Source organism: Rhizobium sp. N122, from assembly GCF_002211295.1.
Taxonomy (GTDB): Bacteria; Pseudomonadota; Alphaproteobacteria; order Rhizobiales; family Rhizobiaceae; genus Rhizobium.
The window spans coordinates 57672-98060 of record NZ_LOKU01000016.1 but is presented as its reverse complement, the minus strand read 5'-3'; the positions used below and the strand labels follow the sequence as shown (position 1 = coordinate 98060).

At 60.1% G+C, this 40389-nt stretch carries 29 protein-coding genes and 5 pseudogenes (1 of these 34 cut by a window edge); 12 read left to right on the top strand and 22 right to left on the bottom strand.

The genetic code is table 11. The features are described from left to right. Positions 1–132, top strand: a pseudogene (locus ATY75_RS33910) (IS481 family transposase); the annotation flags it as partial. Here the strand turns inward: ATY75_RS33910 and ATY75_RS35540 are convergent. Continuing rightward, positions 129–322 (bottom strand): annotated as a pseudogene (locus tag ATY75_RS35540) (carbohydrate kinase); the annotation flags it as partial. The pseudogenes ATY75_RS33910 and ATY75_RS35540 sit on opposite strands and share 4 nt — an antisense overlap. Before the next feature lie 25 nt (positions 323–347). Beyond that, on the bottom strand, positions 348–596 hold the full coding sequence (locus ATY75_RS14275; RefSeq protein ID WP_088938052.1) for a hypothetical protein: 249 nt from the start codon (positions 594–596) through the stop codon (positions 348–350). A gap of 292 nt (positions 597–888) precedes the next feature. Here ATY75_RS14275 and ATY75_RS14270 point away from each other — a divergent pair, with 292 nt between their 5' ends. The 10 genes and pseudogenes from ATY75_RS14270 to aspA form a co-directional block, all read left to right on the top strand. Next, on the top strand, positions 889–1863 hold the full coding sequence (locus ATY75_RS14270) for a GTP-binding protein (protein WP_088938051.1): 975 nt from the start codon (positions 889–891) through the stop codon (positions 1861–1863). Positions 1864–1901: 38 nt separating this feature from the next. Continuing rightward, entirely contained in the window at positions 1902–2402 is a 501-nt protein-coding gene (locus ATY75_RS14265) for a DUF1097 domain-containing protein (protein ID WP_018245354.1), read from the top strand. A gap of 37 nt (positions 2403–2439) precedes the next feature. Continuing rightward, on the top strand, positions 2440–3183 hold the full coding sequence (nthB, locus tag ATY75_RS14260; RefSeq protein ID WP_088938050.1) for a nitrile hydratase subunit beta: 744 nt from the start codon (positions 2440–2442) through the stop codon (positions 3181–3183). A gap of 43 nt (positions 3184–3226) precedes the next feature. Continuing rightward, entirely contained in the window at positions 3227–3844 is a 618-nt protein-coding gene (gene nthA, locus ATY75_RS14255) for a nitrile hydratase subunit alpha (protein WP_088938049.1), read from the top strand. A 9-nt stretch (positions 3845–3853) separates the two neighbouring features. Then, complete coding sequence (locus ATY75_RS14250) at positions 3854–4180, top strand: nitrile hydratase accessory protein (protein WP_088938048.1); 327 nt, start codon at positions 3854–3856, stop codon at positions 4178–4180. Between the two features lie 156 nt (positions 4181–4336). Beyond that, positions 4337–4525, top strand: a complete 189-nt coding sequence (locus ATY75_RS14245) for a CbtB domain-containing protein (protein WP_026242423.1) — start codon at positions 4337–4339, stop codon at positions 4523–4525. 13 nt (positions 4526–4538) lie between these two features. Next, positions 4539–5264 carry a CbtA family protein gene (locus ATY75_RS14240; RefSeq protein WP_088938047.1) on the top strand — a complete coding sequence of 242 codons (726 nt, stop codon included), beginning with the start codon at positions 4539–4541 and terminating at the stop codon, positions 5262–5264. A gap of 1 nt (position 5265) precedes the next feature. Further along, positions 5266–5529: a hypothetical protein gene (locus ATY75_RS14235; RefSeq protein WP_245317573.1), complete on the top strand. Its 264-nt coding sequence runs from the start codon at positions 5266–5268 to the stop codon at positions 5527–5529. A 72-nt stretch (positions 5530–5601) separates the two neighbouring features. Beyond that, positions 5602–6627 (top strand): GlxA family transcriptional regulator, encoded by a 1026-nt coding sequence (locus ATY75_RS14230; protein ID WP_088938046.1) that lies wholly within the window; start codon positions 5602–5604, stop codon positions 6625–6627. A gap of 458 nt (positions 6628–7085) precedes the next feature. Beyond that, positions 7086–7379, top strand: a pseudogene (aspA, locus tag ATY75_RS14225) (aspartate ammonia-lyase); the annotation flags it as partial. 289 nt (positions 7380–7668) lie between these two features. Here the strand turns inward: aspA and nagA are convergent. The 16 genes and pseudogenes from nagA to ATY75_RS14145 all read right to left on the bottom strand — a co-directional run bounded on the left by nagA (position 7669) and on the right by ATY75_RS14145 (position 23014). After that, positions 7669–8850 (bottom strand): annotated as a pseudogene (gene nagA / locus ATY75_RS14220) (N-acetylglucosamine-6-phosphate deacetylase). Then, positions 8847–9875 (bottom strand): SIS domain-containing protein, encoded by a 1029-nt coding sequence (locus tag ATY75_RS14215; RefSeq protein WP_088938044.1) that lies wholly within the window; start codon positions 9873–9875, stop codon positions 8847–8849. Before ATY75_RS14215 ends, nagA begins: the two are co-directional and overlap by 4 nt. Before the next feature lie 52 nt (positions 9876–9927). Further along, positions 9928–11067 (bottom strand): GNAT family N-acetyltransferase, encoded by a 1140-nt coding sequence (locus ATY75_RS14210; protein WP_088938043.1) that lies wholly within the window; start codon positions 11065–11067, stop codon positions 9928–9930. Between the two features lie 30 nt (positions 11068–11097). Next, positions 11098–11961 (bottom strand): ROK family protein, encoded by an 864-nt coding sequence (locus ATY75_RS14205; RefSeq protein ID WP_088938042.1) that lies wholly within the window; start codon positions 11959–11961, stop codon positions 11098–11100. 9 nt (positions 11962–11970) lie between these two features. After that, positions 11971–13047, bottom strand: coding sequence for a sn-glycerol-3-phosphate ABC transporter ATP-binding protein UgpC (gene ugpC, locus ATY75_RS14200; RefSeq protein WP_088938041.1), 1077 nt, complete (start codon positions 13045–13047; stop codon positions 11971–11973). 23 nt (positions 13048–13070) lie between these two features. Beyond that, positions 13071–13880, bottom strand: a complete 810-nt coding sequence (locus ATY75_RS14195) for a carbohydrate ABC transporter permease (RefSeq protein ID WP_088938040.1) — start codon at positions 13878–13880, stop codon at positions 13071–13073. After that, positions 13880–14749, bottom strand: a complete 870-nt coding sequence (locus ATY75_RS14190; RefSeq protein ID WP_088938039.1) for a sugar ABC transporter permease — start codon at positions 14747–14749, stop codon at positions 13880–13882. Before ATY75_RS14190 ends, ATY75_RS14195 begins: the two co-directional genes overlap by 1 nt. Before the next feature lie 55 nt (positions 14750–14804). Then, positions 14805–16097, bottom strand: coding sequence for a sugar ABC transporter substrate-binding protein (locus ATY75_RS14185; protein ID WP_088938038.1), 1293 nt, complete (start codon positions 16095–16097; stop codon positions 14805–14807). An 85-nt stretch (positions 16098–16182) separates the two neighbouring features. Beyond that, positions 16183–17196 carry a Gfo/Idh/MocA family oxidoreductase gene (locus tag ATY75_RS14180; RefSeq protein WP_088938037.1) on the bottom strand — a complete coding sequence of 338 codons (1014 nt, stop codon included), beginning with the start codon at positions 17194–17196 and terminating at the stop codon, positions 16183–16185. Further along, entirely contained in the window at positions 17193–17888 is a 696-nt protein-coding gene (locus ATY75_RS14175; RefSeq protein WP_088938036.1) for an N-acetylmannosamine-6-phosphate 2-epimerase, read from the bottom strand. The genes ATY75_RS14180 and ATY75_RS14175 overlap by 4 nt, the downstream gene beginning before the upstream one ends. 94 nt (positions 17889–17982) lie before the next feature. Then, a complete protein-coding gene (locus ATY75_RS14170) occupies positions 17983–18819 on the bottom strand; it encodes a MurR/RpiR family transcriptional regulator (protein WP_088938059.1) in 837 nt (278 codons plus the stop codon). Positions 18820–19426: 607 nt separating this feature from the next. After that, on the bottom strand, positions 19427–20485 hold the full coding sequence (locus ATY75_RS14165; RefSeq protein WP_245317574.1) for a GSU2403 family nucleotidyltransferase fold protein: 1059 nt from the start codon (positions 20483–20485) through the stop codon (positions 19427–19429). Between the two features lie 334 nt (positions 20486–20819). Then, positions 20820–21071, bottom strand: a pseudogene (locus tag ATY75_RS14160) (biotin/lipoyl-containing protein); the annotation flags it as partial. A 29-nt stretch (positions 21072–21100) separates the two neighbouring features. Next, a complete protein-coding gene (locus ATY75_RS14155) occupies positions 21101–21655 on the bottom strand; it encodes a hypothetical protein (RefSeq protein ID WP_088938034.1) in 555 nt (184 codons plus the stop codon). Positions 21656–21784: 129 nt separating this feature from the next. Continuing rightward, a complete protein-coding gene (locus tag ATY75_RS14150) occupies positions 21785–22438 on the bottom strand; it encodes a transcriptional regulator (protein ID WP_088938033.1) in 654 nt (217 codons plus the stop codon). Positions 22439–22696: 258 nt separating this feature from the next. Next, positions 22697–23014, bottom strand: coding sequence for a succinoglycan biosynthesis protein exoi (locus ATY75_RS14145; protein ID WP_088938032.1), 318 nt, complete (start codon positions 23012–23014; stop codon positions 22697–22699). A gap of 257 nt (positions 23015–23271) precedes the next feature. Here ATY75_RS14145 and ATY75_RS14140 point away from each other — a divergent pair, with 257 nt between their 5' ends. Continuing rightward, complete coding sequence (locus tag ATY75_RS14140; protein ID WP_088938031.1) at positions 23272–23727, top strand: hypothetical protein; 456 nt, start codon at positions 23272–23274, stop codon at positions 23725–23727. 880 nt (positions 23728–24607) lie between these two features. On the opposite strand, the gene ATY75_RS14135 is transcribed toward ATY75_RS14140, so the two are convergent. From ATY75_RS14135 to ATY75_RS14120, 4 genes are all read right to left on the bottom strand, one after another. Next, the gene (locus tag ATY75_RS14135; protein WP_088938030.1) at positions 24608–25216 is read right to left on the bottom strand and encodes a hypothetical protein; all 609 of its coding nucleotides are present in this window, start codon (positions 25214–25216) and stop codon (positions 24608–24610) included. A 195-nt stretch (positions 25217–25411) separates the two neighbouring features. Next, positions 25412–26005, bottom strand: a complete 594-nt coding sequence (locus ATY75_RS14130; RefSeq protein ID WP_088938029.1) for a M35 family metallo-endopeptidase — start codon at positions 26003–26005, stop codon at positions 25412–25414. 190 nt (positions 26006–26195) lie between these two features. Continuing rightward, entirely contained in the window at positions 26196–31682 is a 5487-nt protein-coding gene (locus tag ATY75_RS14125) for a hypothetical protein (protein WP_088938028.1), read from the bottom strand. 1 nt (position 31683) lies between these two features. Then, on the bottom strand, positions 31684–40389 hold the 3' portion of the coding sequence (locus ATY75_RS14120) for a hypothetical protein (RefSeq protein ID WP_143535302.1). The gene runs 858 nt beyond the window's last position; 8706 of the gene's 9564 nt are visible here — the last part of the coding sequence; the start codon falls outside the window, past its right edge; its stop codon occupies positions 31684–31686.

Genomic DNA, 40389 nt, shown 5'->3' with positions numbered 1-40389 from the left:
CAGCGCGCCGCCGACCTGCCGCTCTGGCTCCACCGTTACAATTGGCATCGCCCGCACGGCAGCCTACAATCCAAACCGCCCGTCAGTAGACTCGGCCTGATCAAGGACAACCTGTTGAGGCTCCACAACTAGGCGACAATTTCGTATAGCCAGGGCGGGTTGGCGCCGGCGCGGAAGACGTGACTGCCGCGGCGGCAGCGCCGAGTTTCATTGCCTTGGCAATCTGCTCCTCGCGGAGGCTCGCCACCTCGGCCTTGGTGAGCAGATTCTTCATCTTCAATTAGGCCAGCACTCCGGGGTCGAACGTATCGCCTGCACCGACGGGTCGACGACGGCGGTGCAGGCCGCTATCCCCTCCCCATAGTATCTTTACTCCGGGCAACGCCGAGATCGATCCTCAAGTCGATGTTGATGTGAAGGATGCGGCTATGCTCGTTGAGGCCGAGGCGGCTAAGCACCTCTGGATCACCGGCGATGGACAGAAGCCCCGCCAGCCTAGCGGCACCACTTTCGCCGGCGACAATAGAATGCTCTCGAAAAGCCAACTTGCGCATGGCGTCCCTCGCCAAAGCTGCGCAAACCAGATAGTTTTTCATGCCCATCCTGTCAATGATCGGGAAAAGGGCAATAAGATCAATAATTAGACAGTATGATCAGTTTTTAATCAAAAATCAAAAAGCTCATCATTTTGGCAGAATTTGCGGTTTCTTTGGCCGAATATGAAACATCGGGTCTCTTGCCTCGTGACGGTATCGCAAGTGTAATTCTCCTCGTCTGATCGGCGCTTCCGGCGTAATCGGACCAGCAAACAGCAGCGGAGCCGCCTTTTCAGCCCGGTCATTTGGCCGAGACGGCGGAGGCGTGCCCGGACGGCAAGGGGATGAGGCCATGGCAAAGCTTGCGACGACAATTCTGACCGGGTTTCTCGGGACCGGGAAGACCACGCTTCTCAATCACCTGCTCAACTCAATCGAAAACGAGAGCGTAGCGGTGATCGTCAACGAATATGGGGAGGTCGGCATCGATGGAAAGCTCGTGGTGCCGACGGCGGACGAGGTCATCGAGCTGAACAATGGCTGCATCTGCTGCACCGTCAGGGGCGATCTCATCGCCGCGATCGGCGAACTGCTGCGCTCCGGACGGCCAATCGACCGCATCATCATCGAGACTTCGGGTCTTGCCGATCCGGCGCCGGTCATCCAGTCCTTCCTACTCGACGAAACGCTCGCCAGGCGGCTGCAGCTTGATGCGATCGTGACAGTCGTCGATGCCCGCCATATGAAGCAACAGCTCTCTCAGGACGAGGCGAGGGAGCAGATCAGCTTTGCCGACGTGCTGCTGCTCAACAAGATCGACCTGGAGAGCGCCGAGGACCTTGCCGCCACCGAGCAGCAATTGCGCGGGATCAATCCGCTTGCCCGGATCATCCGGACGAGGGATTGCAAGGTCGAGCTCTCCGCGGTGCTCGACGTCGGCGCCTTCGACCTCAAGAACATCCTGTCTATCGACCCCGATATTCTCAAGGACCATGAACACGAGCACGACCAGAGCATCGGTTGCGTGGCGATCCAGGACTTCGGCCCGCTCGATCCGGCGGCGCTGAACGTCTGGCTCAATCGCCTGGCTCAGGAGATCGGCACGGACCTCTTCCGCATGAAGGGCGTGCTGAATCTCCACGGCGAGCAGCGCCGCTATGTCTTTCACGGCGTGCACATGACGCTTGAAGGACGCCCCGGAAAGGCCTGGGGGCCTTCGGAAAAGCGGCTCAACGAAATCGTCTTCATCGGCAGGAACCTCGACGAGGTGATGCTTCGAGACGGCTTCATGAGCTGCCTCAGCCAGCAGCGCGCGCTGGCATCCTGATGCGCATCCGCCCAACCCCTCAACAAGGAGACAGACCCATGCCCCCGCTCGTTGCCGCAATGATCAGCCTCGGTGTGCTCGGCGCCATCGACACCTATATCACCGCGACGATATTTCCCGTTCCCGTGTGGGTAACCTTCATCGCCTGGGCGTCGTTCTTCGCCTGCGGCGGCGGAAACCAGGGTCTGGTCAAATCGATCGTTTCCAACTGGACCGGCATCGGCATCGCCTCGATCACGCTGCTGATCATCCAATATGGCCCAGCCCACCCGATCTTTGCGGCGATCCTGGTCGGCGCCGGCACCTCAGCAATGATCCTGGCCTCGGCCATCCCGATCCTGAACTTTCCGCCGGCGATCGTCTTCGGCTTCGCCTCGCTCGTCGGCACCAGCGCGGCGACGGACACGACGATCGTCACCTCAGGTCTCAATCATCCGACCCTCGTCGCCATGGCCGCGATGCTGCTCGGCGGCGTCTTCGGCCTGCTCTCGGAAATCGGAACCCAGCTTCTGGCCGGCAAGAAATCCGCGACCGCCTGAGCGTCATCGTCATCATTCACCATAAAGGAACGATCCCATGAAACTTCAGCATTATCTTGGCGGCCTTGAGGGGCTGGGGCCCGTGAGCACCGAAACGCGCGTTTTCGTCGAAGTCTGGGAAACCAGGATCTTCGGCATCCATACGGCGATGATGGCGCTGTCGCCGCAACTTCCGCTTCCCGAGACGCCATCGACGTTCAAGACCATCTGGACCTGGGCGGACCTCAGGAAAGGGGCGGAGTCCCTCAATCCGTTCGATTATTTCAGGTTTCGCTATTACGAGAAGTGGCTCGGCGGAATATCGGGATACTTCATCGACAACGGCTATATCACGGCAGAAGAGCTCGATGCGCTGACGGAGGAATATTACAACGAGCCGTCGAAGCCGCTGCACGAGGCCGGCGATGAGGCGATCGACCGGCGCGTCGTGCAATATCTCATCGAAGGCGACAGCCCCAAGCGCGACATCGGCGTGACCTTCGAATTCAAGGTCGGCGATACGGTGGCGATCCGCGATGTGCCCACCGTCGAGCATACGAGGCTGCCCGGTTTCCTCCGCAACAAGTTCGGAACGATCGAGACCGTCTATGACGGGGCTTACACCTATCTCTGCGACACCGGCCCCGACGGCGTCGGCGCGGCGATGCCGGTCTACTGCGTTCGCTTCGAACCGAGTGACCTCTGGCCCGATAATGCCGAGAAGAATTTCAGCCTCTATGCCGATCTCTACGCCCACTATGTCGAGGCACCGGAAGCCGGCGAAGCCTCCAAGGCCGCCTGAGACGCACACCAGTCGCCGCCATTCCAGTCAAGGAGCCACAACAATGATGGACCGTTTTCACTATCGCCAGGACCGGGAAGCCTACAGCGCCGCCCGCGTCAAAGCCCTGGAAGCCCTGCTGATCAAAAAGGGCGTGATCACCGACAAAACCGTCGATACAGTCCTCGATTTCTTCGAGACAAAGATGGGGCCGTTCAACGGCGCCAAGATCGTCGCGCGCGCCTGGGTCGACCCGGCGTTCAAGGACAGGCTCGTCGCCGACACGCCGAAGGCCATCGCCGAACTTCAGTTGCCCGAGGGCATGGCGGGCGCCGAGGGCGAACACATGCGCGCGGTGGCCAACGCCCCCCATGTCCATAACCTCATCATCTGCACGCTTTGCTCCTGCTATCCGTGGCCGGTGCTCGGCCTGCCGCCCTACTGGTACAAGGACCCGACCTTCCGCAGCCGTGCCGCCCGCGAGCCGCGCGCCGTACTGACGGAGTTCGGGCTGGCGGTTCCCGATGCGGTCGAGATCAAGGTCTGGGATTCCAGCGCCCAGATCCGCTGGTTCGTCGTGCCGGAACGCCCGGCCGGCACGGACGGGCTTTCCGAAGCGGAACTCGAGACCCTGGTCACGCCCGAAGCGATGATGGGTGTCGCCGTCGCCAGGGCAGCGTGAGGAGGGGACATGCAGACGCAATTCGAGCATTTCGCCGTCACCGAGATGATGGGCAGCACCGACAACCCGCCGCGGGCGAACGGCTCGCTCTGCTTCGGCAGCGAGTGGGAGCGAAAGGCCTTCGGCATGGCGCTTGCGCTCGCCAAGGACGGCTTCTTCGAATGGGACGACTTCCGCGACGAGCTGATCAGCACGATCAGCGCCTGGGAAGCGGCCCATCCAGTCGATCGATCCTCCTGGAATTATTATGACCAGTTCCTGGCCGCCCTCGAAAAGGCCGTGGCGAAATCCGGCGTCATCGACGCAGACGAGATCAAGGCCGCCTTCGCGGCCTGATCACCATAGAGCGCCGCGCGTCCCGCAGGACGCCAATGACGCTCCATCAGTTTGAATTGGCGCATGATCCTTTCCAAATCGATTTTCGGGGTTATGCGCTGGCCCTTCAGTCAACATGTTATCGGCGCCAAAGGCGCCATGTCGAAAGGTTTTCCGATGTCCACGCCCTATATCGTCTCATCCTCGGCACCTGTTGCCACCGCTTCCGCCACGAGGCTGCTTCAGTCGGCGATTGCCGCCTGCCTTGGCCTCATGATCGTCGGCTTTGTCGGCTTCTCGCATATCGAAATCGTCCACAATGCTGCGCATGACTCGCGCCACGCCAACGCGTTTCCGTGCCACTGAGAGGAGAATGACAATGTCGCTGTTTCGCTCGATCGTCTTCACCGCGGTGCTCGTCGGCAGTATCGTCGGAACCGCTGTCACGGCCGTCCAGTTCTTCGGCACGAGCCAGCTCATCGCCAAGGCTGAAGTCTACGAGAAAGCGGGTGAGGCACTGCCGGCGGCAGGCGCCGCAGCCGCTATTCCCGCGGGACACGATCATGCGGCGATGGCCGCTCATGACCATGAAGAGGGAGGTTGGGAGCCGGCCGACGGCGTCGAGCGGACGGCCTTCACGCTGGCCGCCAATATTCTCACTGCCATCGGCTATGCGATGGCGCTGACCGGGCTGATCTCGATGCGCGGCAAGGCGCTCGGCTGGCGCGAAGGGCTGATGTGGGGGCTGGCGGGTTTTGCCTGCGTGATGATCGCGCCGTTGCTGGGATTGCCGCCCGAACTGCCGGGCACGCCATCCGCGCCGCTTGCCGACCGGCAGGTCTGGTGGATAGCGACGGCGGCTGCGACGGCTTGCGGCCTCGCCCTGATCGCCTTTCACAGGAACCCGTGGACGGCGGTCGCCGCCATCGTGCTGATCGCGGCTCCGCATGTGATCGGTGCGCCAGCCGCGCCAGAGGGCCGGCATGCGCTGGCTCCGGAAGCGCTCGAACATCAGTTCATCGCCGCCGCGGCCATGACCAGCCTCGTCTTCTGGGCGCTGCTCGGATCGCTGACGGGCACGTTCTTCCGGCGTTTCGAGGCATAGGGTGGAAGAGTTGCACCTGACATGGCGCGAGGATATCGACGCGCTGCAGTTTGACGCCGGCAACGGCGGCCACTGTTTCGTCCACCGGTTTGCGCTGCGGACATTGCTCGGCGCCAGGCCCTCGCCGGACGAATGCCTCGCCTTCGCCAGGCGGAACGCCCCTGCCTTGCTCAGTGCCGCCCGGCAGAGGATCGAGGCCGGCGAGGCACCGGCACAGTGGAATTTTCATCTCGACAGCCGGCAGATCCGCCGCAGCCTTTTGTAAGCTGGCAGGCTAATTGCATGGATTGAACATGCGGGGCGTTTCCGGATCCGCATCGCAACAGGGGTCAAGGCAATGCGCATTGTTATTCTTTCCCCGCCCGGGGTCCAGTCTCTGGATATCGTCGGCCCCGCCGAGGTCTTCTGGGAAGCCGCCCGAAGGCTTGGCGACACGGATGCATACGACATACAGATCATGTCGACAGGAGCGGCGTCCGTCAACGGAACGGGCAAACTCCGTTTCCTCGCTGACCGGACGATCTTCGACCCGGACGAGCCGATCGACACGCTGCTTGTCGCTGGCGATCCGTCGTTCCAGACGATCGATCCCGAGGTTATCGCGTGGCTGCAGCGGCGGGTGCCGACGGTCCGGCGCTTCGGGTCGATCTGTACCGGCGTGTTCCTGCTGGCGGCTGCGGGGCTGCTCGACGGAAAGAACGTAACGACGCATTGGGAATGTGCCGGCAAGTTCGCCAGGGACTTTCCGGCAATCGATCTCGATCCCGATGCGATCTATATTCGCGACGGTGCACTCATAACGGCTGCGGGCGTCACATCGGGCATCGATCTGGCGCTCTCGCTGGTCGAAGAAGATCACGGGCGCGATGTCGCGATGATCGTTGCCCGCTACATGGTGATGTTCATGAAGCGTCCAGGCGGACAATCGCAGTTCAGCGCCCATCTCGTCGGCCAGATGTCGGAAACGACGCTGATCCAAAAGGCGCAGGAATATGTGCTGGCAAACCTCGGCGCTCCGCTCGCCGTCGATGATCTGGCGCAGAAAATCGGCATGAGCAAACGCAATTTCGCTCGGGTGTTCCGCCGCGAGCTCGGCATGACGCCGGCGGATTTCGTCACGGCGGCGCGAACCGACGCTGCCCGCCGTCTGCTGGAGGATACCGCCCAGCCGCTGCAGAAGATCGCCGCCATGTGCGGCTTTAGCGACGTCAATGCTATGCGCCGCGCCTTTGCGCGGACGATCGGAGTGAGCCCTAACCACTATCGCGGCCGCTTTCAACGTTCCGCGCCTGCCGGTATCGAACGATCCAAGTATATGGTTTATGAGACCCGCCAGCCGCGCCGACAGGAGCTGCGATTGTAATGACGTTCATGCCCTGATCCCCGAAAACTGAAGGGAAATTTGGACTCAGGTCGGAGTAAAATCCCGGTGGAGCGATCACATCGTAAGACTCGGTAGTGATCTTGCGTCCGAAACTTAGGCAACGAGACCAATCACCGTCGGCGTTTAGAACGTACTGTGCCTTTCATGCCAGCGGCCTGACAAAACCTAGCTCTCTTGAGCGGACTCGAACTGCATGCCCTTGGCTATGCGCCTACCAAGACTTATCTTCTTTGCTCGACAACCGGGCCCGTTCCCTCCAATCCATTATGCGATCTTCTTCGCCCAGAACGGGAACACCATGGCAACAAGCTGGGCACTGGCCACGAAAGCTCTCACCTTTCCAGGATGCACCGGACCTGATTCAGCAGCACTATCGTCGCCTCCTGACGCAGGACAGGCAGCACTTGGGGCTCGTATTCTGAACCAGGTCCTGGGGCCGCCGCATCCAACATTTGACCCGCGCATGCCGGACGCTTGCGGAAAACTGCGTTCGTGGCATCACTGCAAACCGTCATCACCTTCAGGACAATGTCGTGCAGTCGATCGGCCTCATCACTGCCTTGAACCCCTATATAGGTTACGACAACGCGACGGAGGTTGCATTGGAAGCTCACCGATCGGGACGCGGAGTTTATGAAATTGTCCTTGAACGCGGCCTGATGGCGAAGGAAACCCTCGACACCGTATTACGCCCTGAGATGCTGACCCGCCCGCAACAGATGCTGGCTTAGATCGGCGAACGGCCGTTTCCAATCCCTTCCAAAGCCCCATTGGAGAGATTGTGGCTCGTTGCAACCAATGTCGAACGTTCCCTCGCCTTGAGAGGAATCGAACCGCTGACCTCGCTGTTTTTCCACCCTGGTGACGGCAGAATTGTGCAAAGGCAGACCTCGGGTCTTCGCCCTCGGTTCTTTCGTTAGGCGTCGGTTCGCTGGTTTCTTTCTCGCAATTAATTCAAAGGTGGCTGCCGTCGACAAGATGCCGACGGCAGCCAAGGCGTCCCTGGGAGGAGGACCTGAGTCAATGATCCAATTTCATGGATTCGAGCGCACTCGCTTCTCGACCGTCCATCCAAGTATGGATGCACTCAAGCTGCTCGTTCAAAACCACAAAGTCGGGCGCATATCCTGGCCGGAGATACCCGTACCGGCCGTCCAAGCCCACTGCCCTCGCCGGCACGCTCGACGCCATCGCCAGCACCCGCTCTAAAGGCAGACCGAGAGTCTGATGAGCAAACCTGACGCTCGAAATCATGTCGATATCGGCACCCGCCAATGTCCCGTCCGCCAGCTTCAGTGTCCCATCCTTCCGGCGGATGGCGCGTCCGTTCAAGCTCGAATCCCGCGAGCTCTGTCCCGATCGTTTGCATCGCGTCGGTGACAATGAATATATAACCTGGAGTAGTCTTTGAGCGTAGCGCGACCTTGATCGTAGCCGGGTCCACATGGACGCCGTCCACGATCAACCCGGCAAAGACCCTGCCATCATCCAATGCTGCCCCGACGATCCCCGGTTCCCGGTTTCCCAGCGGGCTCATTGCGTTGAACAGATGGGTGACCATCGAAGCGCCCGCGTCGAAGTAGGGCCTCGCGGTCTGTGCGGTGGCATTGCTGTGCCCGATGCTCACAACCACGCCCGCGGCAACGAGCACGCTGACTGGTCGGTCGTGACGTTTTCGGGCGCAACCGTGGTCAGGACCAACCCCGCATTCCGGCGATAGGCGCAGATCGCTTCGAGATCGCCCTCTGTCATCGGCCGGATGAAGGAGGGGTTATGCGCACCCTTGCGCTCCACCGACAGATGCGGGCCTTCGAGATGAAGGCCAAGGAAACCGGGGACCTTGGCGGCGCGAGCCCGACGGCCGGCTTCGAGCGCCAAAGCCGTCACCTCCGGGGTGTCCGTGATCAAAGTCGGAAGCAGCTTCGTGGTGCCGAACCGAGCGTGAGCGCTCGTGATCTGCTGAATCGCTTCGACTGACGTTTCCTCGCCAAAACGGACTCCACCGCCGCCATTCACCTGGAGGTCGATGAAGCCCGGAACGAGCTGATGCCCGTCGTAATCGACCCGGTCGATGTCGCGCGGGATGTCCGCCACCTTAACGATGCCGACGACACGTTCGTGATCCAGCAGAAGGCCGGAACCCTCATGCCACCCGATGCTGTCGAATATCCGATCGGCTGATATCGCGACTGTCGGTCTCATCGTGTCTGGGTCACCTTCTTGAGAGCCACGGGTTGGTCCGGGTTCAAGCCCCGGCGGCGTGACAGTTGCTCGCCCATTGCATAGAAGGGTACGATGAGAGCGAGCGCGTCCGTGAGCGTGTGTCCGGTCTCCACGAACGGCAGCGACCGCGCCGACACCGTCTTCGCCGAGGTGACAAAGACATCCGCGCCCCGGCCGACGAAATCGTCGGCGAGCAGGACGGCCGCGGACTCCGATGCGTCCCGACTCGCCAGCACCAGGACCGGCAAGCCTTGAGCCACGAGCGCCAGCGGCCCGTGCATGACCTCGGCCGTCGAATAGGCTTCCGCGTGAAGGTTCGACGTCTCCTTGAACTTGAGCGCGACTTCCGACGCGATTGCGAAGCTTGGTCCACGGCCTAGGACATAGAGGGACGTGGCGTCCTCGAGAGACGGCAGCATGTCGCTCCAATCGGCGGAGAGCGCAGTGCGGAGCTGCACCGGCAGCCGGTCGAGCGCCGATTTCAGATCGGCATCGTCAATCCACTCAGCCAGCACGGCAAGACCTGCCACGATCGAGTTGACGAATGTCTTCGTCGCAGCGACGGCGAGTTCCGGGCCGGCGTTCAGGTCGATGGGGACTTCCGCTTCCCTCCAGATCGGAGAGTTCGCGGTATTGGTCAGGGCAAGAGTGAGAGCTCCCTGGCGTCTGGCCGACGCGCACATTTCGACGATGTCGGGACTGCTGCCTGATTGGGAGATGGCGAATGTCGCCGCCTGCGAAAGGTCGATAGGACGACCGTAGATGGATGCGAGCGACGGCCCGAGAGATGCGACGGCCTTCCCGGCTGCAAGTTCGATCGCGTATTTAAGGAACAGCGACGCATGGTCCGACGAGCCCCGCGCGATCGTGGCGATGAACGCGGGGTTCTTCCGCGCCAGCGCCTTGCCTGCGGCGGCCAGTTGAGCTGCCGAATTGTCAAGAAGACACTTCACGGCATCGGGAATCTCCTCGATCTCGCGCCGCATGTTCGTTGTTTCCGCCATGGTCTTTGTCCTCAGGTTCGTGGCTGCGCGGGCTTTGGCGTCCCGAAAAAAATCAGAAGTGCTCTGCCACCCAGGGGGATGGTCCGGCGAACACCTTGTCGGCGAGCGCCACTGTCTCAGGATCGCCGTCGGCGACTCCGGCCCGGTGCAGGAAGCTGGCTGAACGGAACCCTGAATAGAGGCTCGCGAGGTTCGATGCCTGCACCGAGAGGACCTTGTCGCCGTCGATGGCTCCAGGGGCACAGGTTGCGCGCCCGCTGCCAATGGAAATCCGATGCGCCCCCCCCACGCCGCCGTCGACAGCGAGCGTGCATTCGGTGTCCGCGCACGCGTAGCCGCGTGCAGAGAGGGCCAACGCCGGATCGAGGACTCGGATCAGAAACTCTTCCTGATGGACAAGCCGCCATCCCTTGTCCGGCATTGCGAAGACGAGCGCGTCCTGAGGCGCTCCGTGCCAGCGGGTCTTTTCGAACGCAGTCGAAAATGTGCCGACGAACTTCAATATCTGGCGGGCGGCAGCTCCGTTGATGGCCGCCCAGTCGCGGATTTCGATCAGCCCCGGCTTGGAAGTGTCGAGCACCGCGTAGCCTTCGTCATCGCCGAAAACGAAGACCGAGGGGACACTCGCCGCCGTGTTGAAGTGAGCATTCCAGTGCGCGTCGTTGCGATCGAGAAGCCCGGATTGGCCAACGCATGCGGCACGGTAGATAGGCTCCAGCACGTTACGGGCGCCGTCGAGAGGCACCCGGCGGGAGCGGAGCTCTTGCCGGACTTTGTAGAGTTCCGACGTTTCGGCCTCGTAGACCATCTCATGTCCGGCCAGATTGAAACCGGCACGCCGATAGACTGGGCGGGTCGACGCGAAGAGGCTGGCGAGCATGGCTCCGTCACGACGGGCGTCCTCGCAGGAGAGGTCCAGGATTTCCGCGGCAAGTCCGCCACCGCGAAACTCGGGCTGGATGGCGACATGGGCGATATTGGCAGCGGGAACGGACCGACCGCCGAACCAATGGCCACAAGGAACCACAGCCCAGACAGCCGCCGACTGCCCGCTTCTTTCGAGGACCCTAAAGCAGTCCAGCCCCGTCATTTCGACGTAACGCCGGGTGCGCTCCTCGTCGAAAGCGAAAGCGAGACGATAGGCATCGACAATCAACGACAGGTCCGCCTTTGCGGCCTTGCGAACTACCATGATCCGGTCCTCTATTCCTGTGATGCGGGTTTAGCCGCCTGCCTGCACCGACTTGGCACGGGCCAAATCCGCAATGCCGAGAATTCCTGCGTGTACACCGAGTTCGGCTCGGCAGATGGACACCGGAGCGACTTGTCCCGGCGGCGCCACCAGGTTGCGCACCCTGTCGATGAAGCCATCCGCCAGTCCAATGCCGCCACCGATGACGATCTGCGGCGGATCGAGCATGAGTTGGATGTTTCGGCAAAGCCTGGCGACACGACGCGCCGACCCGTCGACGATATCCGCCGCCCAGGCCTCTCCGGTCGCCGCCGCTGCGAAAACCTGCCTTGCGTCGACCTCGTAACCGAGGCGGCGGGCCTCGGTAGCCATCCAACGCCCGGAGACGCGGTCTTCGAGGAACCCGTTGTCGTCACCCTCGGCCGTGAGACCGAAGTGTCCTGCAAGACCTTCCAATAAGCGGCCATTCAGCACGATCCCGCCCCCAACCCCGGTGGAGACGGTGATGAAGACCAGGTCTTTCCCCAGCCCGGCCCCGAGGATATGCTCACCCCAGCTCGCCGCCTGCGCGTCGTTGAAGGCGACTGCCGGGAGTCCGAATAGCCGCTCGACTTTGGCGACGAGTGGATAGTCTTTCGGAATGCCCAAGGTCGCCGGGTTCATCGCCGACCACAGACCGTTGTGCACGTAGCCCGTGACGGCAAGACCTATGCTCCGGAACTGTCCTCGCCATGGCGCTGCGGCAGTTGCCACGGCTCCCAGCCAGGTATCCGGACCATCTTCCCGCCTTGTCGGCACTGTTGCCTCGGCGACGATGCCGGACGCCTTTACCAGTGCCATCAGCGTCTTGGTGCCGCCGATGTCCACCGCGAGGATTGCGTTATCCTGATCCATCCGGACATCCTAGCCTATGAGCTGGCCGCTGGCGGCATTGAACAGCGATACCTTGTCCACCGCGATGGATACGGGCAGCCTCGATCCTTGCGCAACGCTTCCCGTCTCCATGCGGGCGACCAGGGAATGCCCATGGAAGGACAGTGTGACGTTGTCTTCGGGACCAGTCGACTCGACGATATCGGCACGCGCTTGAAGCGCCTCCTGCCCATCGCGTGCCGGGCGAATGTGTTCCGGCCGAATTCCGAGCAAGACCTCGCCGGAGGCACTACCCCCGCCCGGCAGGGAAAGCGGCAGAGTCCACCCCTTGCCGTCGTTGAATACGACCTTGCCGTCGACTGCTGTGATGGTACCGGGAATGAAGTGCATCGCGGGGGAACCAACGAATTTTGCCACGAAGAGGTTGGCGGGGCGATGGTAGATTTCGTTCGGGCTCCCGATCTGCTGCACTTCGCCCTTGTTCATCACGACGATCTTGGTGGCGAGGGTCATCGCCTCGATCTGGTCGTGGGTCACATAGATCATCGTCTTGGCGATGCGTTCATGAAGCTGCTTGATCTCCACCCTGGTCTCGACCCGGAGCGTGGCGTCGAGGTTGGAAAGAGGCTCGTCGAAAAGGAACACCTTCGGGTCACGCACCAGGGCGCGTCCGATGGCCACGCGCTGGCGCTGGCCGCCGGAGAGTTCGCGCGGCTTCCGGTCGAGAAGCTGTTCGATCTGTAGGAGCTTGGCGACCTGCGCCACTTTGGTTTCCTTTTCCTGGGCGCTCGCGTTCCGCATCCGCAATGGAAAGGCGATGTTCTGCCGCACAGTCATATTCGGATAGAGAGCATAGGACTGGAAGACCATTGCGATGTCACGTTCGCGGGTTGGCACATTCGTGACGTCGCGCCCGTCGATCTCTATGAGACCTCCGTCGATGGGATGCAGCCCGGCGATCGCATGCAGGAGCGTGGACTTGCCGCAACCGGATGGCCCAAGGAGGACGACGAAGTCGCCTTCGTTGACGTCGATGTCGATGCCTCTTAGCACGTCCACGGGGCCATAGGATTTCCGGATGCTTTTCAGCAGAAGGGATCGTTTCATGGTTCTCGTTTCTGTCACGGTTCCTACCCCTTGATGCTGCCGAGCGACATGCCGCGCACGACTTGGCCCTGAACCAGCATGCCGAGAACCAGCATGGGCAGCATTACGAGTGTCGCAGCCGCGGTGAGTGGTCCCCATTGCACGCCTTGGAAAGTAAGGAAGGAGGTAATGCTGACTGGCAGGGTCTGGGTGTCGCGCCCTGTCAGCACAAGCGCAATGAAGAACTCGTTCCAGGTGAAGAGCACGCACAGGATGAACGTGGCGACGATCCCGCCGAGCGCTACAGGCATGAAGACCTCACGGAAAATGGTGAACTCACGCGCGCCATCGACCTTCGCCGCGTCCCTGAGTTCGCGAGGAATGTCCTCGAAGAACGTGATGAGGAGCGAGATCGCGAAAGGAATATTCACGAAGGCGTAGACGCCAATGATGATCCAATGGTTGTTCAATAGCTTCATCTGCGCCGCCAGAAAGTAGGTCGGGATGATGAAGATAAGTGGCGGAGCGATACGCAGGCTCAAGATGAACTTCTCGTTCTGCCGCTTGGTGGGCTCGTCCTGCGCCACCAGTCCGTAGGCGACCATTGCGCCGACCGCGACCGAGATCAGGCTCGCCGAGAACGAGATGATGACACTGTTGAAGAAGGCGCGGACGAAGACGCCGTTGTTGAACACTTTCTCGTAGTTCTCCCAGGTCGGCAGGAAGAGCCAGACAGGAGGCATTGAGAAAGCGTCGCGTTGTGTCTTGAGCGAGGTCGCCACCACCCAATAGAGCGGGAAGAGCACGCAGATGAGAAGGACGGCGAGAGCGACCCAGAAAGCGATACGGCGCATCACACGCCTCCCTGCTGCGCTGCCTTGAAGGCGAGGTTGTAGAGCAACAGCAAGACCACGTTCGTCAGGATGGTGAGGACCATCGCAATCGTCAGCGAATACGAGATGTCGAAATTCGTGAATGCGGAGATGTAGCCGTAGAGGTTGAGTGTCTCAGTCGACAGAGCGGGGCCGCCGCGCGTCATGATGTAGAAGATGTCGAACGCCTTGACCGCATCGATGCCGCGGATGAGAGCGACCACAAGGAGCGCCCGTTTCAGTGCGGGCAATGTGATGTACCAAAGCACCTGCCATTCGCGGGCTCCGTCGACACGGGCGGCGTTCTGCGGGTCGCCCGGCAACGACTCCAGCGAAGCCATAGTCAACAACACCACGAACGGTGTCCATTGCCAGATGTCTGCCATAAGGAGTGAGAGAAGAGCGACATTCGGGCTGCCCAGCCAGTCGACCGGACCAAGTCCGATGATGGAAAGAAGGTAGTTCATCATCCCGTTGGACGGATCGAGCAGGAACCGCCAGGTGAGGCCCACGACCACGGGTGTCATCACGATAGGGACGAGCAGAATGCCGCGCACGATGCGCTTTCCGGCAAACTCCCGATCCATCAGGAGCGATATTGCCAGACCCAATGCGACTTCGATCGCAGTCGCGGCAACCGTAAACAGTATGGTTCGGCCGAGAGCGTTCAGGGCGCGCGCATCCAGAAGAAGCCGCAAATAGTTGTCCAGGCCGATGAAACTCTCGCGGCCCGGCCGAAGCAGGCTGATATTCTGAAGTGTCAGCCAAAGCACGTAGATCGTGAGGATGGCCGAGATCGTGCCGAACGCAAGCACGACCGGACGGTAGAAATAGGTGGTCGCATCCTTCATGGTGTCAGTCCTCTAAGGTGGCCATGCCCGGCGAACCGGGCAAGGCGCTTATGTGTCACTTTACGAGCACGGCATCGTTCGCCGTGTTTGCTTCGGCGAGTGCGTCTTTCGCGGTTGCCGTTCCAGCGAGCACCTTAGAAACGGCGATGCCCGCGTTGTTGATGATCTCGTTCGCCGCTTCAACCGTCGGCAGATATTGCGGGTTACCGGCGTTGATGGAAGCGAGCATCGCGTCCTTGAAAGCGCCATAACGCTTGTTGAACTCATTGGAGTTCAACGCCGCAAGCGAGGTCACACCCGAATTCGGCGCGATGTTAAAGGACTTGATCTGCTGCTCCTTGGCCGTCGCCCAGGATGCGAAGAGCCATGCGGCTTCCTTGTTGTGGGAAGCCGCGGCGACATAAAGGCTGTGCACCGCGAGCGACGACGAGCCGCCCTTCAGCTTGTCGGTTTCGACAGGAACCGGCACATAGCCGACCTTGCCGACTACGGAGGAAACCGACGGATCTTCGTTGAAGGCACCGTTCACCGTCGCGTCCAGCGTCATCGCGGCCTTGCCGCTTTGGAAGAGGACGCGATTTTCTTCCCAGCCGAAGTTGGCGACACCGACGGGGCCGTAATCACGCAACGCGCTCGCGAATGCGTCGAGCGACTTGGCCGCCTCGTCGGCAGCCAGGGCCGACTTGCCATCCTTGGTGATGAACTCACCGCCGTAGCCCCACAACCAACCGGCCCAGACGTAGACATTTTGGATCCCCTGCGCACCTCGCATAGTAATCCCGACCATCTTGCCGTCCGACTTCTCCTTGACGGTCTTCGCTGCCGCGATGACTTCGGAGAAGGTCTTGGGAGGAGTGATGCCGTACTTTTCGAAAATATCCTTCCGGTACATCAGGAAGGTGCTTTCGCCGTAGACGGGCAGACCGTAAAGTTTACCGTCGACGATGTTCGTGTTCAGGTAACCAGGCACGAAATCGGCCTTATCATAATTCGACGGGAATTTGCCGGCGTATTCGTCGAGCGGCGCGATGTAACCGGCTTTCAGGAAACCCGGGATGAAGATGATGTTGTTCTGGACGACATCATAGCGGCCGGAGCCGGACGAGAATTCCAGAAGCATTTTAGCAGTGATGTCGGATTCCGGGACCACTTCGAGTTCGACCTCGATGCCTGTTTCCTTAGTGAATTCAGGCAGGAGCGCCTGGATACCGTCCGTGGTCGGGTGCCCTTCCATCAACACGGCGAGCCGCGTGCCCTTGTAGGGTTGGTCCGCGGCCTGCGCGAAGGCTGGCACCGCCATAGAGGTGGCGAGTGCGAGCGTTAAAGCAGCAAATTGACGTCTGTTCATGTCATTCCCCTTTTCTGAATATCGTTGTCAAAACGAGCCGTTGGTCACACATCGCAGCGCCGATACGCGCTGTATCTCCCTGCTTTTAGAGGCGTTGCACCTCCCCAGTTTCGGCCGACTTGACGAGCGCCTGTGTTAGTTCGAGCGAGAGCAACGCTTCTTCGCCCGTCGCGACCTGGCAGTCGACGCCGTTGACCCAATCGAGAACGCTGGAGAGCTGCTGGCGGAGGTCGCCGCCGACCTTGCCGCCGATCTCCGGCCAATGCTGGGTGTCGATTTCCTGGGAGCTCTGGTTGTCGGCGAAGTAGAGGCCGCTGTCGCCGCACTGCACTTCGAACGATCCCTCGGTGCCGATCATTTCGAGACGGGCATCGATCATGTGACGAGCACCCGCCGGAAGTGACCAGGCGCTCTCGAATGTCACCACCGTGCCGCCCGAGAAGCGCACGACACCTGCTATGGTGTCCTGCGTACCCATCTCGCCCAACAGGATGTCGGTCTGCTGCGCGTATGCAGTGACGGGCTTCTGCCCCTTGAGCATCCACAGAACCATGTCGACGTCGTGCACGGTCACATGCATGGCGAGCGGGAGCGTACCTGCGTATCGCTTTGGACCCTCGGTGCGAGCGCTGTTGCGACGGGCGTAAAGGTGGATAGGCTTACCGATCTTTCCGGCTTCGATCAGCTCGCGCGCCTTGTAGTAGCGGGGATCGAAGCGAAGGAGGTAGCCGACGCCGAGCTTCACGTTTGCGGCTTTGCAAGCTTCGACGATGCGACGTCCGTCCTCGATCGTCGAGGCAATAGGCTTCTCGACGAAGAGATTGACCCCCTTGGCGGCGATGGCCAGCGCGGGTTCCAGATGCAGATGATCCGGCGTGCAGATGCTGACGAGGTCGAGCGTCTCGGCGGCAAGCAACTCCTCGTGCGAGGCATAGACGCGAACGCCTCTGCCGATGGAATCAGCAAGGGCTTTGCCGCGCGTGATGTCACGGTCAACCACCGCAACGAGCTCGGCTCGTGGATCGCTGGCAAAGATCGAAGCGTGCATTGATCCCATGAAACCGGCACCGATAACGGCAACCTTGACTGTCTTGATCATTCCAATCCTCCAAATGTCCGCGCCGTGCGACCGACAATCGCGTCGGCGAAGCGCTTGGTAATTTCGTCTGGGCGCGTGATGGCCGAACCGACAACGACGAACATCGCTCCCAGCGCCATGGCGCGTTGCGCCTGGGCAGGGTCCCAAATCCGGCCTTCCGCCACGAATGGGACGTTCGCGGTCGCAAGTTCGGCCATGAGGGCAAAGTCGGGGGCCTCAGAGACCGTGGTGTAAGGCGTATATCCGGATAGAGTTGTCCCGGCGAAATCCGCCCCCACGGCGACCGCATGCCGAGCCTCTTCCAGTGTGCTGATGTCCGCCATGCTGGTTTTTCCGAGCCGATTGATCTCTGCAACCATCTCGGCGACCGTAACGGGTCTCACCCGGTCCGTCGCGTCGAAGGCGATGACATCGGCTCCTGCTTCCGCAAGCCTCCGCGCATCCTCCAGCGTAGGAGTGATATAGACGTCCGAACCCGCCTGGTTGATTTTCGTGATGCCGATGATCGGCTGGCTGATCGCGGCGCGGACCGCCTTGACGTTCCGTACCCCTTCGATCCTCACCCCTTGTGCGCCGCCGACGACGGCTGCGCGTGCGAGCGCCACTATGTGTTCTGAGGCGTTGAGAGGGCTGGTCTCCGCCGCCTGGCAAGAGACGACGAGCTTCCCCCGCATTTTTCCGATGATGTCCATTGACGCCGCACTCCGTGATGAGCGCGACGTTAATCATTCTGGCAATTTACGTCAATAATTTTTTTCAGTTGAAGATTTATTTCAAAGATTATTTTCAAATGTTCCGATCGCTCACACTTTCGGCAGTTTCCGTAATTGTTTTCAAGCGCGACGGATCGAGCTTCGTAATGGTGTTCGCAAGGGCATCGACAATGAGGAGTTGGCTAATCTTCGACGGGAAGGCACCTCCCGTCAGCGGTGTTTCCGGCGATGAAGCGAGCAGTTTGAAATCGCAGGTCGCGGCGAGCGGGCTCTTTGTCCGGTTGGTGATGGCGATCACCTTGGCTCCGCGAGCATGGGCGTTTTCCGCCACGCGAAGGGTATCGATCGTCGACCCGGAGCTTGAGATGAGGATGTAGAGATCATCTGCCGAAGCAGTGGCGGAAGCCATGGTCGCCAGATGGGAATCCCGCGGAATGTGCGCCTGGATACCGAGCCGCGCGAGTTTGTATTCCAGATACTGCGCAGTAATGGCGGAAGCCGCGACACCGAAGATTTCGATGTGCCGAGCAGCTAGCAACAGCGCCGATACGCGTTCAATAACGTCCCGATCGAGTAGTCGCTCCGTCTCCTCCAACGCCATTCGCGCGGTTTCGACGAGTTCCTGAACCATGTCCCCAGGCGCGCTCGCTGCGGGCTGTTGAAGAGTCGCCAGTTCATGGGCGAGGGCGAGCTTGAAGTTTTGGAAACCTGGATACCCGAGTTCGCGGCAGAATCGGATTACGCTTGCTTCGGAGGACTCCGCCTCCTCGGCCAGTTCCGTGATGCTCTTGTAGAGCACCGTCTGGGGATCAGCCAGAACGAAAGCGGCCACCTTTTCCAGGGCTCGCGTCATGTTGGGTGCGTGGGATCGGATTGTCGCGATGAGCGACGGCTGTGATTGAGTATCCATGACGGTAAGACTCCCGAAAAGCATTTAGCCGTTGAATTGACTGGGGGGCTCAACTCCATGCACGTGGCACAAGCCTACATCCAAAGATCGAATAGATTATACCTTCTCAATCCGCCCGGTCAGTTGCTCTCGAACATATCGCGACAATTTTCTCCAGTCGAAACCTATTTTCAAAAAATTTCTTCACTCTGGGGCTAAATCATCCGTCGGATTCGAAAGGAGTGATTGCGGAGAACTCCATGCGACCCCTTAGGTCCGCAAAGGGCCAATGATGGTTGAACTGCAACAGCGATGGGCCGAACTCGGCCGCCCCATCGACCCCTTGGAGGTAAGCGGGCTCGAACCGCACGACTCGCAATTCGCCAAGCGTGCAGTTGATGGGATACGAACTGGCGACCTGCACGTTTCTCGCGCGTAAGTGCGCCTGAGGTCGTGCAACAGCACCATGGTCGCTTTCTTCCGAGGACAAGGTAGCATTGGCCGCCACGATTTCGAACTAGGTCCAGAAAGCGGCGTGAATAGCTGAGCCAGACAAAACTTAGGCCCAGCGCAACCTGATGCGAATGAGCGTTGTCATATGGCCTGCCTTTTCAAGCGGGCCTAACCTTTATCTCTCGAGAATGCCAACCATTCGATTGATAGCGCCCCAATATTCCTTGTGCATGGTTTCGGCTGCTTCCGAGATCGCCAGCTTCCACGCAGGCCCGCGATCCCATGCCTCTTTCAGGGCGTCAACCAGTGAAGGCCCATGGCCCGTGACCGGCAGGGCGTCGAATAGCATTCCTGCCTGTCTGAGGTCTTTATCCCGTTTGGCCTGGCCGGCGGCGTCATTTTGACGGCGACCGGCAATGATAAGCTTGTGCACCGCGTACCTGCAAGGATCAGGGATGACAACTGAGATACCGGCACCATGTAGCAAGATCGAACGAACGGGATCGCGGATCAAGAAATCCATGAATCTTAGCGGTTCGGCTGACGCACCACCGAGAGCGGGCATGTTGGCGGGTTTGTCCGAATATTCTTCGGCTCCCCTGTTAGTTGTCATGAACTCGACCCTGTAACCGGTTTGATTCCGGAAGGCATGAGATCGAGAGCTGCCGCTGATATGCGGCACGGCGCGGAACGTTGGATCAAGCCCTTTTAGGAGATCGAGGATCGGCGGCAGCGAATCCGCCACCTCGGCGGAGATTGCGAAATCCTGCGCTATGTCTGCATCACCTGTTAGGATCGCCGCCGAGGGCAGACGGATGCCAAGATATGCCGAGTAGCATTGAAAAGCGACGGTGCCGATAAGAACGCCGCGCAGCCGGAAGAGACCGGCCTTGGCGAGCGCCTGCACTATATCGCCGGTAAAGTGATCAGCGGCAATCAAACCGGCTTCACGCGTTAGCGTGGAAACGAACTTGCGGCGAGCCTTATAATCTGACTTCTCACCCTTGAAGGTTTCGACCCGTTCCGAAATCAAGGGATCATCGGCAGGTCCGACATACCGGCGCTTCTGCCCACCCTCACCATCGGGTTGGTCGAAATACCAATAACGGCGACCATCGACTGCCACTGGAACGAATCTACCCGATGGGGGAAAATCTTCCGCCCAATCATCATCAAATGCCCGCTGCTGGAGTTCCGCGACCATGGTGCGGAACATGAGATCAATCTGCTTAATCACTGGGGCCTCTATATCATTTACACAAAAATAGTATAGGTACGATCTGCAAGCAAGCTTGGCAGCTTTTACCCCGTGGACGCTGCCCCGCCCTCTCCTCGAATAACAGTCATTCCCACTCGAACCTCATTATACTATTTTTCAAAATATAGTATAGCGCTGCCGTTGAGATTCCCACCTTGAAGGGATAAGCACCGACGACCCGTTTTCATGGGCCCGTCCCAAGTTCTTCGACCGCGGCTGAGCCCCAGCAGCTGGCTCGTAGGCTGTCATTGCTTTGCGATGGGAAGTCGCAAAAGGATGCGACCTTCGGTTTTGATCTGGCCGATGGGAGCTAAACGACGACGAGGTCCTTTGCGTCGATCTGGTCGCCGGCCTTGACGAGCACTTCTGCAATCGTGCCGTCCGTTTCGGCATGGATCGCGGTCTCCATCTTCATGGCCTCGATGGACGCGAGGACGTCGCCAGCCTTGACTGCCTGCCCCGGTGAGACGAAGACGCGGGAAATGACGCCAGGCATTGGGGAGCCTACATGGCTGTCATTTCCCGGCTCCGCCTTACACCGCAACAGGCTTGCAATCGATCCTGGGTTAAAAGGCGGGCAGCGCGCCACGCTCACCGCTCGAACCGCTCCAGCATTTTTCTCAACTGCGCGTTTTGCAACGTTAGCTTTCTGGCCAACTGATCCCTGAGCATCCTGATCTCGTCATCGAGGCTCATCTCGTTGGCAGTGTGGATAACCTGGCGATCGCTCGCTATCGCCACCACTTCCTTGCCGCGATTCCTTTGCTTGCGCGGTGCGACCTCGACTGTTCTCTTGATCCTAGGGGTATCATGTGCAGCGGTGACGTCGATACCAGTACCACCGGATATAGCGGGATCAGCGACCTCCACGATTTTGGCGACTTCGCCGTCGAGCTTGTCATGGACATCGTTCTCGGCTTCTTCGGAATGCACAGGCACTGCAGAGATTGCAGAGGCTTGATCGTGACGAGATAGCTCATCGCCTGCCGGACGAGCAGCGCTAATCAGGCTGTCCTCTGCAGGCGTTTCAGTCGGACCGGAAATAGCCAACGCGTTCGGCGTAACTTCATCGGCCGCGCCATTTTCACTCTTTGGTTCGCGTCCCGGTGAGATCAGTCGGGCAAGAAATTTCCAGGGAGACGCCATCTATCCGACCTCGCGTTTTATCCCGCAAGCAGGCAATGAGTATTAATTCCGGCAACAGCATCCACCGTCGCCAAAATGTGTATCGCGATAAGCATGGAAATGCGGCCGGCGGTTGACCGGCTGCTTTTATCAATCGAGCTTCAGCCGCTTGCGCAGATCGGCATTTTCAGCGCGAAGTTTTTCGGCCAGAAGCTTGCGCAGCCGTTGATTTTCCTCTTCCAACTGCAGGAGATCCGCCATCTCATTGATTGCTGTCGTCGGCGCGGCCTTTGGAGCACGGCGCACAGGTGCGCGTTTGGCGCTCGGCGCAGCTTCGATCACCTTTGTCTTGCGCCCTCTCCTCTTCACACCACCGACGCCGGCCAGAGCAGCTGCTGGCTCTGCCGTAGCGTCAGCTGACGCGGTTTCGAGTGCCGCGGCTTTCTTGGCCCGGGGTTTGCGCTGTTTCTTCGGCGCAATTGGCGTTTCGACAACGGTCGGCGCATCGGCACTGGTTATCGTAGCAGTCTCGTCGGCCATGATTATCTCCTGTTTATCTGATGCTGTTGTCGACGCCACGAGAGGCGGTGTCAACAACGGCTTGGCCTGATCTGCTTTTGATAAAGACATGTCGTCGGATTTGCCACTTTGAGAGCTAGCCGACAGAAAAGGCATTGTCTCTTCGTCTAGGTCGCGAGCCACGGACTTTAAATCCACGTTGCCCCAGATCGAGTTTGACCTGGGATCGAGTTTTCGCCTGCCGCTTTTGTACTCGACGGCAAAACTGCGTTGCACTTTTTTCAATATAGGAGGCCTTGGAGAATCCACGGGATGGTTTGGTCATGTGCTGGTCCATCACGAATAGCGTCAACCGGACTGCCAGTCTATACCACCGGCACATCCGATCCACCGCAGCATCTCCGGGACATCTTCAAAAGGTTCCCGACGATCCTTTATGCGATCTTCTTAGGCCAGAACGTGAACACCATGGCAACCAGTCAGGCAGTGGCCCCAAAAGCATGCGGTGCCACAAAGGATCCTCCATTCCGAATCCCCACTTCACTATGATTTCGATTTCCGCCAACCGGCCGCCCAAGCTTCGGCTTCCGAACAGAACCAACGTTCGCCATACTGGGGACTGATCTTCGTCTGTGCGTAGTATCGCTGCCCTGGTACGTGGAATATGCGTTCGCCTGTTTCGATGCTGACATTGCCCTTGATCTTGCACGTTTGTCCGGAGCTGCCCGAAGCGCTCCATGAGGCCAGCAAGTCGCTCGCGGTCCAGCCGCCGGCCGCACCAAACGCGAGCGCGCCGATGAGCAAGCCCGGCGCTCTGAACAGCACGGAATTCTTCTGCGGATTGCGATAACTGCGACGCATGCCCCCTCCTCGTCATTTCGCGCGAAGATTGTAACTGCGTTAGGGCAAGGCGAACATCTATCCAATAGGCTTATGTCGACGTTCAGACCTTGCTGGGCCGCCCGCGAGCGCGGGGGTGGCTGCGATGATTTGTCAGGACGACTGTTCATCGGAGGTTCATTGAGCAGGAGCCCCAATGGAGCCCTTCCGTCAACGGCGCCGTAGCTCAGGCGGAAGAGAAGATTGTAACGTCAACATCATCGACCGAGGCCAATCACATGTCGCACAAATTGCTTCTCGCCGCTGCCGGATCGTTGCTTGCTGCATTTATCATGTCGACGCCGGCGCACGCGCTGACGATGAAGGAATGCAGCACAAAATATCAGGCGGCCAAAGCTGACGGCTCCGCCAAAGACACGAAGTGGAACGATTTCCGCGCCAAATTCTGTGGCGCGGACGCAGCTGCCGCCGATAAGGAAGACGAGGCGGACGTCGCAAAGACGACCGACAAAGAGCCTGAAAAGGCAACGACCGCGGCGCCGAAGAGCGTCAAGTTCCCGAAGGCGATCGACAAGAAATATTCGAGCGAGACGCCCGCAAAGGCTCGCCTCCATACCTGCGTCGATGCCTATCATTCGGCCAAGGATGCCGGAACGCTTGGAGATCTGAAGTGGATCCAGAAGGGCGGCGGCTATTGGAGCCTTTGCAATACGAGCATCAAGGCTGCTGGCTGAATGAAACACTAGAGAACGCGGAAGGCCGCCGCAAGCGGCCTTTTGCTCGCTAATGACCGCTCTGTCACCGACCGGTCGTCTTGCCGCAAGCCCGAGCCAAAACCGGACAGTCCGCAAGCAGCGAAGGCCAGCGTTCATTCCTTATCGCCTTGAACGGAATCGAACCGCCGACCACCACTCGCGATAGTTAGGTGATTGGCAAGTAACACGTTCTTCTGTTCCCCAGCCCGAGAAGTTCCCTTCGATACATATGCGATCTTTTCCGCCAGAACGTGAACACCATAGCAACAGGCCGGCACTGACCAGGCAAGCTGTCGCCGTGCGAGCGAATGGGGATTTCCCAAATCGGCCGAAGCGTACAATCGGGGTGGTCAAGAGGTCGATCGTCGAGGAGGCGCGAGGACGAGGGGTCCGTCAAAGGTTTCAGGGAATTTCAGCAAGCTGCTCTTCGTGAAGACTGGCCCCGACCGCGTGAAAAGAGAATGGCGAAGTCGTCCGATTTCGTGCGGTCGATCAGTGGAACATCTGTGCTCTTTGTGCTCCCGGATTTAACCGAAAGGGGATCGGCACCAATCTACTGGCTTAAGCCTGCGCCTGTCTCAAGTCAGCAGGCGTCGGAGGCGCTTGGTGGTCGATGAAGGTATCGCTGCGGTTCCCCAGGAAGCGAACTGACACTCGCAAGAGCCGTGTATAAGCCGCACATGCAGGACTGTGCGTTGGCGCCGATTAGAAGAGCTGTTTCCGACCTCATCCGGCCACCGATTCCAAACTCCGTCGGCCGTCATGAACGAGGCGGGACAGAGCGCGGCGGCATCGCTCCGCGCTGGAGCCTCAACACAGATTTCGCGACCTGACGGCACAACGTCCCGCGAGCGGCCTATTACATCCCTTTAAGCCGCCAATATATGTCCACTTGGGAGGGGTCCGAGAAAGCGAACGACAGCCGGCAAAACACATAAGCGTTCTCAACATGTCCCAAAGAGAAGGCAGCAGAGTTAGGCGCCTTGAGCTTCCAGGTTGACGATACCTTAGGGGATCCTGGCAGAATGATCGCAACATGACCCGGATCCCCCGGCATAAGGGCCAGCACCGGCTGTTGGTTACCCGCCCCCTGCGCAGCGTCGTCCAATACAGCCTGGCTGTTAGCCTTTCCCAACTTTGACCAAGTCTCGGGGTGACTTGCAACATAATCCAACATCTGGTTGGCCAGCAACCAGGTTCCGGCGCCAGTGGAAAAGTCATTAATGCCGTAGATTTCCGCCAGAACCTTTCCTACGAAATAATTGCATGCGACCTTGTCCGCAAGCAGACCGCTCGCTGGATCGTCTGTAGGACAAGACATATATTGAACGAGCTTATCGTACAGCGCTTTCTGTTCAGCGTTTGTCTTCCATCCTTCAGGATCAGTGTTCATGCAGTCCCCCGGAGCGGCCGCTACTTGGCTGCAAAACCCGAGTGATAAAGCGACAGCTGTCAGGATTTTTCTCATAGTTTCCTCTCCTCTCCATTGCCACTTGTTGAAGGCTCTTTGAGGAAGAACCCGATTAAATGCCAAACGACACGAGCAGATGGACGGAGCGTCTACAGCAAATGGCGGCAACTTCCGGATCTTCGACCCAACGGTGCCGGGAAGGGCTACCATGCCATAGCGCCGCACGAGGCTCGCGTTAGCGGTCACTTCGCATCACTCGCCATACAAAAATGCTCCTAAGAAGTAGTGATAGTTGCTAGCGTTGCGTAACGCATCTGCCGGTTTGTCATTCGCCAGCTTCAATACCTCGTCTTTACTATAGACTTCCTTCGGGTTGTCATTTCCATTCGTATCCGCAACACTTGGTATATGTGTTACTTCGTGGAACAGGATTGTAGGACGGGAAACCAACCCCGTCTCAGGGTAACCGAAATATCTGGCGGTAAACAAGAGTTCGTGACCGTTATCCGCTTGAGCAACAATTTTCTCAAACGTACCTTCGTCGTTGGCCATGTCGCAAACGAACGTAAGGCTATCTGACAAGCCGCGCGCCGCGCGTAACACACCGAGAACACGCTGCTCCTGATCTGAATTGCGCACGCCGAGCCAGCGGGTGAGTAGGTCAACGGTCTTTTGATCGTGATCCTTGATGGCAGTAATAGCGCGATCGAGCCCGCTTTGCATCTCGCTTTTCGCTGCGTCGATCATCGCGGCGGGCGAGCCCGTGCAAGTGACCGGTGCAGCGAAACCGGACGCCGGCGCCAGCGTGACGAGCAACGCAACGACAGTTGTTGTTATGCGCTTCATGACTCCTCCAATCCTATGATGCAACTTAAAATCTTATTTCCCATTCCGCAAATGCACATTGAACGAGAAACTGACGTCTGACACTTACGACCGCTGCGTTCCCTTTGAGCGGCCCTATCGCATTAAATGCCTTTCGACTGTTGGACGGTCCGTCTCCTCTCTGGGAGTTTTCGGATACGCGATGCAATAATCAAAGTGCCCCACGCCGGCGCTGCTTGGGGACGGAGATGCTGCAAACGTAACGCGCACTTGCGCGCCGCGCCTCGGCCTCCTTCCGCTCCGGGCTCAGAAATTCGTCCAAGTAACTTGTCGGAGGCCGCAGTGCCTTCTCTTCGACATGGACGGATATTTCCAGATCCGGATCCGAAACAGCCTTGTTGGGAACGACAAACGTCCCTTTCCATTCGCCTTCGCGAACGGCTGTGATTTCGAGTTCCGACGACAGGACGGGGAGACCGCTGACGCGATGGAGTCCTTGCAGGCGATAAATCATCCGTGTCTCGACCGTCGCGTCAACCATGGTATTCGATCGAGATTGTGTATCGAGGGTCGCCGGGCCGGTAACGATGATTTCCAACCGCGTTCGGGACGGATCAGCCGCCTCCGGTTTCACCTCAAGGCGGGTCTGCCGCCCGGTAAGCAACTGGAATTGAAAGGGCTCACCAGGGAAGGAGACCTGGAGATCACGCGGCGCTTGCTGCTGATAGCGCACGACCCCTAACCGCAGGAACGGCGAGATCATGTCCTTGGGGTCGAGACGGATGTCGACATACCATTGCTCCCGGTCCACGTGGAAGCGCGGCTCGTATGTCAGCAGGTCGACATTGAGGTAGCGCTGACGTTTCTGGCCGTTTCCGCTGCCAGCGCCGGCGTCTTTATCCTTGTCGGGTATTGGCATGGCGACTTTCGGCACAAACGCGACATCGGCACGGCGCGTCTCTACGGTTCCAGCTTCAACATCGAAGTCGACGTCCTTAAAGATCTCATAGGGGACCACCCAATCCTTCCATCCATTTTTCGGGAAAGCCTCTGTCGGATCCGAGCCCCAGCGCGTCACGAAACGCGCTGCCCCGGTCAAGAAACGGTCCTCGAAGCGATTGAGCACCATGTAATCGTCATAAAGGGGCGCCGGCTTCGAATCCCCCAACGACGGTCGTTCGTAGAGCGGGGCCGTTCGCCAGGGGCCGTAAAACGACTTTTTGCTGGGAATGCGGTTGAACCGCGGCCAGAGAACAATGCCCAGACGCTCGTCTTCCCCCGACGTGAACCAGGGGCGTTGCAACCAAAGCCGCACCTGGCAGAGCCTTTGCTTGATGACGATGGACGGCCCTCCCCGGGGATCTTCCTCCTCCGCGATCAGCGGGTCGGCCTGGGCAGCCGCAACGGGCGTTCCCGGTCGCGCCGACGCCAGTAACCATATGCTCTTACTCCATCCATCCTGCGTCCGCGTTGTCTCGTCCCCTGACAATGGCCCATCGACCACGCGTCTGCCGGAGATGATACGCGGGCGCTTCACAAATGCGCCCGAATGGCGGGCAAGGGCATTGAATTTGAGTTCGACCCTGCGGGCCCGGGTGTCTCCGAAAAGCGGGCGGATATCGGCGGCGATATCCCCCGTTGGCCCGCCAAACAGTGCGTGAAGCGATAGCCAGGCGGGCTTGCTTGGATCGGCCCCCGGAAGGCTTGGTGGAAGATTTGAAAAACGCGCCCACAGCTGCTCGGATTTGAGGAGTTCGACCTTTCCCTTCGCAGAGACCTTGAAGCCATAGAGATCAACATCGGTTGCATCCCGAAGCGACCCGCTCTCTGGATCGACGATTTCCTGCGCGGAGCCGGCGTTGACATTTCGTCGGCTTCGTCCACGGCTGACGTCATCGAACCCATCGCCCGAAGGAGCAACGGCGCGTGCCAGAACTTCCACGCTGCTGGTGGAGGAGAGGTCGACGGAGACGGCCCCACCCAGATCGACCTCCAGTGCATCGCTGATCGGACTGGCACTCACCCAGGCGAGCGGCATCGTTGACGGCGGGGCTGGAAGAAGTTGGGCGCCAAGACCGTCACAGACGGCGCCGACCGCCGTGCGGCGCAGAAGCAGTCCCACGGAACTGTCACCCGCCGGAAATTCGACCGCCCTCGTCGGGCGTGTCGTCGCGTGCACAAGTTCGATGCTGCGCGGTTCGGCAAGTTCGGGAAGAGGATGGGTCAACAGCTCTTCGTAAAGCCGGCCGGCAACGTCATCGAGAAGCGCTCGATCGGGCGCGTGGGTGCCCAAGATGCCGCATCCCGACAGGCTTGGGATAAAGGATTTCTTGATGGCGGGGAAACAATCGAGCGATGCAGCCGTGTCGACGAGTTCACTCCACTGCGCCAGCTGATCCCTGGAAGGAACCGCCCACATGTCGAGCATTCCGACCAGTCCCGGGGGCAAGTTGACGATCACCTCGCGGCACGCCACCCCACTGAGCTTACGGCGCGTGTTCTTATCTACAAAAAGCGACTGGCCGGGCACACCGAACCTGATGACGAGTGCAACCGGCGTTACGTCGGGCCAGGAGTGCGGATCGATCAGGGGGATGACGATTCGACCAACGGCGTCGCGGCCGAGAAGATCGGCACCGGTGCGGAACCGAATGACAAGCTGCGACGCCATCGGGTCCGGGTAAAACGGAATCGTCCGGCCTTGATCGACGGTCTTACTGCCGATCGGCGCAAAAACGGCATCGCCGACGGGCGATGATGGCGGTGGGTTTGGCCGCTCCGGTTTGACTTCGCTTTCTGCGGCGCGGGCCCACACACGGGCCTGTTGCAGCCACGCCCTGCCGTCGTCGAAGCCGGCGGAGACGATGGCAGGCCTGTCGGCGGCTGATCCGATGTCATAGCGAACAAGGGGATAGCCGCCGAAACCTGCGTCGATATGGATGTTGCGCAGGCCATCACGCGGGCGCTGCGCCGTGCCTGGCCGGTGATAGGCCATCGGAAAAAGCGGGACCTTGCCGATCGTATCGACGGGATAGCTCCCGCCTTTGCCGGGAAAGCAGCGTGGCCGGATATCGTCGAAGACGCCGTGCTTTTCAGCGAGTTCGAGACTGATGATGGGCGGCAGCACGACGCGGACGACCTCCTCGGGTTTCGACTTGGCGGCCTTGACGCCAGCCTTCGTCAATGTTGTGCGCAGGATCACCTGGCCTGTTGTCTGTGGAGAGTAATCAGGGCCGCCGCCGGGGCGCTGATAAGCCTTCACCGCATCATCCACCTCGTCTTTCGGGATCAGAATCTGCGGCGACGCGACCGGTTCGCTGCGCAGATAGCGCCGTCCCTCCGGCAGGCCGTCCATCTGCCTTCGCGGGACGGTCGATTCCGGGATCGCATTGAAGCGCTCGGCCGCCTCCGCCGGCGTCAGAACGCCGCCTCCGAGAAACATCGGCACGAACCCGGCGACCACCGACATACCGAAACGGACCGGCATGACGGCCGCATCCTCCGCATCATCGATGTTGAAGAGCGAGATCTCGCGGTCCATCAAGATATCGTTGGAACTGTCCTTGAGCGTTTGGTCGGCTGACTGAAGTCCTGTTTCGACACCCATGGGATCGCCGAGAAACGTCACCTCCGCCGCGTCGACGGCGGCGACATACAGCCGATCTTTCGCCTCCACCTCGGCGAGATCGAAAACGCGAGGCACGGTGCGGTCGGTGCTCGCCTGGGCGAGACGGCGAGGACCGTTGTGCGTCTGATCTCCTGGATAAAGCTGACCGATCAGACGATCGACATCGACCGACTTTCCGCCGAGGGATCGCTCCAGGAAGCGCACCCGCTTGCGCGTCTGGATGTACCAATGGTGGAGAAAGGGATCAGAGGCAGATTTGCGCGCTCGGATGCCAAACAGCGGAAGTCGCCCCATCGAGAGATCTTCGGCGTCCAGGAAGGTGTCGCCGCAGGCGAGGCCATTCGCCGCCTGGCTCGTCCCGATCATGCGCGAAATACGTGGTGCTGCACTGAACGAGACCACGGACAAGCCCCCCGACCGGAGGCCTGACTTGCTTGGTTGCCCGTTTGTCTGCGTTCCCGCTTGCCCCTTCAAAGAGACAGCTGAGAGGAGACGGTCCGCGCGGCTGTCGATCTCCCGCGCCGCCCCGCGCAGATCCGCCGAAACCAGTTCATAGGCCGGCAATGTCATTGCTGCCAGTCCGCCGGGGGGCGCCGGATCAACCCCAATCGCAGACCCACTAAGCATGTAAACACCGTCCAACTGGTGCAGCAGGGCTCTGGTCTGTGCAGGATCGATATCTGCCTGTGCCAGCACAAGTTCCTCCCGGCTTGCCGGAAGGAACGACACGATCTTCGTTTTATCGGCGTTGAAGCGGAACTTCGCCAGCGTCCACCGCGACAATTCATCATCCTGGAAGGTTTTGGAAAGGTCCGGTCCCGTGAGCCGGACGAGCGCCAGCACCCCGCCGTCCGCAAGCAGCTTCTGTCTGAGGAGGTCCTCCAGCAGATTGTGCGCTGGGAGTTGGAAATCGACAAAGAAACGGAAGAGGCGGCCGAGGTCAGGTGACTCCTCCAGTGACGAGAGCCTCGTCCTGGCGGGCGCATCCTTCAGGTCGATCTTGCCCTGCGATTTTTCGAGATCCGGGTTGACTGAGGCAGCGGCGATGTCCTTTTTTGCATCGCTGGGCTCGCTCTTCTCGCTTGCTTGAAGAGCAGCCAACGCTCCGGAATCCAGTGCTGCCGCCAGGAGAAAAAATTGTCTCAACTCGAAGAGCCGCTTGTATAGCGCCTCGACTTTGCGATCGGCGGCGACATCGGTTCCCTGTATGAGGCAAACCATGCCGTCGACCAGGCGTTCCAAAGTTGCCGAAATCAGAGCTTTCGATGCCTCTTGCGCAGAGCCTTCGACACATTTTGATCCGACGGCCCGAGATGCGTCGCAGGCGCTTTTGACACGCTCCAGGGCTTTGCGCGCATAATCACGCTTGAGCTTTGTTTGCCGGGAGTTGGTGAGGGGATCGGGCTTATCGGTTGACGTGCCGTCGGCCGCAGCTTCGGGTTCTTTCGGCGGCCCGTAGATCTTCGCCAGATCCTCATGAGCGTGGAGAAATTCCTCAGCTGACCGCCACGCGGCCATCGCGAGCTCGGCACTGCGCTGCACCGGCGTGTCCGACAGCGCCACCTGAGCGGTTTCAATGGCCCGCAACATCTTCGCCAGCAAAACCATTTCGCCCTGGCGTCCGGAGACGCAGATCGGCGCGTGATCGGGATGGTCTCCTTGATCGAGGTCCTGTCTCGTCTGAAGGTCGGCATGGAGTCTCTCCCAATCAGCGCTTTCTGCAGGAAAGACCTCCTGCCAGATCTTCAGCGCGGTGGCGACGTCCGACCTGTTCGGCCACGGTCTCATCGTCAGGTCTACGGCGCTGGTGACACACAGGTTTGGAGTTGCCCGGTCTTGGTCTTTGGTTAGACTTGGGAAGCGAAGCTCCAATCTCGCATGACCTTGGACGATACCCGCTTCAATATCGGCCGGCCAGGTTTCAAGCTTCGCTGCGCCCTCGCCGGAAACCCTGACCGGCCGCAAAGCCAACGTAACCCTCAGCGCATCCCCAAGCACTCCAGAAGGGACAGTGCGGGCCAGAATATCGACATCGTGGCTCTTGTCGTTGAGCGGCGAATTCAAGCTCATCTCAGTATCCTTCCGGCCGCAACCCACTGAAGTAGCGCCGCCATTCCCGATAGTTGGTGTCCTGGCGCACGGTTGATATTCTCAGGTGCGCGCTCTTTCCCGACGATGGAGCGCTGACTGCCCCGGACAAATCCGCAACCATGTAGGGCTGACGGCTGTCCAGCATGGCCTGCTTGGTCTGTTGCTGCTGGGAAAACCCCTTCGATTCCTTCTTGGCGACGGTGACGGAAAAGCTGATCTTGGCGAAACCCACGGAGAAAGAGTAGCGGAAGACCGCTGACCCGAACATATCGCCATCGCCCGTCATTCCAGTGGTGACGGTCAAGCTGGCCGAGATGCCGAAGATCGCCACGCGCCCGGATCCGCCAGCGAAAAAGTCACCGGCAATTTCGGTATATTGCCCGACCTTTCTGATAAATACGCCGACCGTGATACGGCCAACCATCGTCAAAGGACCGTATGTGACCCCGCCTCCACCACCAAAGACGAAGGATGCATCGAAGCCGGTGATGCTTCGCCCGTCCGATGTTAACTGGAAATGTCCACCGCCGCCCCAGACACCAGCGATGATCACGAAGGGATCTTCGCGCGACGAAAGGGACGCAAGAAACTGGGCCGGCCGGTTGTCGAACGGCAGCCGCGCCCCTGCCGCGAGACCGACATTCAGGAAGGTGACGCCGCCAAGCGTAAAGGCCGGGATATTGATGCGGTAGCCAGCCTCGATCCCTGGGAAGCCGGCGGCCAGCTTGACGAAGGCGCCGCCGCCGGATTGACCCAAGGCACCTGCAAGTTGGTCGACGAAAGACAGCGCCGCTCCGATCCGGTAGTCGACGAAATCGATTGAAAAATGCGGCTCGCTGCCTTGATTCCATGTCAGCTTGGCTGCGGAAAACACCAGTGTGATTGCATCGAAGCCGCCAAGCAGCTTGATCTCGAAGGGCGCCAGTTCGGCATGCGCTTGTGCATTGAACGTTGGCTCGCCAGGTTTGGTGAAGTCGACCGTATTGACGGAGTGGATCGTGAAGCGCCCGTTGTCGATCGGTTTAAAGATCGGCGCGCCGTCCGGGAACGGTCTCAGGGGGACCGAATAGTCGAGTTGCGTTGAAACTCGGGTCGGCAACAGCTTTCTGACTTCGTCTTCAACCAGATGGCGGATCGCCTGGAAATTGATCAGTGAAGCGAAGTTGGCCTGAAGGATCTGGTCCATCACGGTCCGGAAGTTCCCGACAATCTGGACCGCCGCAAGATCGCTGCTGTTTCGGTTCAGGAGAACGCGCAGCGCGGACAGTTGCGTTGCTATAGAGGCGGGTGATCCGCTCTCGGCGATCCCGGCCAAGGTCTTCACCAGTTGGGTCTCGTCTGCCAGCAGGTCATCCGGTTTGTCGTAGTTCGACGGCGAGAGAAGGACGATCTTGTCCTCGACTGGGCTCCTGCCCGCGACCGAGGGGATGGGGACGGCAACGAACAGCAAGGCCGGGATGAGCTTGGCGTCCTCGACGGTCGCCGCACCAAGCTTCAGGAACTGCATGACCGTCCCGATCGAGATGGCCAAGCGATATTCGTTATCTTTGAGCTTAGAAAGCAGATCATTTCTTGTTTTAAGAATGGTCTCGGCGGTCTGCGCCAAGGTCGATAGCAGAACGCTCACAGGTGGGCTGGCAAAGACCTCCGCGACGAGCCACGCCTCCGCCGCGTCGGCGGCCTCGTCCACCTCGTTTTTGAGGGCAGCAATCAATGCGGCGGCCTGCGCCAGGGCAAGATCACGCGTCTGCTGTCCTGCGTCGGTCAGCGTCGACCCCAATGCGGTACGAAGGGCGGCAAGCCTGTCGGCGCTGGTCAATTGCAACGCGTTACGGAGCACGCTTGCCGCCTCTAACGTCTTTGCGTAGCTGGACGCGTTCCAAAGCGTCTTTCCCGCCTCTGTGGCAGCAGTCAACGCTCGCTCGAGCGCCACGACATCGGGCGCTTTCGAAAATTCCTGCGAAATCCGAAGGAGCAGATCGGCGAAGGGCTGCAGGAACGGATATTGGGCGACCGCGAACTCAAGCCCGTCGCGTGCGTCGAGAGCGGTCTTGATTAGCTTGGCGGGCGGCGCCAGAACGGTTCCGGGCTGCCATCCCGTCGCCTGGACGAGGCTCTGCCCTGCCGCAAAGGCGCGATCGCGAGCGATCGTGAATTCCCGATCCACAAGACCCTGGACCTTCGTGTCGACGAAGCCTTGAATCGCGGCTTCCACCGTCTTGATGGCGATGACGGCATCCTTTTCAGCCCCGACAGGCAGCGGCTGCAGCTTCTCAAGGGCCGCGGCAGTTTTCAGGTAGGCCGGAAGAATATCCTCAAGGGCCTCCAACGACCGGGCCGCCACCTTCGGCCAGGCGTCGAGCAATGCGGAAAGTTCTGACCGTGGAAACGTTCGGGCGACATCGTGGTAGGTGGCAAGGCTTGGGGTCTTGCGTGCCTGCTCGATCGCGCGCCTTGCCCCGACGGCGACCGAACGGGGCGGATTTGACGATAGACCCAGCCACGCGTTCATGGCAAGACGGGCCTGGACAAGTACGAGCGCAGTGCGCGCATGGGCACGCAAGAGCTCCTCCAGGAGCGGGTCATAGGCGTCGACAAAGCGGCCTGCCCAGCGCAGCAGGTCGGAACGGCGTGGCTCGGTTGTCTCGCTCCGGGAGAATTGCTTTACGGCACCGCCAAGGCTCGTCGCCACCGTCAGGGACAGCTTTTGGCCGAGATCCTCGACCTGCGCGAGCCAGGGAGTGTTGGCCACCTTCAAGCTCGCGCGAACCGTATCGAGCCGATCTCGCACCTCCGCAACTATCTTGTCGACCGCGGCATCGATCTCGTCCGGGCTCTGGGGCAGATTGGCCATTAGGGAACGCAGCGTTGCTGCAATGCCGCTCGGGCCTGTTGTCGTGGCAAGGCCGGAAATCGCGGCCTCGGCCGCAGCAACCTCCGCGGCGAAATCGATCACCGGATCGAGCTTGTCCGATTGCTCGACGAAAACATCGGCCAGATCGAGCACGGCTGTGTAACCGTCCAGAATCGGACGCATCATGTTGGCGATCTGCGCATTGTCGACGGCGCCGACTAGGGCTTGTTCCGTTGCCTTGCCGAACCGCCCTCGCAGAAACAATCGGTCGATACGCGCCAGCAACTCGACGGCCAACCGGATTTTACCACTGTCATCACTCGCGTTTCCAAGCTCTTCGAACTTGACTTTCAACGCTTGGGCCTGCGACGCCACAGTGGCGGCGTCGACACCCAGCAGGACATGTGCCGCCTGATCCGCCAGGCGTCGTAGCTCCACGTCGGCCTGATGCTTGAGCGCTTCGACACGTTCCTTGACGTCGTTCTCTGCGGCCGACTGGATCTGGTCAGCCAGATCTGAGGCACTTTCCAGCACCAGGTCAATCGCGCCCCTCAGCATGACGACTTGCGACCAATAGGACCGCGCCTCGGCCTCAAGCGGTTCAAGACCCTTCTTGAGATCACCACTAAGCTCTTTTAGCGTCGCAGATGCGACGACCGCGGCACCGAAGAGGGCGAGGATGTCATCCGCATTCACTTTGCCCAGCAGGTCCTGCGGGCTGGTGGGTGCGGGCTTGAAAATCTTGTCAACGATGCCGTCATAAAAGCCGGCGACGACCTCTTCGCCAATTTTTGCAAATGTCTGCGCGCCGCCGCTCGGCTGGTCGGGCAGCGGCATCAGTCGCGTGATTGCCGAAACGACTGCGGTTCTGGTGGAACTCTCCTTCAGCTTGGCTTCAAGCCGCGCCAGCGACGCCTGTACGGCGATTTGGACGACCTTATCGAGATCCGGCAAGGATGCGATAAGACCGCGGATACTCTGCTCGATCACCTCGACGGTCTGAAAGTCGGCGAGCAGAATCTGTCGCAGTTCCAGTTTCAGGGGGGAGATTGGGTCCCGGCTCGCTTTGTCCAGCGCCTTGAGCAGGTTTTTTGCGGCAGTCACGACCGCGGCCAGTTTGGTCCCCGCCGTAGGGACGTCGGCAGCCTTCTCGAAGTCACCGAGGGATAGGTCGAGGCCTGTCATCGCATTTGCGATGTCAGGGTAGATCCGCCGAGCTTTGAGCTCCAGGCCACCGACCTTAACGGCCGCTAGACTGAACTCCTTGTCGATTGCCTGCAATACGGCCCTAAGCGCCGGGATCACCTCCGCACGAACGCTCTCGATAAAAGAAGCAGCGCCGCCACCGGCATAATCGGTGATTTCCTTGACGGCCGGCACCGCATCGGCGAGTTCCATGACCGCCTGATTGATCAGCTCCAGCAGCGTAAACGAGCCGAAGATCTTGACGTCCGCATCACCGAGAACGACCTTCAGGAGGCGATCGAGAGTCATCGCCTTTGACTCCGACTGCGGCTTTTGCACATCGGCTAATCCAAGCGCGCCGGCGGGTACGGCTTGCTGCTCAGGGGGCAGGATCGTTGCGCCGAAGTTAGGCGGCTGCAGCAAATAATTCTTCAGATCGACCAGACCACCTGAAGGTTCGTCCCGCGTCAACGGCCCAGTTTGCGTGACGAGAAACACTTGGCCCGCAATCCGGCCGATGGCTCCGATCCGGTCGCCCCGGCTACCAACGTCGAGAATTGCCTGACTGAGGATCCCAAGCATGGGTTCAGGGGTTGCTGAAGGCTGCGCGGGATCCGCAAATCCTCTTTTCAGATAACCGCGTTCGAAGGCTGCGACGCATTCCCTGCCCTGGCGTTCGCCGATCAGGCGTGCCAGGCGGTCGAGCCTTATCTCCGCAAATTGGACGAAGGGATAGAAAGGAGGCTGGTCACTCGCCAAAAGCAAAGGAGAGAAGCTGTAGTTCGACCGCGAGGAAACTGCTGCCGTTCGAGCCTTCGTGAGTTCGCCGTCTTCCGTACCATGAGCCTCTCCGGGCCGCCCCTCGACGCCGATACTCCATGCCTGGGTCTCATAATCGGTCTGCCCCTCCTCGAGAGGAACGCCATAACGCCGCCGCGCGCCGCCCTGATCGAAGACGCGTCGACTGGATCTGTCAAGCTTGCTCTGAAAATATCCCGTCGAGGGCAGGCCTCCCGGCGGAATGGGAATTCCAGGTTGGAGTGCGTTGTAGTAGTTAATGAGCGACGCAAGCGTGTTCTCATCGTTTGCGGCTTCCTTGTCGACGAAGATCATCGGCATCCGATGCGCAAAACCGCTCCCATCGATCTGAAACTCGAACGCGACCTCCGTGCCCTGGAACGGCGCGGTGCGCGGCCAGAACACCAACCCTCTTCCATTGGCAAGCGATATGCGCCCGTTCGCAAGCTCGACGCCGAAGGGATCGGTATCCTTTTTGTGCTCCAACGACGGTGCGCCCGACCGCGGATCGACGAGGTCGGCGGTCTCGCGGGTCAGGATCTTCATCTGGCCAACCGGCCACGCCCTGCCGCCATCCGGTTGATCGTACCAGGCGGACTTGAGCGGCTCGGAGCAACGGATGAACACGCGCTGGACGGGATAGGATGTTGGTCCCCTGTCGCCCTTCGGCTGGGAAGGATACCGTTCCGTCAAAGTGACCAGGGTCGCGTGATGGCCGAAGGGGAAAAGATAGCCAGCATATTGCGGCTCTTCGGCGATCGTCCGGCCGGAGACAGTGAGGTGGCGCCAACTCTCCAGCGTGGCGGCCGGAAACAGATCTCGTCCGTCGAGCAGATCCGCCGAAACCGGCGGTTTGAATTTCGTGTGCAGGTCAAGCGTCCCGCCGAGCGCCGTCAGCCGCAGCTCGCGGAAAGTCAGCGATTTCGGTGCGTAAAAGGCGACGCTGGATATCTTCGTCGCTGGTCGACCTGCAGTCCCGGGAAGCCGCTCAGTCGCAACATCGATAAAGTCGTAGCCATCCGGTGGGGAATACGAGCCTCCGCCCTCGATGACCTGGCCGGTCGCCGGGTCGACGCCTCGTTTGACGAGAATGCCTGGCACGGAGGATTCCAGGACGATCTGGTCTCGATCATATGCATCCAGCGATGCACGAAACTCTCTTTCTTCCGCCGATACGCTCTCGGGCACAATGTCGATGATCTCGCCATTCTGCCGACGAAGCCGCTTTCGATACCACGGCGCCGCCGGCGCACGCGCTGGGGGGCCGGCATAGTCGTTCAGGTGCTCGACCGCATCGCGGTCGCCCGGATCGCGCGCGCCATCAAGACGATTTCGATCGTTTTGGAACCGTTCGGGCCAAAAATCTTCCGACCAAACAGCCTTGAGAAAGGGGTCCGGGTCGGCAGGCTCGAGAGCCACAGACCAAATCGGCTGGCCAAAGAAAGGTTCCTCCGTTCCGCTGTCCGGCAGGCTTCGCTGGATCCTGACATCGTGCGGTAGTATCCAGGTGGGATCCTGCGCGGGAGAAAGCTGAAGGCGAAACGGCAGCTCGATTGCCGTCTCGTACGGCAAGGGTGCCTTCGCGGCCAACGCGTAAACCCTCTGCATCCAGCTTCTCGCAGACAGGTCCTTGCCAGGTTCAAGGCCTTGCAACCGCAAATACTCGGCCGGATCGGATACGCGAACAAGATTGCCCTCGCGGTCGAGCGAACGGACGCCGCGCGCGCGCAACGTCACCAGTTGGTCGCGCTCGGCCCAGTCGAGTAACTCAGACAAGGCGAAGGGCGCATCGCCTCTCGATTCGGCGTCTGACCTGTGCCGGCGCGACCACCGGAACGCCAGTCGGGTCGGGCCGGATAGACGAGCGCGGCTTCGCTCGGGGAACGGCTCATCCTCCTCCCCGGTCAGGCTGGCCATTGCCTGCACCACAGTCCGCATGATCGTGAGGACCGGATCTTTTTGACCGCGGCCTTCCAGCGCCCAATGGACCGATGCGAAGTCTTCGACAAGCGGAAACTCGTCCGGCGAGATGGTATCGCGCGCCGCGTCTGCGGCACGTTTCCATCTCGACCTGAACTCCGCATAGTCTGGCGCCGCACGCTCTTTTGCCGCGCTCGCGCGGCGCTGAGCGTCGTCGTCTTGCCGTTTGTCGCCCAGAACCGTTAGCACTGCGGCGTCAGGCTCGGCCGGCGTAAACGAGATCGTCTCGGAGATCTTGCGCGTCGCGCCGTCGATGATGTTGAGGATCCCGGTCTTCAGGTCCCCCGGTTCACTCAGCCGTTCCTTCTTCAATTTGGCCGCATCGCCATAGCTGCCATCGACGGAGATCAGCCGCTCGATGAGCTTTGCCCGCCGGATCACGATATGATCGTCGGATCGCAACTGCCACGCCAGGCCGGCGACATCTGGGTCCAGGTCATCCGGGCCGCAATAGATCTTCTGATCTTCAGGCGGCGAAAAGCGGCGAAACATCCGCTTCACCCCCTCTTCAAACAACGCCGCAAAGGAGATGAAGTCATTGATGCGGTTTTTTATGTCAGGGTCGTTTTTCGCAAGCGCTTCGGTGATCCGCTTCTGCTCGTCCGTAGCGGCATTCCCGGCGTTGACGCTTTTGGCAGCCTCGCCAACCAATGACCCCAACTTCTGGCGTGCCTCCTTCTTTTCCGGGCGCGAGCCATAGCGTAACGTGTGGAAGGCTGAGCTGACAGCTGCCGGCCAGTCGCTACCCAAACCTGTCGCAAGCATCTGAAAATCCAGTGCCGGCAAACCGCCCGACAGCGCGTCGCGTCGCAGGAAGGCCTGCTCTGCCATGTGCTGCGAGCCGAAATCGACCCGCAGGACCGGCTCGTCCGGAAAATCAACCGGTGACAGGCCGTCCGGCTTTTCAACCGGATCGGTGACGAGAATGAAGGCTCCGGCCGCCTTCGTCGAGCACAGCCGCATATTGGCCAGCCGAAAGTCGAGCATCAACATGTCGCTTGCCCGGCGCACCTGGATGACTGCCGCATCCATCGGCAAGTCCAGCACGGGAAGAGATTTCGGATCGTCACGTGGCGGCTCGAGATAGATATGTCCGACCCGGCCTGCTTCGGCATCCGTTACAACGGAAAGTGGGACGTCGCGTAGCCGCAATATTGGGTGTATCCCCGGCTTGGCGACAGCGACCCGACTGAAGAAGGGCGCTTGAGGATCCCGCGCCAAGGTTGCCGGCAACTCGTTGAGCGAGGCCGCAATAGCAAGCGCTTCGACGTGGCCGATCGACAGTTGAGCCAGCAGACGCACCCCACCGGTCGTCCGACCATCGCTTGCCTGCTGCAAGGTCAGCCAACCCGCCGCCAGGCTTCTTATTCGGCCAGACGATCCGCCATCCAGGGTAACGCGGCCAGCACTTTCAGCCCCCACCGAAAGATCGTCAAGCTCGCCGATTTCGCTGGTTGCAGCGGGGAAATCGGCGACCAACTGCCACACCCCTTTGACGGGCGTCAGGCGAAGTCCCGGACTGTTGGCGTATTTCACGTTCCCAAGCGGCGTTCCGCCACTCCGAAGGGACAGGACGAAAGTGCCGTTGAAGGCAACTTCGACCATTGGCTTGCCAATCGACGGGAGTTCCGTCTTCTTCAGTGTTGTATTCCAGGTCGCAACAACATCCGAAGCGGAAACGGACAGATCGGAATTGCGCTCTCGGCGGACAGCGAAGCGCGATAACGGAAGATCGACCCTTCCATTTGGCCGCGCGATCAGTGTTTTGTCTGCCGTGAATGCCGCTGCTGGCGGCGGGTCGTTCCCAGCGACTATTTCAAAAACGGATGCCGTTACAACGGGCACGGCTTCCGGCGCGAGATCTGGGTC

Excerpts from the sequence above, each read along its gene's own strand:
- ATY75_RS14275 (WP_088938052.1), bottom strand. The coding sequence starts at position 596 with ATGAAAAACTATCTGGTTTGCGCAGCTTTGGCGAGGGACGCCATGCGC.
- ATY75_RS14270 (WP_088938051.1), top strand. The coding sequence starts at position 889 with ATGGCAAAGCTTGCGACGACAATTCTGACCGGGTTTCTCGGGACCGGG.
- ATY75_RS14265 (WP_018245354.1), top strand. The coding sequence starts at position 1,902 with ATGCCCCCGCTCGTTGCCGCAATGATCAGCCTCGGTGTGCTCGGCGCC.
- nthB (WP_088938050.1), top strand. The coding sequence starts at position 2,440 with ATGAAACTTCAGCATTATCTTGGCGGCCTTGAGGGGCTGGGGCCCGTG.
- nthA (WP_088938049.1), top strand. The coding sequence starts at position 3,227 with ATGATGGACCGTTTTCACTATCGCCAGGACCGGGAAGCCTACAGCGCC.
- ATY75_RS14250 (WP_088938048.1), top strand. The coding sequence starts at position 3,854 with ATGCAGACGCAATTCGAGCATTTCGCCGTCACCGAGATGATGGGCAGC.
- ATY75_RS14245 (WP_026242423.1), top strand. The coding sequence starts at position 4,337 with ATGTCCACGCCCTATATCGTCTCATCCTCGGCACCTGTTGCCACCGCT.
- ATY75_RS14240 (WP_088938047.1), top strand. The coding sequence starts at position 4,539 with ATGTCGCTGTTTCGCTCGATCGTCTTCACCGCGGTGCTCGTCGGCAGT.
- ATY75_RS14230 (WP_088938046.1), top strand. The coding sequence starts at position 5,602 with ATGCGCATTGTTATTCTTTCCCCGCCCGGGGTCCAGTCTCTGGATATC.
- ATY75_RS14215 (WP_088938044.1), bottom strand. The coding sequence starts at position 9,875 with ATGGCGGAAACAACGAACATGCGGCGCGAGATCGAGGAGATTCCCGAT.
- ATY75_RS14210 (WP_088938043.1), bottom strand. The coding sequence starts at position 11,067 with ATGGTAGTTCGCAAGGCCGCAAAGGCGGACCTGTCGTTGATTGTCGAT.
- ATY75_RS14205 (WP_088938042.1), bottom strand. The coding sequence starts at position 11,961 with ATGGATCAGGATAACGCAATCCTCGCGGTGGACATCGGCGGCACCAAG.
- ugpC (WP_088938041.1), bottom strand. The coding sequence starts at position 13,047 with ATGAAACGATCCCTTCTGCTGAAAAGCATCCGGAAATCCTATGGCCCC.
- ATY75_RS14195 (WP_088938040.1), bottom strand. The coding sequence starts at position 13,880 with ATGCGCCGTATCGCTTTCTGGGTCGCTCTCGCCGTCCTTCTCATCTGC.
- ATY75_RS14190 (WP_088938039.1), bottom strand. The coding sequence starts at position 14,749 with ATGAAGGATGCGACCACCTATTTCTACCGTCCGGTCGTGCTTGCGTTC.
- ATY75_RS14185 (WP_088938038.1), bottom strand. The coding sequence starts at position 16,097 with ATGAACAGACGTCAATTTGCTGCTTTAACGCTCGCACTCGCCACCTCT.
- ATY75_RS14180 (WP_088938037.1), bottom strand. The coding sequence starts at position 17,196 with ATGATCAAGACAGTCAAGGTTGCCGTTATCGGTGCCGGTTTCATGGGA.
- ATY75_RS14175 (WP_088938036.1), bottom strand. The coding sequence starts at position 17,888 with ATGGACATCATCGGAAAAATGCGGGGGAAGCTCGTCGTCTCTTGCCAG.
- ATY75_RS14170 (WP_088938059.1), bottom strand. The coding sequence starts at position 18,819 with ATGGATACTCAATCACAGCCGTCGCTCATCGCGACAATCCGATCCCAC.
- ATY75_RS14155 (WP_088938034.1), bottom strand. The coding sequence starts at position 21,655 with ATGGCGTCTCCCTGGAAATTTCTTGCCCGACTGATCTCACCGGGACGC.
- ATY75_RS14145 (WP_088938032.1), bottom strand. The coding sequence starts at position 23,014 with ATGCGTCGCAGTTATCGCAATCCGCAGAAGAATTCCGTGCTGTTCAGA.
- ATY75_RS14140 (WP_088938031.1), top strand. The coding sequence starts at position 23,272 with ATGTCGCACAAATTGCTTCTCGCCGCTGCCGGATCGTTGCTTGCTGCA.
- ATY75_RS14135 (WP_088938030.1), bottom strand. The coding sequence starts at position 25,216 with ATGAGAAAAATCCTGACAGCTGTCGCTTTATCACTCGGGTTTTGCAGC.
- ATY75_RS14130 (WP_088938029.1), bottom strand. The coding sequence starts at position 26,005 with ATGAAGCGCATAACAACAACTGTCGTTGCGTTGCTCGTCACGCTGGCG.
- ATY75_RS14125 (WP_088938028.1), bottom strand. The coding sequence starts at position 31,682 with ATGAGCTTGAATTCGCCGCTCAACGACAAGAGCCACGATGTCGATATT.